General features: G+C 39.9%; 67 protein-coding genes and 2 pseudogenes (1 of these 69 running past the window's edge). 8 read left to right on the forward strand and 61 right to left on the reverse strand.

Features of this window, described 5'->3' with window-relative positions; all coding sequences use genetic code 11:
• Positions 1 to 111: 111 nt before the first annotated feature.
• From yihA to lonB, 3 genes are all read right to left on the reverse strand, one after another.
• Positions 112 to 693, reverse strand: coding sequence for a ribosome biogenesis GTP-binding protein YihA/YsxC (gene yihA / locus IEV91_RS11915; RefSeq protein ID WP_188497635.1), 582 nt, complete (start codon positions 691 to 693; stop codon positions 112 to 114).
• Positions 674 to 3013, reverse strand: coding sequence for an endopeptidase La (lon, locus tag IEV91_RS11920; RefSeq protein WP_188497636.1), 2340 nt, complete (start codon positions 3011 to 3013; stop codon positions 674 to 676). The genes yihA and lon overlap by 20 nt, the downstream gene beginning before the upstream one ends.
• An 87-nt stretch (positions 3014 to 3100) precedes the next feature.
• Positions 3101 to 4774: an ATP-dependent protease LonB gene (gene lonB / locus IEV91_RS11925; protein ID WP_188497637.1), complete on the reverse strand. Its 1674-nt coding sequence runs from the start codon at positions 4772 to 4774 to the stop codon at positions 3101 to 3103.
• Positions 4775 to 5335: 561 nt separating this feature from the next.
• Here lonB and IEV91_RS11930 point away from each other — a divergent pair.
• Together IEV91_RS11930 and IEV91_RS11935 are read left to right on the forward strand one after the other, a co-directional pair.
• Positions 5336 to 6469 (forward strand): ABC transporter ATP-binding protein, encoded by a 1134-nt coding sequence (locus IEV91_RS11930; protein WP_188497638.1) that lies wholly within the window; start codon positions 5336 to 5338, stop codon positions 6467 to 6469.
• Positions 6470 to 6478: 9 nt separating this feature from the next.
• Positions 6479 to 8056, forward strand: coding sequence for a glycine betaine ABC transporter substrate-binding protein (locus tag IEV91_RS11935; protein WP_229745573.1), 1578 nt, complete (start codon positions 6479 to 6481; stop codon positions 8054 to 8056).
• A 957-nt stretch (positions 8057 to 9013) separates the two neighbouring features.
• On the opposite strand, the gene clpX is transcribed toward IEV91_RS11935, so the two are convergent.
• From clpX to IEV91_RS11955, 4 genes are all read right to left on the reverse strand, one after another.
• Complete coding sequence (clpX, locus tag IEV91_RS11940) at positions 9014 to 10291, reverse strand: ATP-dependent protease ATP-binding subunit ClpX (RefSeq protein WP_188497639.1); 1278 nt, start codon at positions 10289 to 10291, stop codon at positions 9014 to 9016.
• Between the two features lie 450 nt (positions 10292 to 10741).
• Positions 10742 to 12085, reverse strand: coding sequence for a trigger factor (gene tig / locus IEV91_RS11945; RefSeq protein WP_188497640.1), 1344 nt, complete (start codon positions 12083 to 12085; stop codon positions 10742 to 10744).
• A 297-nt stretch (positions 12086 to 12382) separates the two neighbouring features.
• On the reverse strand, positions 12383 to 13432 hold the full coding sequence (locus IEV91_RS11950; protein ID WP_188497641.1) for a tetratricopeptide repeat protein: 1050 nt from the start codon (positions 13430 to 13432) through the stop codon (positions 12383 to 12385).
• Between the two features lie 329 nt (positions 13433 to 13761).
• Positions 13762 to 13920, reverse strand: coding sequence for a hypothetical protein (locus IEV91_RS11955; RefSeq protein ID WP_188497642.1), 159 nt, complete (start codon positions 13918 to 13920; stop codon positions 13762 to 13764).
• Between the two features lie 482 nt (positions 13921 to 14402).
• Here IEV91_RS11955 and IEV91_RS11960 point away from each other — a divergent pair, with 482 nt between their 5' ends.
• Positions 14403 to 14603, forward strand: a complete 201-nt coding sequence (locus tag IEV91_RS11960) for a helix-turn-helix transcriptional regulator (RefSeq protein ID WP_188497643.1) — start codon at positions 14403 to 14405, stop codon at positions 14601 to 14603.
• Positions 14604 to 14612: 9 nt separating this feature from the next.
• Here IEV91_RS11960 and IEV91_RS11965 read toward each other — a convergent pair whose 3' ends face one another.
• From IEV91_RS11965 to IEV91_RS11975, 3 genes are all read right to left on the reverse strand, one after another.
• Positions 14613 to 15185 (reverse strand): hypothetical protein, encoded by a 573-nt coding sequence (locus tag IEV91_RS11965; RefSeq protein ID WP_188497644.1) that lies wholly within the window; start codon positions 15183 to 15185, stop codon positions 14613 to 14615.
• Positions 15186 to 15545: 360 nt separating this feature from the next.
• Positions 15546 to 15746 carry a hypothetical protein gene (locus tag IEV91_RS11970; RefSeq protein WP_188497645.1) on the reverse strand — a complete coding sequence of 67 codons (201 nt, stop codon included), beginning with the start codon at positions 15744 to 15746 and terminating at the stop codon, positions 15546 to 15548.
• Positions 15747 to 15749: 3 nt separating this feature from the next.
• Complete coding sequence (locus tag IEV91_RS11975) at positions 15750 to 15965, reverse strand: LexA family protein (RefSeq protein ID WP_188497646.1); 216 nt, start codon at positions 15963 to 15965, stop codon at positions 15750 to 15752.
• A 122-nt stretch (positions 15966 to 16087) separates the two neighbouring features.
• On the opposite strand from IEV91_RS11975, the gene IEV91_RS11980 reads away from it, so the two are divergent.
• Positions 16088 to 16495, forward strand: a complete 408-nt coding sequence (locus IEV91_RS11980) for a YhjD family protein (RefSeq protein ID WP_188497647.1) — start codon at positions 16088 to 16090, stop codon at positions 16493 to 16495.
• A gap of 20 nt (positions 16496 to 16515) precedes the next feature.
• On the opposite strand, the gene IEV91_RS11985 is transcribed toward IEV91_RS11980, so the two are convergent.
• From IEV91_RS11985 to IEV91_RS12000, 4 genes are all read right to left on the reverse strand, one after another.
• Positions 16516 to 16719: a helix-turn-helix domain-containing protein gene (locus IEV91_RS11985; protein ID WP_188497648.1), complete on the reverse strand. Its 204-nt coding sequence runs from the start codon at positions 16717 to 16719 to the stop codon at positions 16516 to 16518.
• Between the two features lie 76 nt (positions 16720 to 16795).
• On the reverse strand, positions 16796 to 17212 hold the full coding sequence (locus IEV91_RS11990) for a type II toxin-antitoxin system PemK/MazF family toxin (RefSeq protein ID WP_229745574.1): 417 nt from the start codon (positions 17210 to 17212) through the stop codon (positions 16796 to 16798).
• Complete coding sequence (locus IEV91_RS11995; RefSeq protein WP_229745575.1) at positions 17193 to 17837, reverse strand: type II toxin-antitoxin system antitoxin SocA domain-containing protein; 645 nt, start codon at positions 17835 to 17837, stop codon at positions 17193 to 17195. The genes IEV91_RS11990 and IEV91_RS11995 overlap by 20 nt, the downstream gene beginning before the upstream one ends.
• Positions 17838 to 17953: 116 nt before the next feature.
• A complete protein-coding gene (locus IEV91_RS12000; RefSeq protein WP_188497650.1) occupies positions 17954 to 18679 on the reverse strand; it encodes a helix-turn-helix domain-containing protein in 726 nt (241 codons plus the stop codon).
• A 207-nt stretch (positions 18680 to 18886) separates the two neighbouring features.
• On the opposite strand from IEV91_RS12000, the gene IEV91_RS12005 reads away from it, so the two are divergent.
• The 3 genes and pseudogenes from IEV91_RS12005 to IEV91_RS21720 all read left to right on the forward strand — a co-directional run.
• Entirely contained in the window at positions 18887 to 19222 is a 336-nt protein-coding gene (locus IEV91_RS12005; protein ID WP_188497651.1) for a hypothetical protein, read from the forward strand.
• 11 nt (positions 19223 to 19233) lie between these two features.
• Positions 19234 to 19710 (forward strand): hypothetical protein, encoded by a 477-nt coding sequence (locus IEV91_RS12010; protein WP_188497652.1) that lies wholly within the window; start codon positions 19234 to 19236, stop codon positions 19708 to 19710.
• Positions 19697 to 19921, forward strand: a pseudogene (locus tag IEV91_RS21720) (helix-turn-helix domain-containing protein); the annotation flags it as partial. The gene IEV91_RS12010 and the pseudogene IEV91_RS21720, both read left to right, overlap by 14 nt.
• 288 nt (positions 19922 to 20209) lie before the next feature.
• Here IEV91_RS21720 and IEV91_RS12020 read toward each other — a convergent pair.
• From IEV91_RS12020 to IEV91_RS12045, 6 genes are read right to left on the reverse strand one after another with little or no spacing between them, the layout of a single operon-like run.
• The gene (locus tag IEV91_RS12020) at positions 20210 to 20452 is read right to left on the reverse strand and encodes a phage holin (RefSeq protein ID WP_188497654.1); all 243 of its coding nucleotides are present in this window, start codon (positions 20450 to 20452) and stop codon (positions 20210 to 20212) included.
• Positions 20453 to 20466: 14 nt separating this feature from the next.
• Positions 20467 to 21642: a GH25 family lysozyme gene (locus IEV91_RS12025; protein WP_188497655.1), complete on the reverse strand. Its 1176-nt coding sequence runs from the start codon at positions 21640 to 21642 to the stop codon at positions 20467 to 20469.
• A 15-nt stretch (positions 21643 to 21657) separates the two neighbouring features.
• Positions 21658 to 21879 carry a hemolysin XhlA family protein gene (locus IEV91_RS12030; protein ID WP_229745576.1) on the reverse strand — a complete coding sequence of 74 codons (222 nt, stop codon included), beginning with the start codon at positions 21877 to 21879 and terminating at the stop codon, positions 21658 to 21660.
• A 34-nt stretch (positions 21880 to 21913) separates the two neighbouring features.
• Complete coding sequence (locus IEV91_RS12035) at positions 21914 to 22135, reverse strand: hypothetical protein (RefSeq protein WP_188497656.1); 222 nt, start codon at positions 22133 to 22135, stop codon at positions 21914 to 21916.
• Positions 22135 to 22572 carry a DUF1617 family protein gene (locus tag IEV91_RS12040; RefSeq protein WP_188497657.1) on the reverse strand — a complete coding sequence of 146 codons (438 nt, stop codon included), beginning with the start codon at positions 22570 to 22572 and terminating at the stop codon, positions 22135 to 22137. The genes IEV91_RS12035 and IEV91_RS12040 overlap by 1 nt, the downstream gene beginning before the upstream one ends.
• A gap of 3 nt (positions 22573 to 22575) precedes the next feature.
• Positions 22576 to 26613 carry a phage tail spike protein gene (locus IEV91_RS12045; protein ID WP_188497658.1) on the reverse strand — a complete coding sequence of 1346 codons (4038 nt, stop codon included), beginning with the start codon at positions 26611 to 26613 and terminating at the stop codon, positions 22576 to 22578.
• A gap of 72 nt (positions 26614 to 26685) precedes the next feature.
• Here IEV91_RS12045 and IEV91_RS12050 point away from each other — a divergent pair, with 72 nt between their 5' ends.
• Positions 26686 to 26877 carry a hypothetical protein gene (locus IEV91_RS12050; protein ID WP_188497659.1) on the forward strand — a complete coding sequence of 64 codons (192 nt, stop codon included), beginning with the start codon at positions 26686 to 26688 and terminating at the stop codon, positions 26875 to 26877.
• Positions 26878 to 27105: 228 nt separating this feature from the next.
• On the opposite strand, the gene IEV91_RS12055 is transcribed toward IEV91_RS12050, so the two are convergent.
• The 41 genes and pseudogenes from IEV91_RS12055 to IEV91_RS12255 all read right to left on the reverse strand — a co-directional run.
• Positions 27106 to 28584: a distal tail protein Dit gene (locus IEV91_RS12055; protein ID WP_188497660.1), complete on the reverse strand. Its 1479-nt coding sequence runs from the start codon at positions 28582 to 28584 to the stop codon at positions 27106 to 27108.
• 3 nt (positions 28585 to 28587) lie between these two features.
• Positions 28588 to 31122: a phage tail tape measure protein gene (locus IEV91_RS12060; RefSeq protein ID WP_188497661.1), complete on the reverse strand. Its 2535-nt coding sequence runs from the start codon at positions 31120 to 31122 to the stop codon at positions 28588 to 28590.
• Between the two features lie 251 nt (positions 31123 to 31373).
• On the reverse strand, positions 31374 to 32666 hold the full coding sequence (locus tag IEV91_RS12065) for a phage tail tape measure protein (RefSeq protein ID WP_188497662.1): 1293 nt from the start codon (positions 32664 to 32666) through the stop codon (positions 31374 to 31376).
• Positions 32667 to 32706: 40 nt separating this feature from the next.
• Positions 32707 to 33060, reverse strand: coding sequence for an Acb2/Tad1 domain-containing protein (locus tag IEV91_RS12070; protein WP_188497663.1), 354 nt, complete (start codon positions 33058 to 33060; stop codon positions 32707 to 32709).
• Between the two features lie 176 nt (positions 33061 to 33236).
• Positions 33237 to 33542, reverse strand: a complete 306-nt coding sequence (gpG, locus tag IEV91_RS12075) for a phage tail assembly chaperone G (RefSeq protein ID WP_188497664.1) — start codon at positions 33540 to 33542, stop codon at positions 33237 to 33239.
• A gap of 70 nt (positions 33543 to 33612) precedes the next feature.
• Complete coding sequence (locus tag IEV91_RS12080; protein ID WP_188497665.1) at positions 33613 to 34200, reverse strand: major tail protein; 588 nt, start codon at positions 34198 to 34200, stop codon at positions 33613 to 33615.
• Positions 34201 to 34226: 26 nt separating this feature from the next.
• The gene (locus tag IEV91_RS12085) at positions 34227 to 34436 is read right to left on the reverse strand and encodes an Acb2/Tad1 domain-containing protein (protein ID WP_188497666.1); all 210 of its coding nucleotides are present in this window, start codon (positions 34434 to 34436) and stop codon (positions 34227 to 34229) included.
• Positions 34437 to 34493: 57 nt separating this feature from the next.
• Positions 34494 to 34874, reverse strand: a complete 381-nt coding sequence (locus IEV91_RS12090; RefSeq protein WP_188497667.1) for a DUF806 family protein — start codon at positions 34872 to 34874, stop codon at positions 34494 to 34496.
• The gene (locus tag IEV91_RS12095; RefSeq protein ID WP_188497668.1) at positions 34871 to 35242 is read right to left on the reverse strand and encodes an HK97-gp10 family putative phage morphogenesis protein; all 372 of its coding nucleotides are present in this window, start codon (positions 35240 to 35242) and stop codon (positions 34871 to 34873) included. The genes IEV91_RS12090 and IEV91_RS12095 overlap by 4 nt, the downstream gene beginning before the upstream one ends.
• Positions 35239 to 35574: a phage head closure protein gene (locus IEV91_RS12100; protein ID WP_188497669.1), complete on the reverse strand. Its 336-nt coding sequence runs from the start codon at positions 35572 to 35574 to the stop codon at positions 35239 to 35241. The genes IEV91_RS12095 and IEV91_RS12100 overlap by 4 nt, the downstream gene beginning before the upstream one ends.
• 3 nt (positions 35575 to 35577) lie before the next feature.
• On the reverse strand, positions 35578 to 35874 hold the full coding sequence (locus IEV91_RS12105) for a head-tail connector protein (RefSeq protein ID WP_188497670.1): 297 nt from the start codon (positions 35872 to 35874) through the stop codon (positions 35578 to 35580).
• Positions 35874 to 36131 (reverse strand): annotated as a pseudogene (locus IEV91_RS12110) (fibronectin type III domain-containing protein); the annotation flags it as partial. The pseudogene IEV91_RS12110 and the gene IEV91_RS12105, both read right to left, overlap by 1 nt.
• 11 nt (positions 36132 to 36142) lie before the next feature.
• The gene (locus IEV91_RS12115) at positions 36143 to 37363 is read right to left on the reverse strand and encodes a phage major capsid protein (RefSeq protein WP_188497672.1); all 1221 of its coding nucleotides are present in this window, start codon (positions 37361 to 37363) and stop codon (positions 36143 to 36145) included.
• Positions 37360 to 38082, reverse strand: a complete 723-nt coding sequence (locus IEV91_RS12120; protein ID WP_338106051.1) for a head maturation protease, ClpP-related — start codon at positions 38080 to 38082, stop codon at positions 37360 to 37362. The genes IEV91_RS12115 and IEV91_RS12120 overlap by 4 nt, the downstream gene beginning before the upstream one ends.
• Before the next feature lie 102 nt (positions 38083 to 38184).
• Entirely contained in the window at positions 38185 to 39399 is a 1215-nt protein-coding gene (locus tag IEV91_RS12125; RefSeq protein WP_188497673.1) for a phage portal protein, read from the reverse strand.
• An 18-nt stretch (positions 39400 to 39417) separates the two neighbouring features.
• Entirely contained in the window at positions 39418 to 41202 is a 1785-nt protein-coding gene (locus tag IEV91_RS12130) for a terminase large subunit (RefSeq protein ID WP_188497674.1), read from the reverse strand.
• Positions 41192 to 41644, reverse strand: coding sequence for a phage terminase small subunit P27 family (locus IEV91_RS12135; RefSeq protein WP_188497675.1), 453 nt, complete (start codon positions 41642 to 41644; stop codon positions 41192 to 41194). The genes IEV91_RS12130 and IEV91_RS12135 overlap by 11 nt, the downstream gene beginning before the upstream one ends.
• A gap of 147 nt (positions 41645 to 41791) precedes the next feature.
• Complete coding sequence (locus tag IEV91_RS12140) at positions 41792 to 42091, reverse strand: HNH endonuclease signature motif containing protein (protein ID WP_188497676.1); 300 nt, start codon at positions 42089 to 42091, stop codon at positions 41792 to 41794.
• Positions 42088 to 42804 (reverse strand): hypothetical protein, encoded by a 717-nt coding sequence (locus tag IEV91_RS21725; RefSeq protein ID WP_229745577.1) that lies wholly within the window; start codon positions 42802 to 42804, stop codon positions 42088 to 42090. Before IEV91_RS21725 ends, IEV91_RS12140 begins: the two co-directional genes overlap by 4 nt.
• Positions 42805 to 43302: 498 nt before the next feature.
• Positions 43303 to 43740: a DUF722 domain-containing protein gene (locus IEV91_RS12150; protein WP_188497677.1), complete on the reverse strand. Its 438-nt coding sequence runs from the start codon at positions 43738 to 43740 to the stop codon at positions 43303 to 43305.
• A 13-nt stretch (positions 43741 to 43753) separates the two neighbouring features.
• Positions 43754 to 43969, reverse strand: a complete 216-nt coding sequence (locus IEV91_RS12155) for a hypothetical protein (RefSeq protein WP_188497678.1) — start codon at positions 43967 to 43969, stop codon at positions 43754 to 43756.
• Complete coding sequence (locus tag IEV91_RS12160; protein WP_229745578.1) at positions 43969 to 44364, reverse strand: RusA family crossover junction endodeoxyribonuclease; 396 nt, start codon at positions 44362 to 44364, stop codon at positions 43969 to 43971. Before IEV91_RS12160 ends, IEV91_RS12155 begins: the two co-directional genes overlap by 1 nt.
• Positions 44357 to 44665, reverse strand: a complete 309-nt coding sequence (locus tag IEV91_RS12165) for a MazG-like family protein (protein ID WP_188497679.1) — start codon at positions 44663 to 44665, stop codon at positions 44357 to 44359. The genes IEV91_RS12160 and IEV91_RS12165 overlap by 8 nt, the downstream gene beginning before the upstream one ends.
• 312 nt (positions 44666 to 44977) lie before the next feature.
• Positions 44978 to 47200: an AAA family ATPase gene (locus IEV91_RS12170; protein WP_188497680.1), complete on the reverse strand. Its 2223-nt coding sequence runs from the start codon at positions 47198 to 47200 to the stop codon at positions 44978 to 44980.
• 11 nt (positions 47201 to 47211) lie between these two features.
• On the reverse strand, positions 47212 to 47400 hold the full coding sequence (locus IEV91_RS12175; RefSeq protein ID WP_188497681.1) for a hypothetical protein: 189 nt from the start codon (positions 47398 to 47400) through the stop codon (positions 47212 to 47214).
• Entirely contained in the window at positions 47397 to 47696 is a 300-nt protein-coding gene (locus tag IEV91_RS12180; RefSeq protein ID WP_188497682.1) for a hypothetical protein, read from the reverse strand. The genes IEV91_RS12175 and IEV91_RS12180 overlap by 4 nt, the downstream gene beginning before the upstream one ends.
• A 6-nt stretch (positions 47697 to 47702) precedes the next feature.
• Positions 47703 to 47954, reverse strand: a complete 252-nt coding sequence (locus tag IEV91_RS12185) for a hypothetical protein (protein ID WP_188497683.1) — start codon at positions 47952 to 47954, stop codon at positions 47703 to 47705.
• 47 nt (positions 47955 to 48001) lie between these two features.
• Entirely contained in the window at positions 48002 to 48379 is a 378-nt protein-coding gene (locus IEV91_RS12190; protein WP_188497684.1) for a hypothetical protein, read from the reverse strand.
• Between the two features lie 32 nt (positions 48380 to 48411).
• Positions 48412 to 48708 (reverse strand): nucleotide modification associated domain-containing protein, encoded by a 297-nt coding sequence (locus tag IEV91_RS12195; protein ID WP_188497685.1) that lies wholly within the window; start codon positions 48706 to 48708, stop codon positions 48412 to 48414.
• A 3-nt stretch (positions 48709 to 48711) separates the two neighbouring features.
• Positions 48712 to 50289 carry a DEAD/DEAH box helicase gene (locus IEV91_RS12200; protein WP_188497686.1) on the reverse strand — a complete coding sequence of 526 codons (1578 nt, stop codon included), beginning with the start codon at positions 50287 to 50289 and terminating at the stop codon, positions 48712 to 48714.
• A gap of 9 nt (positions 50290 to 50298) precedes the next feature.
• Complete coding sequence (locus IEV91_RS12205) at positions 50299 to 50844, reverse strand: hypothetical protein (RefSeq protein ID WP_188497687.1); 546 nt, start codon at positions 50842 to 50844, stop codon at positions 50299 to 50301.
• Positions 50845 to 50864: 20 nt separating this feature from the next.
• Positions 50865 to 51950 (reverse strand): ATP-binding protein, encoded by a 1086-nt coding sequence (locus tag IEV91_RS12210; protein ID WP_188497688.1) that lies wholly within the window; start codon positions 51948 to 51950, stop codon positions 50865 to 50867.
• A gap of 3 nt (positions 51951 to 51953) precedes the next feature.
• A complete protein-coding gene (locus IEV91_RS12215; RefSeq protein ID WP_188497689.1) occupies positions 51954 to 53264 on the reverse strand; it encodes an AAA family ATPase in 1311 nt (436 codons plus the stop codon).
• 122 nt (positions 53265 to 53386) lie between these two features.
• Entirely contained in the window at positions 53387 to 53656 is a 270-nt protein-coding gene (locus IEV91_RS12220; protein WP_188497690.1) for a hypothetical protein, read from the reverse strand.
• On the reverse strand, positions 53653 to 53967 hold the full coding sequence (locus tag IEV91_RS12225; protein WP_188497691.1) for a BC1872 family protein: 315 nt from the start codon (positions 53965 to 53967) through the stop codon (positions 53653 to 53655). Before IEV91_RS12225 ends, IEV91_RS12220 begins: the two co-directional genes overlap by 4 nt.
• Positions 53945 to 54337 carry a hypothetical protein gene (locus IEV91_RS12230; RefSeq protein ID WP_188497692.1) on the reverse strand — a complete coding sequence of 131 codons (393 nt, stop codon included), beginning with the start codon at positions 54335 to 54337 and terminating at the stop codon, positions 53945 to 53947. The genes IEV91_RS12225 and IEV91_RS12230 overlap by 23 nt, the downstream gene beginning before the upstream one ends.
• Positions 54338 to 54435: 98 nt before the next feature.
• Positions 54436 to 54576, reverse strand: coding sequence for a hypothetical protein (locus IEV91_RS12235; RefSeq protein WP_188497693.1), 141 nt, complete (start codon positions 54574 to 54576; stop codon positions 54436 to 54438).
• 45 nt (positions 54577 to 54621) lie between these two features.
• Positions 54622 to 55038, reverse strand: coding sequence for a class I SAM-dependent methyltransferase (locus IEV91_RS12240; RefSeq protein WP_188497694.1), 417 nt, complete (start codon positions 55036 to 55038; stop codon positions 54622 to 54624).
• 344 nt (positions 55039 to 55382) lie between these two features.
• Positions 55383 to 55865, reverse strand: coding sequence for a hypothetical protein (locus tag IEV91_RS21730; protein ID WP_229745579.1), 483 nt, complete (start codon positions 55863 to 55865; stop codon positions 55383 to 55385).
• A 2-nt stretch (positions 55866 to 55867) separates the two neighbouring features.
• A complete protein-coding gene (locus IEV91_RS12250; protein ID WP_188497695.1) occupies positions 55868 to 56194 on the reverse strand; it encodes a DUF771 domain-containing protein in 327 nt (108 codons plus the stop codon).
• Positions 56181 to 56666 carry the 3' portion of a phage antirepressor KilAC domain-containing protein gene (locus IEV91_RS12255; RefSeq protein WP_188497696.1) on the reverse strand. 255 nt of this gene lie beyond the right edge of the window, so the window shows 486 of its 741 coding nt (coding positions 256-741); its start codon lies off the right edge, out of view; it ends in the stop codon at positions 56181 to 56183. The genes IEV91_RS12250 and IEV91_RS12255 overlap by 14 nt, the downstream gene beginning before the upstream one ends.

The following is a 56666-nucleotide window of genomic DNA, read 5'->3' on the forward strand; positions in this document are numbered from 1 at the left end:
GAAAGCGTAGTGTATTTCCGTAGCGGTGCTTATGTGTGGTGAGTTACGTCGCCATTTCCTTCAACTATTTCATGACTTGGGAATAGGAACTGCTTCTAGCAAAAAGCCGTATTAAAGATAGGCTTCGATTGCTTTCCATAAGGCGTCTTTCCCGATGCCTTCTTGTGAAGAAAAGACGATAAACGTATCTTCTGGATGAAGGTCCAGTTTTCCTTTAATAATCTTTTGCTGTTTAGGTCGCTTGGTTTTTGGTACTTTATCACACTTTGTTGCCACGACAATGACAGGAATCTCATGGTATTTAAGAAACTGATACATTTGTATATCATCGTTTGTTGGTGGATGTCTAAAATCCACAAGCGCCACAACAACCCGCAACTGCTTATTCTCAGCAAAATACTGCTCCATCATTCGTCCCCAAGCTTGTCTTTCTTTTTGAGAGACTTGGGCATAGCCATAGCCTGGAACATCAACGAAATAAAAGGCCTCATTAATAATAAAGTAATTGATTTTCTGCGTTTTCCCCGGTTTTTGTGATGTCCGTGCCAAGTTTTTACGGTTTAAAAGATGATTAATTAAGGATGATTTCCCGACGTTTGAACGTCCTGATAAAGCAATTTCAGGTAGACCATCTGTGGGCCACTGTTCTGGCCCAACTGCACTAATGACATACTCAGAGCTTTTCACTTTCAATTTTTTCACCACCTAAGGCGTGCTTGAGAACCTCATCTAAATGACTGGCCTTAATAAAGGTTAACTCCTTCCGCACACTCTCAGGAATATCCTCTAAATCATTTTCATTATCCTTTGGAATAATAATGGTTTTGAGACCCGCTCTATGAGCACTTAATGTTTTTTCCTTTAAACCACCAATGGGTAATACTCGACCACGTAGAGTGATTTCACCGGTCATTCCCACTTCTTTTTTAACTGGGCGACCAGTGAGAGCAGAGACAATTGCCGTAGCCATCGTTATCCCCGCAGAAGGTCCATCCTTCGGAGTTGCGCCCTCTGGAACATGGATATGAATGTCCGTCGTTTCACTGAAATTGGCTGAGATGTTTAAATCATCGGCACGCGAGCGCACATAACTCAGGGCTGCTTGAGCCGATTCCTTCATCACGTCTCCCAGTTTTCCCGTTAAGGTCAATCGCCCTTTACCTTTAGAGGTTGAAACTTCTATAAATAAAGTGGTCCCCCCATAAGGAGTGTACGCGAGACCAGTGGCGACACCTACTTGATCTTCCGTTTCCGCCTCATTTTGTCTAAAGGTGGGCTTCCCGAGTAGTTTTTCTATCATTTTAGACGTGAGTGTCACCGATTTTTTTTCACCCGTCACAATGAGTTTTGCCACTTTCCTACAAAGAGAAGCGACTGCTCGTTCAAGACTTCTGACTCCTGCTTCACGTGTATAACTTCTTATCAGGAAGAGTACAGCCTCTTCCTTTACACGGAACTGATTTTTCTTCAATCCGTGCTTCTTAACTTGTTTAGGAATAAGATGTTCCATAGCAATGTGTAACTTCTCAAGTTCTGTATAACCCGCAATAGACAAAAGCTCCATACGATCTAACAGCGGGCCTGGAATGGTCTGAGCATTATTTGCCGTTGTAATAAACATGACTTTACTTAAATCATAAGGTTCCTCGATATAATGGTCACTAAACACATTGTTTTGTTCAGGATCAAGAACCTCAAGCAACGCTGCTGCAGGGTCACCACGAAAGTCATTAGACATTTTATCAATTTCGTCTAGAAGGAACACAGGATTAATAGTCCCCGCCTTTTTCATCCCTTGGATAATCCGTCCAGGCATGGCACCAACATACGTCCGACGATGCCCTCTTATTTCCGCTTCATCCCGAACCCCACCTAAGGAGATACGTACAAAATGGCGGTTCAGCGATTCCGCAACAGACCGGGCTAATGAGGTTTTCCCAACACCAGGAGGGCCAACTAAACAAAGGATCGGGCCATTTAATGATTTCGTAAGGGTTTGAACTGAAAGATATTCAAGCACACGCTCTTTGACCTTGTCCAAACCATAGTGGGCTTTGTTCATCGTTTCTTCAGCATGGCGAATATCAAGATTATCTTCGGTCTCATGGTCCCATGGCAATTGCAGTAACCAATCAATATAATTGCGAATCACACCGCTCTCTGCTGAACTTTGAGGTATTTTCTCGTAGCGAGCAAGTTCTTTAAGTGCAGTCTCTTTGACCTTTTCGGGCATGGCCGAGCCCTCAATCTTCTCGCGCAGGCTGCCAATTTCATCTTCCTTAGTTTCCTTGTCACCTAGTTCCTTTTGGATAGCCTTCATTTGTTCACGAAGATAGTATTCCTTCTGAGTTCTTTCCATTGACTTTTTTACTCTCTGACCGATCTTTTGCTCCAAGCCAAGGACTTCTTGCTCATTACTTAGAATGCCAATTAATTCTCTTAAGCGTTCTTTTATATCTAAGGTCTCAAGCAACTTCTGCTTTTCCTTATTTTTAAGAGGCAAATGATAAGCGATCACATCCGCCAAACGTCCAGGCTCTTCAATGTCTTGCACAGTAGCCAAGGTTTCAGCAGTAATTTTTCGAGATAAATTAATATAATTGCTAAATTGATCTAGCGTACTCCGCATGAGCGCTTCCGTTTCTAGATCAATCGTTTGATCCTCTTCAATAATTTCTACGTTTGCTTCAAAAAAACCGTCTGTATTCGAATACGACTGTATCCGACCTCTATGTTCACCCTCGGCTAAAATTCGAAAGGTACCATTGGGTAATTTCAACATTTGCTTAACGGTAGAAATTGTACCTATTTTATAAATGTCATCTGGTCCAGGATCTTCTGTTGCCATTTCTTTTTGTGCAACGAGAAAGATTTTCTGATCATCTAGCATGACTTTTTCAAGGGCCTCAACGGACTTATCTCGCCCGACATCTAAATGAAGAACAACCGATGGATAGACGAGAAGTCCTCGAAGCGGAAGAAGAGGTATGGTTTTTATCTGGTTTTTTGGCACGATAACACCTCCATTACATACTCTGTACAATTCTACCTATAAACTTTTATGTTGTCTAATTTAAGCTCCATGAGCACAAAAATAACCCTAAACTGATTGCGATGGCGATTGAAATTGTGAAGTCGCTGGAATAACATCCTCTTTTTCAGGCTCAATCGGTCCTTGTAAGGCTTGACTTAACACCTCAGTCAATCGTCCAACAGTAATGATTTCAATATCTTTTATTTCCTTAAACAGGGACTGATAATTTTCTTGTGGAATAATCACGCGTTTCGCTCCAGCATCCCGAGCAGCTTCAATTTTTGCCATGGCTCCACCAATCGGCTTAACCGCACCGTGAATACTTAACTCTCCTGTCATTGCGATAAAGGGATCAATCGGAATATTTTTTATCGCCGAATAGATGGCGGTAGCAATCGCTATACCCGCTGACGGACCATCCACTGGGGCTCCTCCTGGAAAATTCACATGGATATGATATTGATGAGCCCGAACACCCATTTTATTCAAAACAGTAATAACATTTTCAATCGAACTCTTGACTAAACTTTTACGTCGGATCGATTTAGTTTGTGATCCCATCGTCTCTTCTTCCACGATCCCTGTTATCGTTAAGCTTCCCTTACGACTTCTAGTTGCTGTTACTTCAATTTCTAATAAGGCCCCACGATTAGGACCGTAGACAGCAAGGCCATTAACAAGACCGACAACAGCTTCATTATGTACCTTTTTATCAGGTTTTGGTTGTAATTGGCTGGATTGAATAACCCACTCTATATCTTCTAAAGTAATGGTTTCAGTGTTTCGTGATATCGCAATTCCCGCCGTAATTTGCATGATGTTCGTCACCTCTCGCCCATTACGTGCGTATTCGGCAATTTTAGTCATACAAGCTTCGTCCACTTTAATTTTAAGTTTTTCCGCAGCACGTCTGGCGATCACCTTAATATCCTCTATTTTTAAATCATTGAAAAAAACTTCAAGACACCTTGAACGGATCGCGGGCGGGATTTCCTCAGGAGAGCGTGTTGTGGCTCCAATCAATCTAAAATCTGCAGGTAATCCATTTTGAAAAATATCATGGATATGCGGGGGGATTTGTGTATTCTCTTCACTGTAATAGGCGCTTTCTAAAAAGACTTTACGATCTTCTAAAACCTTCAATAATTTATTCATTTGAATGGGATGAAGCTCACCAATCTCATCAATGAACAAAACGCCACCATGGGCATGGGTCACTGCTCCTTGCTTTGGTTGAGGGATACCCGCTTGCCCCATTGCTCCCGCCCCTTGATAAATGGGATCATGAACACTTCCAATCAGCGGATCAGCAATCCCTCTTTCATCAAAGCGTGCGGTTGTCGCGTCTAGTTCAACAAAAACAGAAGAAGGTTTAAAAGGAGAATGCCAATTTCGTTTTGCTTCCTCCAACACAAGACGAGCAGCCGCTGTCTTTCCTACCCCTGGTGAACCATAAATAATCACATGTTGCGGGTTGGGTCCACATAATGCGGCTCTTAATGTTTGAATCCCATCCTTTTGCCCAACAATATCATCCATTGAAAGCGGACGCACTCTTTCTGATAAAGGTTCAGTCAATGAGATATTTCTTAATTTACGGAGTTGTTCCATTTCCTTTTTAGACTCTTTATCAATGGATGATTTTTGTGAATGTTGATTACGCAGTAAATTCCAAAAGTATAGTCCAATGACGACACCAAAAAAGAGCTGGACTAAAACTAAAAGCGTTGTCCAATTCATGACACATCTACCTCCTGATTTCCTTCTTTGCGTTAGTATTTCCGACGAACGGTAGGAGTAAACAATCGAATGCAAAAACATTGATGAAAAGGTCAATTTAAAGGATTTATTTACAAGGAAACAGGGTATAAAAAATAAGCAAGGCGCACCTTGTGCGTCGAATACCAACTTAACTCACGCCAAAAAGGACAAATATCCTGGAGGGTTATATTCCCCGAGAAGAAGTCCATAGACCTATGACCAAAAAAAGTGAACAGCCTGAGGCGGAAACCCCTTCCGTCTACCGATGACAACCAATACTGCACAATTTTTTCTTATGTAAGCTCCTTCTTTTACTCCTTAATCGCTCTAAGCTAACGTATCGCTATCTTTTTTAACCATTTTGCAGTTTTTAGACACAAATGATTTATAATACCGAAAATCAAACAAATATCAAGAAAAATTGGATTTGAGCCCCTTTTGTGTTCATGCTAGAGTTAATATTGTATTTTTTTACTCTTATGTAGAAAAATACACTTTAACGTGGGATTTTTTAAACAAATGAAAACAGGAGGTGTTGTTGTGATTGAATTTCAAGAGATCTCGAAAGTTTATGAGGATGGCTTTAAAGCCTTAAAGGATATTTCTTTTACAGTAAAAGAAGGAGAACTCCTTGTACTTATTGGTCCGAGTGGATGCGGGAAAACGACAACCATGAAAATGATTAATCGTTTAATTGAACCTTCAAAAGGCACGATTATGATCGAGGGAAAAGATATCGCGAATGAAAACCCGGTCAATCTTCGTCGTAACATTGGTTACGTGATCCAACAGATCGGGCTTCTTCCTCATATGACGATTCGAGAAAATGTCTCGCTTGTCCCCCGGTTAAAAAAATGGGAAAAAGACCGTTACCTTGATAAGGTGAATGAACTTATGGAAATGGTCGGACTGGACCCCGAAACTTTCGGAGAACGTTACCCTTCTGAATTAAGTGGAGGGCAACAACAAAGAATCGGCGTCATCCGCGGTTTAGCAGCAGATCCCAAAATTATTCTCATGGATGAACCGTTTAGTGCCCTCGATCCTATTAGTCGGGAGCAACTTCAAGAAGAGTTGGTCAAACTCCAAAAAGAAATTCACAAAACTATAGTATTTGTTACCCATGATATGGATGAGGCATTAAAAATAGCCGATCGCATTTGTATTATGAAAGATGGTGAAATCGTACAATTAGATACTCCCGAGAATATCCTACGCCATCCCGCCAACGATTTTGTCCATAATTTCATTGGTGAAGAAAGGATCCAAGATAATATTGAAAGTGAAGGCGTCAATTTACCGAGCTTAAAAAAATTAATGGTCAAGCCTATCACGGCTTATTCAACCCGAGGTCTTGCTGAAGCTCTTAAGACCATGCGAAAGCGCCGCGTCGACAATCTCATTGTTGTAGATAAAGACGATACTTATTTAGGGATTGCCACCGTCTGGGATGCCCAAAAGAATTATCAAAACGAAAACCTAACTTTGAATGATATTAAACAGACGGACCTTAAAGTCCTTACACCGGATGTCCCTGCTGAAGAGGCTTTTCAGCGTGTCAACACTTCTCAATATGGTTTTATTCCAGTGATAGAACACGATAGCCGAAAGCTTCTAGGTATTGTCAATCGCGCCAGTCTTGTCGAGCATATTGTTGATCAAATTATCCAATAAAAAGAGGTGATGACAATAAATATACTTCATGAAACACTTGATGTCTTTGTTAATCGTTGGTCAATGGTTTGGAACTTGATTTTAGAGCACATTTATCTCTCTTTTCTCTCAATACTCATCGCGATTATTATCTCCGTTCCTTTGGGTATTTTCCTCACACGTCATAAAAACGTAGCAGGTCCTATTATAGGAATTACCTCTATCTTTCAAACAATTCCTAGTCTCGCCTTACTTGTTTTTCTCGTCCCATTTATCGGTACAGGAAAGCTACCCGCTATTATTGCCTTAACCGTTTATGGCTTGTTGCCTATCCTTCGGAATACGTATTTAGGCATTATGGGTGTTGACGATTCCATCATTGAAGCTGGTAAAGGGATGGGGATGACAAACCGACAAATCCTCTGGATGGTCGAACTCCCTCTCTCTTTACGAGTCATCATGGGTGGTGTACGAACAGCCTCTGTTCTCGTCATTGGTGTAGCCACTATTGCAGGTCTAATTGGGGCTGGTGGTCTCGGTGATTTAATTTATCGAGGACTCCAAACGTTAAACACCGGTCTCATCTTAAGCGGTGCTATCCCAGCTGCTGTTCTTGCGATTATTTTTGATTATCTCCTAAAAAAACTTGAAGAAGATGTCACACCAAAGGGACTTCAAGACAACAAAAAACCCTCTCATAAAACAATAAAGGTCCTCCGCTGGTCGATCGTCGGGATCATCATTCTTGCTCTTGTCGGTAATTTCACCTTAAAGAGCCTTGGCGGTGATCGTGATAATACCATTGTTATCTCGGGTAAAAATTTTACTGAGCAACAAATTATGGTGTACATTATGGGACATCTCATTGAGGATAAAACAGATTTGAATGTAGAATACCACTCTTTTTTGGGAGGAACTTCTCCTGTCTTTAATGGAGTCAAAAAAGGGGATTATGATCTCTACTGTGAATACACAGGAACAGGATTAATCGAAATATTAAAGCACGATATCGTCAGTGATCCTGACAAAGTCTATGATATTGTCAAGAAACAATTTAAGGAGAAGTATGATCTGGATTGGTTAGAGCCGATTGGCTTTAATAATACGTATACCTTAACGGTCAGGCAAGAAGATGCCGAAAAATACGGACTCAACACCATCTCCGATCTAAAAAAAGTCGAATCGAAATTCACCCTTGGTTCCGAACCAGAATTTTTGGAAAGGAAAGACGGATATCCGGGATTAAAAAAAGCTTATGGTCTCAATTTTGCTTCGACCAAGTCAATGGACTCCGGTATCATGTATAGCTCAGAAAAGAATAAAGAGGTCGACGTTATTGACGCCTTTGGCACAGACGGGCGGATTCCCGCCTATCATCTTAAAGTCTTAAAAGATGATAAACATTTCTTTCCCCCTTATTACGCTGCGCCACTTATCCGTGATGACACCCTTAAAGCCCATCCAGAATTAAAAAAAGTACTCAACATGCTACAAGGTAAAATCGACGACCAAACCATGCAATCACTCAATAAACAAGTCGATCTGGATAAAAAGGACTACGAAGACGTCGCTGTCAATTGGTTGAAAAAAGAAGGGTTGATTGATTAATTTTTATCCCTCGACTTTATCGTCGAGGGTTTACTTTATGAATAAAGGCACCCTATGCATCAACGCTGTTCATATAGATTGCGACGTAACGGGTAGGTGGATTTCCGCTCCAGGTCGCTCGGTTTCCTCATGCCCACAGGACTAAGGAAAGCGACTAAGAGATTAGTCCTCGCAGAAAAATCGTGTTCTTACGATTTTTTGACGTGGGGTGGATCGGTGTTCGACGCACAGGATGTGCTAGCTTCGACGTTGTCACACGGATGTGACGATTTTAGTCGAAGTTCCTTAATGACGTGACGATTTTAACCGATCGTCCTTAGTGGCCTCAGCTAACTTGGGAATGGACTATTTTGTTCCAAGTATTTATGAATAAAAATCTCCTGTTCCTGCGTCTACTCGTACCGCTTCGTCGTCAGCTTTCTCGGAACTACTCGAAGTGTATTCGTGAAGTCACGCTGGCCCCGTTCCCGAAGGACTCTATTTTATGCACCCGTGAGTCAGCGGCGCTGAGGAACACACTTTTCCTGAGGTGTTCCGAATCTCGCGCCTTTCACTCCAATCCACTTCCATGCTGTCGATGCTTATTGATGAAAAGATTGGGCATCTTTGCTTTCTTTTAAGCTAATATTAACTCTAGTTGCAAGTAAATCAAATCATCTTACCTAGCGTAGGCAGAATACGCAGACTCCAGTGGGAACAGCACGCGTCCGAAGATCCACTTTGGAGCACCAAAAAACTGACTCCAAAGTTAGCTGAGGCCGTGCCCACGGAAAGCGAAGTATTCTGCCGAAGCGGTTGTTAAACACTAAATATAATAAGGTATGAGCTGTCAAAGCCGATCGAATTGACGTCGCAATTTCCTTCAATTCCTAAGTTCTTTTCTTTAGTAAAAAAGCAACTGATATAGCAAAAAGGTCTCACCCTTATCGGATGAGACCTTTTTCTGTGTTAATTCAATTATGCACTTTCTTTAGGTGATTGTTCATTTTTAATCACGGTTCCATCGTCCATCACTAATGTTGGGCCGACTTTACCTTCAACAGTCTCTTTCGTAATAATACATTTTTCAACATCATCACGAGAAGGAAGATCATACATCACATCAAGAATTATGTTTTCAATGATGGATCTCAACCCACGGGCACCTGTTTTTCTTTCAATCGCTTTTTGAGCAATAGCTCTAAGGGAGTCTTCTGTAAACTCAAGCTCGACATTATCGAGTTCAAGGAGCTTGCTGTATTGTTTAACAAGCGCATTCTTTGGCTTCGTTAAAATTTCCACAAGGGCATCCTCATCTAATTGTTCGAGAGAAGCCACAACTGGAAGTCGACCAATAAACTCTGGGATAAGTCCAAACTTAAGTAAATCCTCTGGAAGAACTTTCTTTAAATAATCGTCCTTGCTATCGACCTCTTGTTTGGAAGCATCAGCTGCCCCAAAGCCAATAACTTTCTTCCCTAAGCGTCTTTTAATAATTTGTTCGATTCCATCAAAAGCCCCACCACAAATAAAGAGAATATTTGTCGTATCAATTTGAATAAATTCTTGATGAGGGTGCTTTCTTCCTCCTTGAGGCGGAACACTTGCAACAGTACCTTCTAAGATTTTTAAAAGTGCCTGTTGCACCCCTTCACCTGACACATCACGTGTAATTGACGGGTTCTCTGACTTTCGAGCAATCTTATCAATTTCGTCAATGTAAATAATCCCACGTTCGGCTTTTTCAACATCATAATCAGCTGACTGAATCAGTTTGAGAAGAATATTTTCAACATCTTCACCAACATAACCCGCTTCTGTTAACGACGTTGCATCCGCAATCGCAAAAGGAACATTTAAGATTTTTGCCATCGTTTGTGCGAGTAAAGTTTTCCCGCTCCCCGTTGGTCCAATCATGGCAATATTACTTTTTTGCAATTCAACGTCATCATTTTTTTGCTTGGCATTTATACGTTTATAATGGTTGTATACAGCAACAGATAAGTTCTTTTTCGCTTCTTCTTGACCAATGACATAATCATCAAGAATTTCCCGAATTTGTTGTGGTTTCGGTACATCCTTAAACTCAACTTCTTCTTCGCTGCCCAGTTCTTCCTCGACAATTTCAGTGCATAATTCTATACACTCATCACAGATATATACACCTGGTCCTGCAACCAGCTTTCTTACTTGATCTTGAGTTTTCCCACAAAAGGAACATTTCAATTGTCCTTTTTCTTCGTTAAATTTAAACATACTTTCACCCCTAGTCTCTGTCTTTTAAGCACGGGCAGAAAAGAGCGAATTGATTTCCTCTAGAATACCTATTTTTGAGTCGTCGTTCAAACAAAAAGCTTAAACAACCATAAAAGCAAGCTGCCTTTGGCTATGTATGCATTGTAACATAAAAGCAGGAACGACAATAATGATTCGCCTTATGAAAAGGATATGTAAAACAGATGAAAAATACACTCATTTCCTCATTTCTTTTAATACCACAAATTTAGGAAATTCAATCCTTTAACTTGTTTGCCTTTATAATGAAGGGTAATTAAGTGTACATCTGCAAAGTGAGTTTGAAGAAACAAGGCACGTTGAACGTGCCTTGTTTGTCTTCAGTTAAACATTAAATTCGTCATTTTGGAATCAATAGACCCTTGACTCTATGCGTAGTTGTTTGCTTTTTGTGAATTGCCTCTTTAAATATTATTCACTAACTTCTTCAGTATTCTCTTCTTTTTCTTCACTTTTAGGAACAGCTTTACTATTCTCTACGAGGAGATCAACTGCTTTACGAACTTTCAAATCACCTTTAACGGCTTCGTTACCACCTTGAAGAGTTAACATTTGTTTCACTTGCTCAACATCAATTTTATACGTATCTGCAATGTTTTGAATTTCTTCTTCAACCTCTTCATCGGATACTTCAATGTTTTCAGCTTCTGCAATGGCTTCAAGTGTCAAGTTCGCGCGGACACGTGTTTCTGCATTTTCTTTCATTTGCTCACGTAGGCCATTTTCATCAGTACCAGAGAATTGATAGTACATATCCATGGTCATACCCTGTGATTGAATTTGTTGTTCAAATTCACGAACCATGCGATCTTGTTCACTCTTAATCATGGCTTCTGGAATATCAATAGTTGCATTTTGGGCAGCCTTCTCAACAACTTCATCACGGATAGTAGCTGTAGCCGCTTGTTCTCTTTGATCTTTTAATTGTTTTGCCGTTTTTTCTTTTAGTTCTGCAAAGGTTTCTACTTCTTCATCCACATCTTTAGCGAATTCATCATCTAATTCAGGGAGTTGTTTTACTTTGATTTCATGAACCTTTACCTTAAAAACAGCCTCTTTACCTTTTAAATCTTCGGCATGATATTCCTCAGGGAAGGTTACTGTAATATCCTTCTCTTCTCCTGTTTTAAGACCGATCAACTGTTCTTCAAAACCTGGAATGAAAGAGCCTGAACCAATCTCAAGAGAATAGTTTTCGCCTTTTCCGCCTTCAAAAGCCACACCATCAACAAAGCCTTCAAAATCAATAACAGCTGTATCGCCATCCTCAATTTCGCCATCTTCTTTAACAGCAAGTTCAGCATAGCGTTCTTGAAGCTGTTTAATTTGTTCGTCGACTTCTTCATCAGTCACTTCAGTATTCTGCTCTTCAACCGTTAAACCTTTGTAATCTCCTAATTGCACTTCTGGTTTAACAGTGACCTCAGCTTTGAAAATCAACTCGCTACCTTTTTCAATTTTATCGATATCAACATCTGGTTGGTCAACTGGCTCAATCCCAGTCTCATCAATTGCCTTTGAATATGCTTCTGGTAGGACAATATCGACAGCGTCTTGATAAAGTGATTCAACACCAAAACGTTGTTCAAAAATCATGCGTGGTACCTTCCCCTTACGGAAGCCAGGAATATTGACCTGCTTGACCACCTTTTTGAACGCTTGATCTAGTGCCTTAGTAAAACTCTCAGCATCCACTTCAAAAGTAAGTGTGCCTTGATTTCCCTCATGTTTCTCCCAATGTGCTTTTACATCCATATATTCTTACCTCCAACATTCAACTTCATACTTAGTATCTTACCGATTTCAATTTAGAACCTGTTCAAAAAGGGGCCAAAAAGTACCGAAAATCTAAAAATATACCGCTCCTCAATTACTTACTATTAAAAGAAAACGAACAGATTTATCGTTCGCGTGATTTACATCTCTTTCAAAGAAGGAAAAAGCGAGCTAACACTAGAATTCGAAAGCTATTTCCACCAAACTTTTTGAACACTCTCTTTTCAACCATTACATTATATCATAATAGACTCTTATACGGAAATCAATGATATATTATGTATTTTCTTCAAAAGAACGGATAACTTCTACTAAAGGATAGACGTTTTCTATAGGAGTATCAAAAAGGAGTTCAATCGTTTCACTATCGTCTTCTATTCCACTAATATGTAGTGAATAAAGATAGCAAGCCGCCGCCCATAACTTAGCATCAAGAGGTTCTAGAGGCCGAGGGTAAACCAATAGGACAAAATGATTCCAAATTTGTGACGCCACTTCCTCTAACGTGGGATTATTCGACGATAATATATCCTCTAGCATTCTGTTAATACTATCCGAAAATCCATTATAAAATAGTGGTTGACTTAAATCAACAGTATAGGTGGTGTTGAACTTGACAACATTCACTTTATCCTGAAAGCCACCCTCTTTTAGACCTTGCAAAACAAGACTTTTGAGTATAGGGTCACCTTCCTCTTCCAGATACTTAATTAAACTAGGCAAAGCCGCTTTATACCGCTGCGCTAAGTTTATGGCCGACCATTGCCGCTCATGATTCCCACTTCGCAAGCCCTCTTCAATTTCTTGAACAATGTGTCTTGGGACCTCATCAGTTGGAGAAATCTCCCGCTGGAGTCCTAAATCTTTGGACAGCTCATCAACTAATTGGGGATCATCATGGGTTTCATCTCTTCTTTGTTCTGCAAAATGGGCTAGCTGGAGTAAGATTTGTCTTATCTCAGTTGGCACATCATTTTCAGCTAATACCGCATCAATAATATTAAGAACTTCATTATATTCCCTCATTTGTATAAGGACGGTAATGTGTAGCTTTAAAACATCATAATAATTGCCGATAGCCTTATGCAACATTGCTTTAGTTAAACCTCTTGCTTCTTCATATAAACCTAGCTCAACATAACACACCGCAAGTCCATAAGAGGCCTGAGGATGATTTGGCTCAAGGTGTTCTAATTGTTTAAAAAGGTCTAAGGCTTCTTTATAGTTTTTAGACTTTAAAGTAGTAATGGCTTTTTCTAATAATCGCTCTGATAATCGTGGGAATTGAACAACATTATTGTGATTCTGATCTTTTGAAGTCATCATATCACCCACTTTCCTTTCAAATATGCTTCGTATAGTGTAGCAGGTTCACTGTCACAAAACAATAAAGCCACACGCTTATTCTCACTTCAGGTATTTAATAAAGTATTTTTAGGCAAATAAATAACGCCCATAAAGTACTATCAAGTACCAATGGACGTTATATTATATTACATTTGTTTTTTAAGTTATGGCGTCCCAGGAGGACGCTATATAATAGGAAGAAACACACAGTTTCTAAGGGTTTGATAATATCAATGTGTAAAATTTGTGTAAAAAAATAATCGCATGTAATATAAGCAAGTATGTGCTAATCCGTACTTGCTTATATCTTATTTAAGCATCGCCCAAATAATAATCAAAATAATAATACATATGGGCACAAACATCATTGAACACCCAAAACTCATTAGTGAGTTCCCTGCTTTATTTGTGCTTTTGCTTATCTTATCTAACTTCTCGGCAGCTCTATCTAATTTGTTATTATCCAATAATATCATCCCCTTTTTATGCAGTATTCGACACCTAGAAATTTAATTCCTCTATGATTTAAGATATGGCGCTTCCGATACTGGACAATAGATCGATAAACAAGGGAAGCATTTGTACAAGAACGTATCCAATAGCTGCGTTCATCATATACTGATAACCTTTCTCCTTTTGATCCAAACACAACAGTTGATGCAATCGAAAAGAGCACATGCGCACCTCCTCTTTAGATATTTCTCTAGAAATAGTTGGGATGGAAAAGCACACTGCCGATACCCTTCCTTTCTTCGAAACTGCAGGGTATGGAATATTCGGTTTTAATTACCAAGCTATGAAAAGTGGTTTGAATAATCCTTTTTAAATGCTTTTGTTAATGCTTATGAGGCACTGTTTGTCCGATATATCTTGTCCTTTCAATTTTTTAATTTAAAGTTTTAAAAGGGATAAACCTGTCCTCTAAAGAAATATTTAATAGGTGATTAAAATGACTCCGATTGATAAAAGGATAAAAGAGCTAGGATTAAAAAAGGGATGGGTTGCCGAAAAATCCAAGGTCTCAAAAAGCGCCTTGTCTCTTATTTGCAATGGTAGAAGTGATCCAAGCATCAAAGTTGCTCTTAGGTTAGCTCGTGTTTTAAATACAACAGTAGAAGATTTATGGGGGCACCTTATAGAACAAAAATAAAAAACCTCTTTAGTGAGGTTTTTGCTTAATCCTATTCATTATTTGATCGTACTCCTTTAAAAACTGTTTGCTTATTTTTAATGTTTTATCCCTGTAGCTTTGGTATGTTAATCCAGATGGATCGATAGCCAAATTTACGTATCGTAAGTTTGTAGTATTGCACTCTTTGATTAGATCATAGTACTCTTTATACCCCTTTGGGTAATCGCTTAAATCACTAATTCTCTTTTGGATTTTAGCTTGATCACTGTTTAATTGTGAAATGCTGCCGTCTTCTTCGAAAACTTTATATTGGTCATTTACTGCCTTGTCAATATCGTTTTCTTTTTGGATCGCTTCATCCCAAACATCTTCGTATTGATAAATCATTAAATCGGCACTTGAATTATTGATTAGAATATTTTCTGCTACATCATTTACTTTTTTAAGATATATTTTACCCGGTTTAGCAACTAGATAATTGTGATATAATATCCCGCCGATTATACAACCTATCAAGACTATCAAAGCAATTACAATCCATAATATTTTTGATTGAAAAAATGATTTGGGTTGTTGATTTTCTTCTTTCTCTATTCCCATATTGACTACCCCCTATATCTCTTTGTAAATAACAATATTCGACACAGGGAAATAAATTCCTTTTAAATCAAGAAAATATTAACAATATCCTTTATTCTTCATTCAATTCGACATCTATAATATCGGATATAAAAACGATTATACTACTCGCGTCATTTTTAATTTTAATCCAGTCCGTATATCCGTTAATGTTTTCTGCATATCCAGTTATCTGCTTTTTCCTTTTATCATTATGATCATAGTACAATACAGTAATTATTATCCGCATTTCAATCGCGTAAAATAAATATACGGATGTGTCTTCAGACAATTTATCATAAATGCTCCGATGTTCTTGGCATCTTATAACGTGTAAATGTCTCATGACGCTATTTGCGCCCTCTTAATCAGCTTCCAACTCAAAATATTATCGTTATAAAAAGTACGAATGGATTTCTTTGTATAACAATGTGCCACTAACAGAGTGCCTTTTTGTTTAATCACTCTGATTGTTCTATGGCTGATAACTCCACTAAAATCCATATAAATGATTTCAATTATATCACTCTTATCAAAGCTCATTTTTCAGTCCTCCTGAAGTACACGTATCGTTCTTGGCTTTGCAGGCTGCCATGAAATATAGCCCGACTTTTGCAACCGTTCCAGATGACCATAAACCGTACTTGTTGATTTTAGTCCTACCTCGTCCCCGATTTCTTGGACAGTTGGTGGGTACCCACACTCGGAAGATAATTTTGCGATTGCCTTTAGTACCCTTCTACTTGTTTTGCCTAACTCCATTTTTAATCCCCCTTATAATAAGAACGTTCATTCGATAATATTATTATACACAAACATTCATTCGTGTTTCAAGTCTTTTGTGATATAATACAAACATATATTTGTATTTATGAGGTGAAGAAATGAGTATGACCTTGACCGATGAAGAGGAAATGCTTGTACAAAATTATATCTTGTTGCCCTTAGCCATTAAAGTAGTCGAGCATGATCTCGATCATTTAGGAAAGAGCAAATTAAAATTTAAGAGCCCATATCGCATGTTATTAGAACAAATAAGAAGCCAATTATATAAAGAGTTAAGTGAGATAAAGAAAAATGTTTTTAAACAGAAAATGAGGTTTTATCGCAAGTCGGAGCTGTCTTATGAGGTGTGGGTGAGAGGTTGGAAACACAACATTGGTTATCACCCTACTGTTGCATCAACCTGGGTTGAGTCGAGGATGACAAGTAAATTTAACATCGATGGTGCGCCAGAGTTTAAATATGAGCACGATTCGATGAGACATGTGGTAAGGCCTACGCAAAGATAAAAAGCCCTCAATTAAGAGGGCTACACTTTTTTATATAAGTCCATAATCTCAACGCCAAGCACTTCGGCTACTTGAGCAAGCTTGTTGGCCGTGATCTCAGAGCGTCCTGTCTCGAGGTAGTAATAACCGTTGATGGTTTTATAACCGATCAGAGACGCCATCTTTTCCAAGGACATTTTCTCTTTTCTAAGCCTTTTCATCTTTTCTAAGTCAACGACATACATAGCACAACCCCCATATTTGGCATTTATATGGGGGTTCGACATAATTCAACAATTCCCTGCTTATGTATTCGTATAATTAGATTAGGCCAAAAAATTCTTGTAATAATACTTGTAATTCGACTTTTGCATCTATAGATATTTCATTTTGGCATTCAAATAAATCGACTTTTAAAATTGGTTGCATTAATTTTAATTGCAACAGACAATCAACTGCAACACTATCTCGTTTGTTAAATAATTCTAAATCAAAATTTCTTTTTAAATCAGTTCTATGAGATAAGGGGGCAACTGAAACAACAGGACAAAGTGGATGGTGGTTTTCGCTTGAATTAGAAACAACCACCACCCACCTATCCTCATGTTTTTTTCTCGAATCTGTTCGATCAGCAGTGGGCAAGGAAATGTGTCGATCGTCAACTTTCCAAACAGACCCAAAAACAAATTGCCTTTCATCAATAAGTTGCTTCCTAGAATTATAACTTTGATTCAACATCATTTGCCCTCCTTCTAGTATCTTCGAATTCACGAAAACGCTCTAAAAGGTGAGCATAGTATTCTTCATCTGATCCCTTATTTTGTTTCCTGGCCTCTAATCTTTTTATCGCCTCAAGACGTGCCTCATTTGACGACTTAAATATTGGTCCTGTTTTAGACATATCAACCACCCTTCCATAGTGATTGGTGCCATCTTCCTTTTCTTCATGGAGGATTTCCTTCATAGGAGGGGTATTATATGCAAATTCTAATACTCCTCTATAATTCTCTTTCCCTAGAATCCCGCTAACAAAACTAGCAACGAACTCAGCGTTGGTATCTAATTCATATGTTTCTATTTTCTCATTAATTATGCGATGATCATAGGATGTACTATTATAATAATTTGTATACTCATTTATATGAATTATTCCTGCATCTTGTAACTCATAGGTTGCATCCACTACCGCACTCTCATTTGGCCCAAACTTATACCTTTCAAATTTTAGGTTTGTAAACTGTTCACCGAACATCTGGTAATAATAATACTCAAAGACATAAAGATACTTCATTAGTTCTGTTCTACCTAGATCCTTATTCGAATTCTTTAAAAAATATACCAATAAGGATTTTACTAATTCCACAATAAACTTTCCCTCCCATCCTCTAACGACAGAAAAACATCACTATATTGGTTATATCGACTTATTCTACATTAATTTTAAATATCCTTTAATTTTTTTGCTTAAAAGGATCTCAATCAATCTTCTGTTTTATTTATCTTATATTCGTGACCATCCTCATCCACGCATTTATTACCTTGTGACGCCCATGGTTTTAAACACCTGTGACAGTATAACCTTTGATCATTAATCATCTCAATCCTATAGGGGTCGATCATGTTGACAACGTTCCAAAACAACTTATAAGGGTTTCCATCTCCATCTATCGCCCCCGCCCAATATTCGACGCCAGAAGATAAACTGACTGGTCTGTTTATAATCTTAAAATCCTTACCTCCCATAGATATCTCCAGGTCATAGGGGACGAATTTAGAAAAATAATTAACTGTGGTTTCTGGATCCTCATCCACTGATAAAAAATGTGGCTTTCCCCATTCAAATTCCCGCTGGGCTTCTGCTGTTAAAAAATATGTCAAATCCCACGTCACCTTATAATGGTTTACGTCATCACTTGGACTGGGATTAACCTCTCTAAAATGTGCGGAATATCTATTTTTGTTATCAACATCAGATGATGCGCTTGTCATACTCGTTAACCTTCGCCCGTTTAAAAATAGATCATTTAAACCCTTGAGTTCTCTTTTTCTTTTTTCATTTACTTTAAGGTTACTCTTATCTAATATCCATGTATTTCCAACCTTTGTCGCCTTTAATTTACCTTCTGAGCAATAGTTTTTTACTGTTCCTGGAGTTAGACCTAACAGTTCAGCTGCCTTTTCTACCCCTATAATCATATCTAGCATTTTTTCTCCTCCTTATATGCGATAACGCATGTTTTTCTCATAGTATAACACATGCGTTATCGCACTAAAACATTAACCACAGGTATAATTTTACCTTATAAGGTTAAAATATTTTTATAAAATGTTTATTTTATCGTATTTTACTCTTTACTTTTTACCTTATAAGGTATATAGTATAAGTAACAAATCAAACGGGAGGTAAAGAAAATGAAAAAACTACTCATGCAAAACGCTTGGAGATATGCAAAGATAGGGGCTAAAAAGTATGGTGGTAAAGCTGTAGAGTACTTTGCAGAAGCGTTGAAGCTATCTTGGAAAAATTATAAAGCTTTACTTGCTAAAAAAGGTGGAAAGATCGTCGCTATCCAAGACTGGTTTTTGAAAAAGGAGTTTGGCCATCCTAGCGCTGTCACTCAAATCCAGCAATCCGTTTACACTGTAAAAAAAGAAACTGCGAAAGCTTACTTTATCGAAGCTTATGCCCGCGAGTGTGGAGTCGATATTGTTAATGAGTTTTGGGTTCCAAAATCCGTTTGTATCTGAGGTGACACTATATGGGATTTGTTGATCTAAAAGATAAAAGATTTGGTCGTCTGGTTGTCGTAGAAAAGTTAGATGCCAGGAAAAATGGTCGTGTCGTTTGGCGATGTAAGTGTGATTGTGGCAATTACGTCGTTGTTATGAGCACTTATCTAACAACTGGGCAAACAAGATCGTGTGGATGTTTGAAAAAGGAAACAGAACGTAAGAACCTACGTGAATCGTATGACAACAAACGCGTTGATGGTGTTGTTAAACCACTATATAAGGGGCAAGATCCACGTAAGGATAGCACTACGGGATTTAGAGGGGTTGCCAAATACTACACTCGTAAATCAAAAGAATTGAGATATCGTGCGTGGATCACCGTTAAGGGCAAGAAGTATTATAAATCAGGATTTAAATCGGCTGACGATGCTTATTATAATGGCCGTTTAAAATTAGAAAAATTGCACTTACCAAAGGAGGAAAAAAATAATGAAAGAGATTGACAAGTACATGACGCCTTCCGAGGCAACCCAAAAGTGGGATTTGCCACAGGACGCTATAAAAAACAAACTCAAGCCATCTATTGTTGGTGAGGATACGTTAAACGAGATGATCGCATCTGGACTTATTAAGTACTTTCAAAAACCTGATGGCCAGCGAAAAGAATGGATTGTATCCGCTGAAGCTATGGAAAAATGGTTTGGAAAAAGAAAGTTAACAAACCGCGAGGTATTAGATAAGATATTAGAATTTGACAAAGCACTTAGGAATCAGCACGCTACTCTATATGAGGCGCATGAAAATACAGAAGTACTCTCACCTGAGCGTCAAGCTTTAACCGATATTATTTTTGAAACAAATAAACTCATAAAGTTAAATTTGGTAAAGTATGAGGAAATTAGTCCGAAAAATGAATATGATGAATGGCTTGAGTCAATTTCAGAAGATGATGAAGAAAAATAAAACAAAAAAGCCCCCAACCATTTAGGCTGAGGGCTTTTATTATGAAGCTTTTTTAATTGAGTCTTTATAGTGATCCGCTTGAATAGCTGCCTTTGTAAAGCTGTTGTTTTTCCACCAAGCCCATACTGCAGAAGCGATGGTTAAGACTGTGGAAATACCATTCTCGACTTCTTCATCACTAAATGGCAGTGGAGACTTATGAAATACTGCCAACACCTGATTAATGATCATGACAACTAAAACGACTGTACGGATAATGGTTGATTTGCTAATATTTTTCAAATAAAACCTCTCCCTTATTTCTTATATTTTAATTTTTGTCCTGGTTGGATAACGTATGGCGCCTTGATGCCATTAAGCTTTGCGATATCATGCCAATCAACTTCGAGATCAACACCAATTCCACTCAACGTATCGCCTTTTTTAACTGTATAGGTCTTAGTAGCTGACTGTTTAGCCCCACTCGGCAACTTAAGTTTTTGTCCTACTTTGATAACATATTTAGGACCCTTAATGTCGTTAAGCTCGGCAATGTCATGCCAATCAACATTATGCGCCGCACCAATTTCAGAGAGGGTATCTCCAGATTTTACAGTATAAGTCCCGCCGCCCGGCTTAGGAGCCTTTGCGCTATCCAAATGTTTTTGAGTATCAGGTCCGATGATCCCATCCACTTGGATTTTTTGAGCCTTTTGGAACGCTTTGACCGCCGCCTCCGTTTGTGGACCAAAGATACCGTCAACCTTGCCTTTGTAATAGCCAAGGGCGATAAGCTTTGATTGAGCAGCCTTAACCTTTGATCCTGTGTCTCCATTTTTGAGTAGACCATCATCCTTAGGTTTTGGCTTTGGCTCTGTTTTAGGCTTGTCCGTTACTTGAGACAATTGAGCAATCACCCGACGATCAAGATCAACATTTCCACTTACTCCTGTAGCCTTTCCAGATGACGTATACTGGACCATAACAATCTCATAGTCTTTGGATAGCTCATCTGTGTATGACCCATCACTTGAATAATCAGCGAGCCACACAGGCAAGTTAAATTTATTGAGCTCTGTCTTTAAAAAGTTTGGATAGGAGTAAACCACTGTTTTTAAGTCTGCTTTTTTGCTTAACTCTTTGCTAAAGGACATTACACATCCCGTAAGCGTAGCCTTGTCCAACTTATTATCGTCTGCTTCAATGTCCAAAACAGCTTCGTCATTGTATAAAGCTTTACCCGCCAAAGTTTTAATAAAGAAGTCTGCCTCTAATTGCGCATCCGTCTCATTTGCAAATCGAGCAAAGTGATAGGCTTGGACTTTTAGCCCTGCCTTAGTTGCCCCTGCATAATACTCGGCAAACTTAGGATCGACAAAGTCATTTCCTTCGGTACACTTTAAAATGACACCGTCAAAGTTTTTGGCGATGTCATCCCAGCTTGTTACTGTATTATGATGCGATAAATCCAACCATTTTTCTTCTTTAGCCATTCCAACCACTCTCCCTTATAAGATTGATGGGTCCTTAATTACAAGCGCAATTAAAGCCATAATAAAAGCGCCTATGAGCAGGCGCAAAATCCACGTGGTATTACTTTTAATGCTTGATATGTCCTCTTTTATATCTTGAATATTCGACTCTGCAACAGCTAACCTAGTCTCAACATTGGTCATCCTTTCCTCAAGCTTTGTATAGTGCTGTTCCACTGTATTTCTCTCCTCACTCATGATTTGCCCCCTTACACATAAAAAATAGACCCCTTTAGGCGTCTTGATCTAAGCTTGCAATGACTTGTTGTTTAACGAGAGAAACGAGTTTCACTGGATCCCCAGCTGCATCACTATATTGATCTTTAGTGACAGTTACATAACCGCTCGAGTTAAAAGTTCCACCTGAACTATTAAAGTTTAGCTTTACGTCCGTGTATTCTGCATTGAATCCATTTGTGTAATTAAAATTAATCCCTGTCAAAGTTAGTTTCATTATTCATCGTCCCCCATTTCATCTTCATCCGCTTTAAATTGATCGCAGAGATAATCAAAAGTTTCACTACGTACGCCTTCATATTCCACTTCATCATCAATTAGTTTCTTCAAGACCCTTTTGACTGTCCGAATCATCTCACGGTGATCTCCACCCTCAATGACCATTTTTTCTTCGTTTAATTCATTAATGGCCTCGTTGAATGCTTCCTGATCTTTCATGATATAAATGTTATTCTCAACGACGGGATTTCCCTCTGAATCCTTTTTAGAATACTCATTGATGAGCTCCATCCGATCGGCATCCACTCGTTTTTTACGCTCTTTGAGTTGATCAATCAAATGCCTACGGGCACGAGATTGTTTTCTCGATAATTTTAAAGTAAATAAATAATCAATAGACTGTTGTAATTTTCCGTTTTCGATTTCGATTTTCATAATTTATGCCGCCTCCAATTGAGATATTCTTTGTTTGGCTTCCACAAGTTCCTGCTCAAGATCTGCGATTCTATCTTCATGATCTGCTTGTTTAACAATAATGTTTTGACTTTGTTCCTCTAAAACTTGGATACGCTGTTCTTTAACCTCATCTCTTGCAATGAGTTCTTGTCCGACTTTCAGAGACAAACTGTTCATCGCGTATTGTTCGACACCGTCCCCGTCTATCACCATTTCTGGGGTACGGTATCCATCGCCAATGACGAAACCGTGTCGGATTTTGTCTATACCCGCTTCGACTTCGCTTTTTAGACGATATTGGTATAAATCAGCATTTTTAATGATGTCAATCACTGAATCCTCCCACGGCTGAATGTCTTGCTTATATTCCTCTAGGGAACCCGTGGGGAATGACGACGCTCTAAGCGGAATAAGCGTGCCTGAGGCATATTGTGTCGCACGAATCTCACTTCGGGATGTTTGGATGTACCCATAGCTTGAGTCAGTTATGATGCGGAAAGTCTGTTTCTCTATTGTAAGGTGTCCGTTGATATTAACGTTTGTTACGGGCGTGATGTCAATATCCCCATTCAGATTCGTCCATCCCATATCTGCATTAGATGGGGATGGTACACCGAAATATCCAGTACGTGAATCGCCCACATTTCGATAAAACTCAATATAGGAAGCACCGCCATAACCGACAAGCTGGAGCGCGTTACCCACTGATGATATAACTTGAAGATGTTTAGCCGATATTGTTATGGTATTATCTGGGTTTGAGTAAATAGCTGAATTTGGACTTCCATCAAAATAATCACCGAATCCAATACCTTCACCGGGAGAGATATAAGTACCGTTACCACCACTACTTTTCAATTCAAGACCATATTTAGTCAACTGAACGGTGTTCGTTCCCCCGGTCGCTGAAATTGTCGAACCTTCAATCGTTACCCCTTTGATATGTCCTGCTGTAATGTTACCCAGATTTGCACTAATAGCACTTAGCTGATTAACATTTAGTTTCGAGGCGCTAACGCTTTGAATCATCGCATCCTTGATGACGGCATTATCGATCGTCGTCTGCCCCGTGATGTGGACTCGATTCCCTGCGATTAGAATAGACTCATCGGATACATTAATTTGGTTAATGACGTCACCTTTTTGCACACGAAGGTTGATGTCATCGGCAAGTTGACTTATTTGAGACCCAAATCCTGATTGGTTAAGCAGATAAAAAATATCAATACCTGTTACAGTGTCTGAGCTCCTTCCGATTCTCGCAACAAGACAATCATCTTCATTTGGAATAAAAGGTACATATTCGGAATTGTTATCGTAGTACCACTGACCGTCCTTATAAATTCCAAATATAAAATCTGGAGATCTTACGGTTGAATCTATTGGAAATCTACTACTATCACTACCATAAAAGATAATATATCCATTAACAGCAGGACTGCCATTCTCCATTTGGGTGGCAATTTCTTGACCACTTTTAATCGTAAATACCCTTCCATTGGGATGATAAAATTTATTTCCCCTAGATGTATCAATCAAGATTTCAGCAGGATTATTTGACCCATCCCAATTAGTATTGATTAAAAATTCCCCAGTGAAATTACCACCAACAGCTATTCCTTGATAACTCGCTGCATTAGCGTTGCTAACGTTTGTAATCGTGCTTTGCAAACTACTACTCGTCTCTGTAAGTCTATTAATATTGCCTTCGGCATCAGCCACTTGTGCTTGAAAACCTTCCAATGTTTGCGTAAATGATGAAAACTGTTGCTGGATCGCTTGATTATTAGAGTCGTAATCTGTTTGACTAACCCTCGAAGCAATAGCATTATTGACCACTTTAAATTGCGCTACTGTATCTTCCGGAGCAGGAGACCATCCTGCATCCCTATTCCCTTCAACCAAACTAATCTCTCGCCAATAAACAGAGCCATTCATGCCGAGATAAGGAGCGACCCTAATATAAGTACCAGCAGATGGTTTAATGACAGCACTATATCTGACCCACTGACCATTAGTAAGGCCAGATACATCTTGCTTACGGATGTACTGTTGCCAGCTACTACTAGCGCTAGAATTATCTCTAGGATTAGTTACTGTTCTTACGCAAAAAATAACGTCTGAATCTTCAACAATCGAAAGATCATCTATCTTTATATCAAAAGACACCACAAATTCCTGAGAACCATCGACATTGACCATTGCAGCATCTGACCATATTTGGACATTCCCGTCTCCATTACTTAAATGGACAATGTTTGAGGAAGGTTTATCCCCTTCAGGAGGAAGCACCTTATAACCCGTTCCCCCTGCAGCCTGCCAATGAGTAAGGTCCCCCGAGTTAAACGTTGAGTCGATGACTAAATTCCGGCTACTAATCCTAAGGTTATTAATTTTTTCCAATGCGCTTTGAGCGTTATCAAAAGCCGTTTGGACATCCTGCGATAGATGGTTAACCGTATCATAAGCACTATTAGCTTGACTTAATGCGCTGGTGACATCCTGTTGGGCTTGGGCTATCGCATCATTAATGGAGGCGTTATCCACGTCAATGACCCAATGTGAGCCATCCCAATGTTTAATGGCAGTAATCGTCCCACTATCATCCTCCACAAACCAGTTATCCCCGGGGTGGGGATCAGTGGGTGGATCTGGACCATAATAATTGGTGTTTTTACCATTAGCCGCTGTCAGCGCATCGTCAGCCGTTTGAGCAGCATTAGTTGCCTGAGTATAAGCTTGATTGGCTGTGTTTGCTGCATCGCTAGCTGTTTGTTGAGCTGTGTTTGCCGTCCCTTGAGCACTTACAGCTGTCTGGCTGGCATCATTGGCTGTAGTGTTTGCCACATTAGCCGTTTGTTTTGCCTCAACCGCGTCACCTTTGGCCGATGTCCAAGTATTAGAGTTGCGCAATAATTTTTTTTGGATGTTTTCAATCTCTTGGTCAGTTGATACATTAATTTTTTGATAATCCCCAAATTGATATACGTAACCACCATTAGGATCTCCCATTTCAGGCATTTCTGAATAGGTCACCTGGGCAGTCAAATATAAAGCAGGGTCAAAATCAGTATCTTTTATACGGATGTTCATATAAGTTCTAATCTTTTGATAGTCTATATCCATTTGTTCAAGGGCTATCCCCGTAACTTGGTAGGCAGTGACACCATTAATAGACTCTCTCATGGCCTGCTGTGTAGCATTCATCATCTTTTGCTTATCAATCGTTCCATCTTCACTTTCAGAATCGTATTGATGGATTTGGTAAATGTGTTGGCCATTGATATTCCAACGCTGATAAGCATCGTCATCCTCAACATAATCTTTACCATCGTTGATTTCTGCAAAAGTGACTAGTTTGCCGTCTGAATCAAAGGCTTCACCAACCATCCGCGTGACACGCTTCGTCCGATCTTCTTTTACCGATATGCCTTCTATATTTCTATTAAATTCTAATTCCACACCACTAAAAGTATCGTCAGGACTTTTGAAATCGACATACTTTACGATGGAATTACCTGATATCTCGACTCTCAAATCCAATATACCGCCAAAGGTACTTTGAACTTGTTGAAGAAACGCCCAAGGAGATAAGTACTCTGTAGTCGTAATATCCTGTGTGCCTAGAAAATCCACTTGACCTATCACACAATCAGTACCAGCTATGGCATAAGCGACGGCAGTTTCAGTTGTGGCGCCTGTTAAAGTTGTTGGTGCCAGAGGTTTGGCCTTACTCAGCGATGCATAATCTCCATCTGCCCCAATGGTATAAATTAGTCCATTATCGCTGTGGTTTTTTTCTAAGGCAGAAATTAAAAAAAGCCGAAGCGCACCGTCTGGCTCTTGTGCAATCAGCTTTGTCACATTGTCAAATGACCGTCTAATATTGGTTGTTACGTCAAAAGTGAATAGTCCAGTGGAAGTATCACGTGTAAACTTTGTTCCCCAGTATGCCTTTTTTGCACCTGTATTAACTAGGTTGTCTATAATTTTTTCATTGCTATCTAATAGATGGATCAATATATCGCCTCCTATAAAAAAGGAAAATAAAACCTCCTGTCGAATATTGTAAGATGAGTGGAGGTGAGAATTATGGAATGTCTTAATTGTAAAAGTCGACTCCAAAAAATGCCGTCTAATGGGGTAGAAGGTAAATATATCTTAGCTGACCTTCAACCTCATGATGAATCCGGTTATAGAAAGGTTAAAGATGGTATTGTAGTCGACTTATTTTACTGTTCAAATTGTGGCTTGGTTCATCCTAAACTTCCAAAACAGAACTAGCTCGGATTGGAAAAAATCTAGTAGTGGACAGGTCCTTACTCTCCAAAAGTTCAAGGATTCTGTCCACTTTCTTTTCTATTCTATCAAGCTGTGTTTCTGTAATTTGACTTGCTCTAACAGGCTTATATTCACTAGCTACACCTTTAGTTGTCACCCTTACTTCTCCATCATTAGATGGCCTTACATATAAATCTTTATTCTCCATCATAATCACCTCATTTAAATTTTTTATAACCAAGCACTCCTAAGGTTAACATCAACTTTTGCGACGTCAGGAGGATTTACGGCAATCTGCGTTTGACCAGGACCGATGGGAAAATAACTGGCACCAAAGTCTTTGTATTGAATAAAGGATTGATCTCCATTTATAGCTATTGATGCATTTTTATGATCAAACGTAAGCACATCTCCGACATCAGCGATATAAGGTACTTGCTGAGCACCAACGTCATTCAATTTCCAAAACTTAAGTGCGTAAACGCCCATTCGCGAATGATTAGTGTTCGGCCACTTACGAAATGCTATCTGAACCTGGGCGACTTTATCCATGTATAAACCGTTAGGTGGAATATAGTGCTTCTCCGATATTTGAGTCCTTCTATCTCCATCGATCCGCGCAAAATAAAACCACCATCGACTTCCACGACGTTGTAACTTCAACATACCGTAAAAGTTATTCCAGTCCGTCCTGTTCCCTGGTGGATTCGTGATATATGGAAAGCGGGCTGCATCACCCATTCCAAGTTCAACACGACCTTCATTTTTGGCATAAGCTGTCCACGAATCCGCCATGTGGATCCTGCCCACTTGATTGTTCTGGGCATCTAAAAGATATACTTCCAGCATTCCAGTTTCATAACCTACGTTTTCGGCTCTCACAACAGCATTCATTTCAAAGTCCTGGACCTCTTGGGACAATGCCTTTTTAATGGCTGGCCCTTGCCATCTTTCAGGAGCAAGAGCATCTCCAAAAGATGTTGGATAAAAACGGGATCCATCTGTCTCAATAGTCCCCCTTGCATATCCATCCGTGACATAATCCGATTGACCCCATCCATTAAGTGAGGACATATCATCATCGATAAGTAACTCATACTCCTGTACGGTTGAACCTTCAACATCCACTGGTTGCCCAACTTGATTATAGGCATCTGGGCTAATAATTTGTAAAAAGGTCATTGGTTTAAGGACTGTCGCAGTAAACACTGGATAGGTGTCTGTTGTCCCTGCATTAGCCACGATATCGTTAACTCCATCATCTTCATCTGGACTGTTAATGGTTTGAGTAACCTCAGCACCGTATACTCTGGGATCAGAACAGGTAAAAAGAAGAGTTGCATTTGCTAAATTGTCTGTTTGGTTAATCCGACTTGGAGCTGGCAAACTTGTAAAATGGCCATAAAAGGCAAAATCGTTCAAGTGGGAAAAGATCATAAGACCTTCTTCAATACTTGTTTGAGCGAGTACACCCGCCGCCTTTTTTAGTTTTAAAAAGCGATCGCGTTCGCTTTTAGCCTCGATGGTTATATCAATCTCAATTGGGGCTGACGATATCTTGTTGCCAAAAAATAGATTTCCAATCATCCCTGGGACGTCTTGAGTTTTTTCAGTTATGCTACCAACAAAAGGAAACCGAATGTCGTTTACAATTAAAGAAAGATCATCGTAAGACTCAACCCCATTAAAATTAAATGTTGGGATATCCATAAGTTATCGCCCCCTTGCTGTCTTTAGTCGAGCTTGTAGCTGATCTGAATAATTTTTATTAGCATCATAAACCTGCTTCTCAGAAATGTTAAATTGCTTGTTCTGCAAGGTTTGGATGAGCAAACTCACAAGCTGATTATTTTGAGCCTGTAACTGTTCGAGTTTACTATTGTCCAGCATCACTCGCTCGGTACTCGGTGAGACTGATTGACTTCCTAAGAATTGATTCATAGCCTGTATCGAACGAGATTGATCAGTTAAAGATGCCATCATTGCTACAGACTTTTGATTGTCATAGATCTTGGTCCCTTTTGGTAGATCAATGAGCTCAGGCCCTTTCTCACCTACCCAGGTTAGACCCCCGCGCCAGTTATCTGTACCACTAGCGTTAGCCCCGATCAATGCATTGTGCCCTCGGGTATTACCCATTAAATAGCTTTGTTCCTGGTAAGTCACATGCACTGTTTTAAAAACATCTTTTTTAAGTTGATCATCGACAGTATAAGGTTTTGGACTAACCGTTATTTTAACCTTTTTGTTAATGGTTTTTCCTAACGTCTTGTTGGTCTTCTCACCGTCTTTATTCATGCCTTTAATTTCGGTACGGGCATGTTGTAGTTTACTGATCTGATTATTTATCGATGATACTTGATTTTTATATAGATCAGAATTCCTTTTATTCGGGGGAACCATTTCATCAAGTTTCTCTTTTTGCTTTTTCAGTTTAGAGATCGATGAGTTAATGTAACTAACTGACTTTCCATCTTTCACAAGTTGATCGGCCTTTTTGCTTGAAATGCCGCTCTCGACAAGTAACTGTTCTTGCAACTTCTTCTTTGCTTCATCCTTCTTTTTAAGGTCAGTATTTGTTTTGGCTATCTGATCGTTTAATGTATTGTTTTGTTTGTTGAGGGTATCTAGTTGATCAACAAGGGTCTGCTTACCACCCTTTAAAGCCTTGAGAATCTTTTGATCTTGTTTAATCTGTTTATCAAGACTTTTATCAGTGATGCCCAGCTGATAGTTATGCCATGATTGAGTATTCAACTGTAAAAGCTCATTTTCATATTTTTTAATAGCGTCGTTTACTGCCGTTTTATTGTAGTTTTGTGCGAGTTTTAGGAGTTCAGTTTCCTGTTTTCTCCCCGCATTAATCTGACTTTGTAATTCTGCTTTTTTAGCCAGTAACTTAGGCTCATTTGACAATGTCTTTTGATACTCAATCTCCAAATCCCTTGTGGAAGCTTTGGCTAATTCCTCGTTATACTTTTGCAAGGATGAAGTCGTTCCAGCCACTCGGTTCCCCTGTTCGGTGATCTTGTCCGTTGATAGGGGCAGTTTTTTCGTTAAAGTACTATTTAGGTCCACCATTCGATCAAGTTGGTCATTGGTCAACCCTGACTTTTTCCTCAGCTTTTCTTGCTCATCCCGTAATCTTGCAAGTACTTGTGGATCAGATTCTCTATTGATTTTAGTCTGGATGTCTAAATATCTGCCAAATTCATCATTCGTAAGATGCGATTTCGCCCGCAACTGGTCAAAAGAGTCTATTAACTTAGCATTTGAGTCGTGCTGTTTCATTAAACTTTCCGCAGTATCAAAGGAGACCTTTTGCAGCTCATCCATGGACTTGTTAGTTTTCTTTAAATGCTTATAGACTTCATAACCAGCAAAACCGACAGCACCAAGACCAGCTACTGTAAGAGTAACGGGGTTTGTAAGGAGACCTAAGACACCCGTTAAAGCTCCTGCCTCTCCTGCTGCCGCTGCAATGCCTCCGGCTGCTTCCACCTTACTTACTGTTCCCATCACCTTTGTTGCCTTCGAATATTTGTTTAAAGCTGTCAAGCCCTTTCCAAGTCCACCAGTTAAAAGCCTGACCGACTTAGTAAGGCCACCTAAAACAAGAGATGCTGGGCCAATCCCTGCTGCAAATAATGCGATATGGATAATATTTTGCTTTTGCGACTCATCAAGGTCACCAAACTCTTTGATAAGATGTGTGACATCCTCAATCAAAGGCGTAATTTCAGGCACTAACTCCTGACCAATTTCTTGTTCTAATACTTGAAAGGAAGCTTTTAGCCTATTAACCTTTTGCTGAGCCGAGTTGCCCATCTGGTCAGCGAGATCTTTCGTGTAGCCAGTTGCGTTTTTAGTTTCTTTACTTAAATCCCTTAAGGCATCTCCGCCTTGAGACAAAAGCACATTCATGCCTGTCTGGGCTTCAACTCCAAACGCTTGGGTAATTAAATGGGCTTTTTGGGCTTTGGTCATACCCTGCGTGTTTTTATTAATGGTATCAATAAGATCAGGCAACGAATAAAAGCCTTTTTTCATTTTATCTGTAGAAAGACCCATCTCTTTAAAGGCTACCGCACTTTGCTGTGTTGGCTTTAACATACGCGATATAGCTCCACGGAGCGCAGTACCCGCCTTTTCCGCCTCAATACCATTATTGGAGAGTAAACCGATGGCCGACGCAGTATCCTCTAATGAGTAGCCTACAGAGTGAGCGACAGGGCCAACATATTCCATGGCTTTCAGTTATGTTATCGTTAGGCTCTTTATCCTAACTTCTGCATGTTTCCATGCAGCTCAGACTATATCATGTTCTTCACCATTACGTGGCAAGAACCCAGGCGCTCGTGGGTGATTCATCTGTTCTAGATTACTTTCACCTAGTCGTTACACCTTCCACACATCCCTGCGTGGCTTGGCTCGGTATTGGCATAGCATTTAAGGTATACCTTAATTACCTTAGCTTTCTACCGAATTCACCTAGTATTTTATGCTGCTGATTTCTCAGCAACCGGGCATTTATGTTTACCCATATCAGCAAAGCCTGCCGCTGTCTTATTGGCAACGAAACTTAAATCATCAGTAACACGCTGTGTGTTACGAGTCATTGTGGCTGTGTCACTGGACTTGAGATTGAATTGTTCAAGGGTACTCGAGGCAATACTCATAACAGTATTAAAGTCGTCCCCTGAAGCCCTAGCGCCATCTAATAATGATGGCATGGCACCAATAACTTGGTTATAGGTGTAGCCCTTTTTGGTTAACTCTTCTATCCCCTCGTTAATGTTAGTTGTTGATTGACCGTATTTCTGAGCCCACTTCTGAGAGTCATCCCCAAGTGCCTTAATCTGCTGATCGAGTTCAGCCGCACTAGTTGTCCCATCGTTTAAAAGAGATCGCGTTTCAGTAAGCTGTTGATTAAACTCAATGTATTGTTTCGCACCCTCGCCAAGCACACCGCCTATTGGCAGGGTCAATGCAAAAGTCGCCCTAGTACCAAAATCTTTGAGTTTTTCGGAAGCTTTTTGTGCACCTGAAGAAATTTGAGTAAACGCTTTGGATGCTCGCCCTGCGGAAGATAGCTGACTTGAAACTCGTCTAAGCTCCGACTCTGTATTTTTCATGGCGACAATCGCCTTATTAAGCTCTTGCTCAGCTTTTATGGTGACAAGGTTATCTTCGCCCTTTGCTTGCTTCAACGCCTCGTACTTTGTGCGTAAAGCGCTGACCTTATCGCTCTCAGTCGTTAAAACCTCAGACAAATGAGAGGATTTTTGACGGAGTTGATCAGTCGTCTTTCCGAAGCTTTCTGTGCCCGCCGTAAGCACACTGTACCGGCTATTTAAAAGCTCCATCTTTTGGTCCATCGCACTGACCGACTGATCGACTCTTACACTCGTGTTGTACCAAGCACTCTGTTGCTCTTTAAGCTCCGTGTTGACCAAGTCAAGCTGTTTTCTGAGCCCTTCTTGTTGCCTAACCGTATTGTTAATTTGATTGGCATACCTAAGGGCCGCGTCGCTATTTTCACCGTATTGAAGCTTAGCCTTGTTGTAGTTTTCAGTAAGTTTAGTAATCTGCAAATCTTGAGCTTCGATCGTTCGCTGGAGACCTGTATATCTGGCATTTAACTTGCCTAAGTTATCTCCCGCTCGGTCAAACATCGCCATCTCAGCTTTCATTTGATTTGTCGATGCTCGTACCGTATTTTTAAGAGCTGTAAGGCTCTGGGTGACCTTGGCACCATCTAGCCCGACCCTGATGATTACGCCTTCTGGCATTTGGTTACCTCCTTTCCACTGGAATTAGAGTTAGAGTTATTTATATAGTGTGTGTACCTTCAACATTTCGTTGTTCTCTACCCATTGTTCGTTTTCTAAGCCACAATAACGCTTCTTCTAATTTAAGATAAGCCATCTCATTTTCATAACATGCAAACTCCGAGTTCTGAAAATGGTCTAATCTGCAAATTACCATAGCAATTAAGTCCTCATTCATCACACCATTTACACCGTGCTCTTTTATCGCACCTTCTTGAAAATGGACCTTTTCGATATATCCGTTTCCATCAACTTTTCTGACCTCAAAAGTGTGCGGGGCATTGAAATTAAAATCATCCTCATGATGAACTTCTGTATATTTTTCAGTTAGCAAATCATGCTTTACTTTTGCCACTAATAATCACTCCTGTTAAATCGAATTAAAGAACTCCTCGCCGCTCATTCGGTCATCCTCTGACAAAACGGACAATAACCCGTACCAATCCGCATTATCTATGTCATTAAACGACCAACCAGCTTTCATGAGTTCCCTGTATGTTTTTTTAAGACTTTTCAACGCTTCCTTAGCCGTTATTTTTCGGCCGCTACGTCCTTTTTTTCTCCACCAAGCACCTCATTAACGACTCTATTGAGTTCTCCGAGGAGTTGTGGACCTTCAATCCCGTCATAAATCGTGTCAACTGTAACCGCCTTATCATCAAAGACACTTGCCACAAAGTTAACTTTTATATCAAGGGCATCTGCCTCTTTAGCGACTTCTCCACTTTCAAACTTGTCCATCATTTCAAAAGCCTCACGGACCTTACGTCCGCTCACATAATCCTGTTCATGGACAACTTTTTGACCCTCTTTGTTTCGTAATTCAAGTCTAATCATTGGTAATTCCTCCTTAAATTTAGGTAATAAAAAGGCTACAGCATTTAAGCTATAGCCTTAATAAATGAGATTAAGCATCAGGTGTTTCATCAATCGGAAAGATAAAGTCCTCAAATTGATCCTGAGTAACATCGTCAGCTTCACGCGCTTTTGCCCAAGACAAACCATCGGAAGCCCGAGAAACCCCAGACCCATTAAGGACATCAGAGGAAAGTGTAGATCCATTGTTGTCCGTTGATTTGATGTCATCCCCATCAAAAGTGAATTTCACTTTAAGAAGCCCAATAAAGAGAGCTTTACCGTTTTTATCGTCCGTATAAAGTCCTACGGCGCAATATGGAGCCTCCGTATTAGCTCCTATCGTTGTGATACCATCTTCGTTTTTCTCACGACCTAGAATCTTATCCAATGCTCCTTCGGGCAGAGCTTCTAGATCAGCAACTGTTAATGCAATCTTAATATCTCCTGTACCCTTTGAAGAAACATAATAAGGGACGTTGGAAGCATAGACAACGTTTTGTGTCGGGGCCAACCCTGTAATTGCTGCTTCAATTGCACCCGCTGTTTTTTCATCAGCTGTGAAAATGTTATCAGCTGATGTTTTTTCATTCTCATCTAAAACTGCAATTTTGGCAGATTTAAAACCAACTGTAGCCATTAATCATCATTCCTTTTAATAATTTTTTATTGGTCGTTTCTAGCAACCGAAGCATTCGCCCACATGACCGCTTCTTCAATTTTGGTCATTGCAAGTGACTTTTCTCGCGAGTTGGGACATAGATCATCAACCAAAACAGCAAAATCCTTAGCAGAGTTTCGGATGGCGTCATATTTCGCCGGTTGACCCTCTTTAGGGGCGTGATACGTGAAATTGTTATCTAATCTGTCTTCCAAAAAAGAACACTCCTTTTATAAATTTTTGCAATAAAAAATCCACCGTCAAAAGGTGAACTAGTCAAACGTGTTTTTATTAAACTTTGCAGTGAGATATAGCTTTTCAATGTCCGGATCTTTGTCAGTATAACTGTTATACATGTAAAAGCCGTTTGCCTCCATGTACTTTCTCAGGAGTGTTTCATAGTCTGACGTATCGGTAAACTCATACCATATTTGGATTTGCACTTTTCCTTCGACAGAATGACTGACGTTGCTTGAATAATCGCCAGGGATGTTTTGAATATCTGTTAATAAAACCAACACAGACACTTGCTCTTTTGGAGTACCGTCTGGCATCTTGTCAGGGATAAAATAATTAAACACGTAATCGGGGTTAAAACCCAGCGGATTATCCTCTGAAGAAACAAGATTAAAAGCGTCTACGATCGCACTCACAATCCATTCAATTCCTTTTCGATGACTTTCTGCATCTCTTCGGTAACCTCGCCCCTTGCTTCTGCCTCCGTTTTTTCAGCAAAGTGTTGGGCTGGTTGATTAATAGTGCCATCATTAACAAATTTAGACCGCCATGCTGTATCTTTCCCAAAGTGCACCTGATATTCACCCAGATCATTCACTCGGGATATTTCAACATCATCTATTAAGTGTTTTTCGGTGTCAGGATCATAAGGCGTATTTTCTTTAAGCTTATCCGCGACAATTTGAGCGCCTGCTTTTGCTGCCTTTTTACCGCCACTTTTAGTACGGGCTGCTAACTCTAAAAATTGTCTATCCAATCCACTATAATCAATCTCAGTGCTCATGCTGTGACCACCTCACAGATAATAACTTTCCATTCTTTTTTTGTTGTGTCGGGCGTGATGTCTTTAATTTGATAGGAATCATCGCCCCAAGATACGGTCATTTTGTTATCAATCTCAAAGTCTTGTTGCTCTCGGATGACAAATGACGTAGTATTAACGACCTCATTCCCGATATTGGCCATGCGATCTGATAGTTTTTGAGTGATGACCTTTGCCCAAACAGTAGCCACTGCTACATTCTGTGTTGTCGCAATACCATTGACCTTTACTGTTTTCTTGGCATTAAAGGTAATTCGCTCATTTAACTCTGATGGATCATTAACAAGTGGCACTGATCATCCCTCCTGATCGGTCGTTGACATACCGCTTTTAAAACTTTTCAGAGACAAAATGATGCTCTGTAAAGAAAAATCAACAAGGTGAGACATGGTACCAACCAATGCAGCAGTACGATTCTGATACCAATGTGTGATCAGTATTTTCTGAGCTTGCTCATATAATTCAAGGTTGGCTGTTGAATCACAGCCAGCCCCTTTTAAATATTGATCTGATGATTTAATAAGAGAATTAATAAGGGCGTCATCTGCAGTAGAGTCCACCCTTAAAAAGTTCTTTACCTCTTGTAAATCCATTATTCACCACTTCCGGAAGAAGCAGATGTTGTTACCTCTAAAGCATTACTCAATTGCGATTCTACACCGTCGGCACCAACCGCTTTGACTTGATAAGTATAGGTGGTTTCAGCAGTCAATCCGCTATCTGAATAGCTGGTTCCCACCCTCGTACCTATACTTGTCCCATCACGATAGACCTCATAGTGATCAGCGTTTGCGACGGCATCCCAAGCTAATTTAACCGACGTATCGGTCACGTCACTTGATGTTAGCCCAGTTGGTGCGTCTAGGCTGCTGACTTTTTTGCAATTCTAAACGCTGATTTCAGCTTGATTTGGTGATCAAACCACGCCGTAACAACAAATTGCTCAATACCTGTTTTAACGTCTTTGTCCCGATCATAAAGCGCCCCGAGATCATAGTTAAAGTGAGAATAGCTAAAATCACCAACAATAGGATTAACCGCAGAGTCACAGAATACAACAGGTTTCCCAAGCACTTGCTCAGGTTGAGCTGTATACAAAGTGGTACTCCCATTCGCAAGATCCTTGATAATATTCTTATAGTCTTGGTACCGCATGACAATTGTTGCATTTTCGCGGTAATCTTCGTGTAGATCGGAAATCGCATCTGTGATGGCATCATACATGTTGGCTGCTGTGATTTCGGAAATACCAGCGCCATAAAACGACATATGCTCTTCACCCGTTTTTGGCTCAGTAGCAAAAGCGACTTTCTTCTCTTTCGCAGCGACACCCGATTGTAATGCTGATTCTGTAGCTGCTACTAAATTGGCCTCTGAGCCATTAATAACTGTTTCAGATAGGCCCGCAAAGACCTTAAATTTATTCCGGCCAAAAGTAACAACATCGCCAGTCTCTTCAAGCTCTTTCGCTGTTGCTTTATCAGCAATAAAATCGTCATCATCAAGAGTAAAGGACAATTTAGGGATTTCCAGATTAGTAATCTGAGTCAAAGTAGAGATTTGACGCAATGGATTTTTAACCAAAGGCTCCATTAAAATATCTGTGGACACTGTCTTTGGCAGGAATTTGTTTCCTCCTGTACTATCATCATCCCCCAAGACTGCAACGACATCGTTAGGAATCTGCTTGCGTTGCATAACAGATCGGATTAATTCCGCTTTAGCTTTAACGACTTTGGCTTCTGGGTCATTAATATTTTTAAGATCGCTCGAAGCCTTAGAAGCTGCTTGCTGAAGCTTTGCTTGCTGCTCTTTTTCCAGCTCATCATGTTGTTGTTTAATGACATCAAAGCGCATCTTTAGATCATCACGCGAGCGTTGCAATGCCTGAATATCCTCTGAGGATTTTGCAGGGTCAATGGCCGCCGCTGAAAGTTCCCCCTCCATTTTTTGGAGTTGCTGACCAACAGTAGCCATATTCTGCTTTAATTCAAACAGCGTCGGGTCACTAAAAAACTGCAAATTTAACTTTCTTTGATTCTTCTGTTTTACTACTCTGAACAATTCTTTACTTTTTGTCATTTGTACATTCCTCCTAGAATGGTTTCTAAATATGCTTGATTTGCTTTTGCCTCATCAGCGATTCGTTGACGTAATGCCATCTCGTCTGCGCTGATTGTTGTTTTAGGATTGTCTATCAGACTTTGAGGGACATTTTTATAACGCTGGAAGAGATCAGAGTTAATCGATGCCGCCATTTGATTTTCACTTTCAACGACATCGCATAATCCAAATTCAAACGCCTGATCCGCTGATAGCCAAGTTTCGGCATCGAGCATTCCTTGCAATTTTTCCTCAGTGAGCTTATCTCCTGCTTTTTGCATATAAGACTGAAAAGCAGACCCGGCAATACGATCCAAATCATCGGCCTGTTTACGTAGTTCTGTAGCATTTCCAATAGCAAAAGTCCAAGGATTATGAATCATAAGCATGCTGTTTTTTGGCATATAAATAGTGTCTCCCGCCATAGCGATGACACTTGCGATTGATGCCGCTAACGCATCAACATGTACGTTTACTTTAGCCTTATGTCGCTTGAGCATGTTATGAATGGCAATACCTTCAAAAACACTGCCACCCGGTGAATTAATATAAAGATTTAGCGTTGACACATCGCCTAATTGATCTAAATCTCCCTTGAAACTCGATGCTGTTGTGTCTGATTCATTCCAACGATAGCTCGTGATATCTCCATAAATAAAGATGTCCGCCTCATTTGATTTATCAGACGACATTTTCATATCCCAAAATTTTTTAGGATTTTTTTCACCGAAAAACTGTAAGTTTAGCTTTGGCCTTCCCACTAACCACTCACCCCCTTTCAAGGCAAAATAAAAAAACACTCACTGAGTGCTATCAAAATTTGAGCTATGACTTTTTCTTTCTCTCGGATCCATCTCTAGTGGGTACATATCCCCTGAAATCCAAAGTTCGTCTGCTTTTCCAGCACGTGGTGGCAAGTCCTCATACTGCCGTACCTCATCGCGGCTCATCCACCCGTCACGTAAAGCATTGTGGTAAAAAGCGGTTTGAGATGCTGTATCCCCCCTCAATAGCGCTTTAACATTAAACTTAAAATAGTAACCCGCTTTCCTTTCTTCAGGTGTCAGTAATTTGCGGTTAAATTCCTGCTCATACTGTCGGACAATTGGCATCAGGGTAAGCTGTACAAACATCCTCATCAGTTGTTCGTTACTTGCATAGTTTTGACCCTCAGTGTCATTAAGCATGATGACAGGCATATTATAAACATTTGCTACACGTGACTTAGTAATCCGCTCAGATTGAAACGTATCTGCAGCAACATATTTCCTCTCAAATTGTTGGATATCGACTCCAGGCTCTTTAAATAAGACACCGCCATTATCTTGATAAAATCGCTTAAAATCCTCGATAATTTCTTGACGCTTATCAGTGTCAACGTTTTGCCCATATTCCAAAATAAATGAGTATGCCGCTCCCTGCATTTCTTTTAAGCTAAACTCGCGGACCGCCTTATCATAATCCGTGGAATTGGTCAGGACTTTTATTGGATTGATACCCTTTAATCCACCTGACCCCACAATATGCTTAACATGCAACATGTCCAAATTGTGAATATAGTAGGTATTATTATCTCCTATTACTTGATACCACAATTCGTTGGTCTCTCGTTCAATTACCGGCTCTACAAAATCTGGATTTAAAGGTGTGATTCGAGAAACTTGCATTCGGATATCCCGTTCGATTAATGCATAAGCATTTCCTCTTTCATCTCTCATGGTCTCCATATTCCTTATAAGATCAAACGATGTCATGTTTTGGTTTGGTGAATTTAACAAAACATCAGATGTCGTATTGGAAACCACATCATAATTTTTGTACATCTTCAAGGGCAAAGAGGCTAAGCTGTTAGAAAGACGCGTAACAACACTAAAAATGGTTTCATTGGTTGCTAACTTAGAATTATCAATGCCCCAGAAGGTATGGCCAAACCAATTCGTAAAATCAAAGGTGCTTCCTTTCCAACTTATAATCGCTGCTCGGATAGATCGCCGTATCCTACTAGTCCACTTCACAAAATGATCACCACCTTTCTAAGCTAATAAATCCCTCATTGTGATAGCTTTGATCTTACCGCTACCCGATGGCTTAATAAGTAAATCAACTGTTTCGGTATGTGCGTTAAGAGCAGCTGCAAATCCATCAATCTTTCGATTGGCATTTTGTTTCGTTGGCATCCAATTGTCATTGCGATCTTTAACTAGCCGCACGTTATTGAGATACCATTGAAACATTTTATTCCTATTGAAAATCACTTTTCCATCGAGCAACAATTCTTTAAAGTTTTGCATCGGCCCACCTAAAGTCAAAAATCCCTGTCTTACTTCTTTTGTTTTAAATCCATGATTTTCAATTGCTTTATTAAGATAGAGCGCCTTTGCTTTGTCATAGGCAATCATCTTAATTCTATATTTTTCAGCTTGTTCCACAAACCAATCAAAAACATATTCATAATTGACATAATCACCGGGAATGACTGTTAAATATCCGGCTTGTTTCCATTCGTCCAGTCTTTGAGGGTTGCTATCCCTGTCATATCTAGCCTGTGGAATCCAAGAATGACAAAGGATAAATACAGAACCATCATCCAAAGGAAATTCAAGAGCTGCAGCTGTAAAATCCTCTGTTTCTGAAAGATCGTACCCTGCGATACATTCCCTGTTTTTCAGAGTTTCTAAATCGATGACCTTGTTATTTTTCTTAATGGTCGCGATGTCCACAAACGACAGTTCGTCGACATCTGAGAAGATGTTAAACTGCTTTGTCATCCAGTCTGCGCGTTCTTGGGGACTTCTTTTGTCCTTTTTCCAGTCGGAAACAAGGTTAACAAAATCCATTAACCCAATATTAGGATTAGCTTTAATCCACAATTCAGGATGATCGGCTTCTTCAGGCTTGTCTAATTTGGCAACGTAATAAAAAGTACGCTCGTCTAAATTATCTTCAAGGTTGTCCAAGCAATCTTTTGCCTGTTCTATATAGGTCATTAGTGGCCCATCTAAAACATATCCTGCCGTTGTAATGTAGATAATAAGTGGCTGTTTTCTCGCTCCACGAGACTTTTTAATGACATTGATCAATTTAAAATTCTTAAATTCGTGAATTTCGTCGAAAATTCCTAGATGAGTATTTAATCCATCAAGTCGTTTACTATCGGAAGCCCGTGCCTGGATCTCTGCAAACTTTTCAGTGTACTTAATCTTATTTCTTTGGGCCTTATACCGTTTTGATAAATATGGAGATTTCTCCACCATCGCTTTGGCTTCATCGAAAAGTTCATGTGCCTGTTGTTCAGCATTTGCCAAAACATAAATACGGGCACCGTTTTCGTTATCGAAGCCTAACATATAGTTAGAAAGGCCAGAAATGAGGGTTGTTTTACCGTTTTTCCTTCCAACCATATCAAGCGCTTCACGAAATCGTCGAATGCCTGTATCTTTATGAACCCACCCAAAAAGGGACCCGATCACAAAGTGTTGCCAAGGTTGCAACACCAATTGATCAAAGTCCCCTTTTGAAGGTTTACATTTTTTTTCAATGAAACGGATTGGTCGATGACCTTTCTCTTCATCAAATATCCAAGGAAAGTCATCTGTTCCCTGCCGTTCCAGGTCTCTCATGTGCCGTTTGGCCGCTAGAATATTTTCTTCACTTGCCGGAATAGACCCGTCAATAAGTCTTTCAGCATACCAAGTTGTCAATAGCTCAGGATAGGGCCTCTCTAATATTGCCCCCCAGCTTTTTTGTTCTGCAAGATAATTTGACCACCATTTTTCTAGCTCAGTATAGCTCATCTCCAAAAGAGAGCTAGAAGTCATCTTCTTCCCCGTCGTCGCTTTCTAAATTAATGGCCAATCTTGCTCTTGCAGCTGGTGACAATCCTAAATCGGATCCTAATGACCTCATTTGTGAGGCTGCATCTTTCATACGGATAAAAAATGGATTAGGTTTTCCATCAATCCACATCCCCTTTGCTTTAACCTGCCTTTTAAAAGACAAATACTGAGAATAAGCATCGCAATAAAGGGCTAAATGAGTAACATCCGCATCATTGATAAGCTCGACTTCCAGAAGTAATTTTGCTAATCTCTCAAACTCTTTTTTCGCTTTTTGGTTGAGCCAAGCAGGTGGGATAACATGCTCAGCACTCATTTTCATCTTTTCTTCTTGTTCAGCCCGTCTTTTTAATTGTTCAACGTTCTTTTTCGCAGGATTTCCCTCTACAAGCTGTAATCGTGCGGATTTTGCTGGCGTTGGCATATTATCACCACCTTTCTAAAATGTAAAATAATGTATTTATAAAACCTTTTTAAAAAATCTGATCGGCGGTTTTATTGTAGAGTTGGGGGCACGCCGTTCCTAAGAATACATGGATGCAAAAATTTTGGGTAGGGGGGTACCCCTCTGTTAAAAAATGTCAGGGTTTCCCATCTCCTTGTGAACCTTAATTTTCATCTTCTTCTTGCGCTTTCCTCCACCCTTTTCGGGGTGCTCCTTGTTGTGACACGATGGACAGATCGTCTCAAGGTTATTGATGTCCAAAGCCAAGTCAGGACGCTCGTCCAATGGCTCAATGTGGTGGACGATGTTCGCTGGTGTCAGCTTGTCATGCCTTAGACATTCCTGACATAGATAGTGATCTCGTTTTAATACAATTGCCCTACACTTTAACCAAGCTACCGATTTATAAAATGCTGTATCGGTCATTTTAGGAATCTGTATACAGCATTCCCTTTGTTATCATAAACATTGATTATTTCTTCTGGTGGATTATGTTCAATCACTTTAGTATTCGGTGGCTTATCATAGTCCGCATGTTTGATCTTAATGTGTGTTGGGCTAAAACTTTCGGTATTGGTATTCCAATCGATCCCGACATGTACTAGATCAGTGATCTCTTCACCATTATAAAAAACTTTAGGGACAGCATTGATATCTTCCAATGTGATTTTAAGAAGTGGTTGCTTTGGCTTGTTGTTGTTGTTGTTGTTGTTGTGCGATTTATATTTATTAATCTTCCAAACATCAACAAAGGCGCCATTACATTTCGGACATACTCTAACTTCGGAATAATCTTGTTTGGTAGCTTGGACGTTTTCTGTGTGCCCACAGCTTAAGCAACCGTATCTGACTCGTGATAGCTTAGGAGGATTAAACAAAAGATTATCAACGAAACTCCTAAATTCATCAGGTGGTAAAAAGTCATAATAAGATCCAAACCGTTGGTAGACATATTCTCTAAGGTATTCGTATCTCGATTTACCACGTTTATATTCGATGTGATTAACCGTTTCGTTAAACGGCTTAGGGAATATAGGACCGTCGCATATAGGACAATTCAATCCGTCAATATTGTGTTTACCAGCGTCGATGATAGCTTTACATCTGTCGTTCATACACTCAAGTTGTATTTTACTCATAGGATTAACATCTCCCTTCAGAATCACTGGCGGTCTCTGATTCCCTCACGTGAGTGACTCAGTTAATACCCGCTTTTAATCTGGCAATCTGGACATTTCATTTCAATAAAGCCTTTTACTTTATCAGCCCGTTGTGCTGAATTTCCTGTTATTCTTTTCATTCTGTCGTGCCCGCATGAATGGTGGATATTTTCTCTTGATGAACCGTATCTAATATGTGCGTCCACTAAAGCTAGAACACTTGGAAAATATGGAATGCTCTTTTCTTTTATTAGAGTTTCAATAACAAAGCATATAAAAATAAATATTTTTCTCGTGACACCCACCGCCCATCACGTATATTTCTTCATGGTAAAAAAGCACCGTCGACTACTCTACTTCGGAGGATTACTCCTACTCTTTTCGCCGCTGATAGGTGCTTTATCACTTACCTAATTATTCCACGCTATCATGATATCACATTTTTGTAGGCCATTTGCACAAGTTTTGCACACGATTCTATTGCCAACCTATTTTTACGGCGATTAACGTTACTATTTCATGGCGGTATTTCCTAAGTGTATTTCTGTGAACATGGCAAAAGTCTGCCACCTCTGCCCAAGTTCTACCCTGACGATCCCAATATCCTTTTTCTATAACCTTGCGGTGTCCAGAAGAAACTTGATTATAAGTGCTATCGATAGCCGAAACAATTTCCTCTAAATTCCTAAGTTTAATATCCGACATCAAACGTGTTGCCATCCGTTCAGTGGGTCTCCCTGGCTCTCTAACCGAATTTGGCCCTTTGACGACATTAATCTGTTCTGGGTTCTCATCAAAAGGATTCATAATTTCTTCTCGGCGGCGCTGGATTTCTTTTTTTGTTTCATGGTAACCGTATAGTTCCGCTTCAATATGTTTAAATGTTGCTGGCTTTAGTTTCATTACTGCGGTCATTAACTCACCTCATTCATTTTTGGCTTTTTAATACATCCCCTAACCAATCAACTAACATTTCCATTTGCTTTTCAACCAAGTCATTATTACCGTACTTTTCACAGAGCTCACCAGTCGTTTGAGCCACCCATACCCAGAACTCGCTACTGTTAATCCCATGCTTTATGGCTTGTTGATTGCTTTCGTAGATCCAATCGGCTACCTCTCCGTAAAATACGCGATAGTCCATCAAATCGCCTCGATTCGAATATAGATCCCTGGCATCTTCGCCCAAAACTTTTCCACAATCTCTGAGACTACTAAGGCATCGTCTTTCCAGTACCCACAAGCTGTCATGCAATCCTTTAAAAGTTTTTGCAAGTTATCTGTATCTGGTCGCGTGTGCTTATATTGGCCGTCTTTATAGTTCCCTGTAACCGGAAAGCACCATTTAACCATCAGTCGAATAGGCCCTGTATATTTCTTTTCTGGGACATGCTGACCAAGGTATGCCATCAACTTTGCACGAGCCGCCTTTAAATCCTCAGGTTCGTAGAATATTGGCTTACCATTTATGACAGATACCTGTTTCTGTTGGTGAGTCGTTGTCGGGACCTTTTTCATTGGCATGAAGAATTCAATCACGTAGATCAGCCTCCTTCACGAATACACCATCAATCATTTCACCTTGCCGATATTTAATTTCTTGGTAAGCTGCATCAATGCAACTTTCAATACTCAATCCTAACTGCATGGCAAGAATAGTAATGACAACGTAAATATCACCGATCGCATCAGCCGTTTTCCATTCATCTTTTCGAACTAATGCAGCCGATAACTCTCCTGCCTCTTCCATCAATTTCATCATCTGCTTATCTGAATTGGCATTATTTAATCCTCGTTCTTCAGCCCAATGTTTAATCGCTTGAGTCATTTCATCCAACATGATTTCACCTTCCAAAAATTAACTTTTTATTTTTTGTTGAGAAATTTTGCTTTCGTCAAGGATAGGGGAAGTATGTCGTCGTGCGTAAGCTATCGCACGACTACTTACCCCCTTGACCTTGAGGGAAAGGGAAATTTACCTATACGTAGTATAGGGTTTTTCCTTCCCTCGGAAATTCTCGAAAATTATCGAGTTTTTCCCTCGGTAGTGAAATCGGGAAAACATTCGACTTTTTCCCTAATGAGGGAAAGGAAAAATACCGAGAATTTCCCTACGTAGGGAAAGGGAAAACATTCGACTTTTTCCCTTTCCTTACTTATCAGGTTTCCTTCCGACTTCACCGTTCGTTATCCAAAAACCACCGTGATTTTTTATCCTGTTTCTAACAGTTTTTGGAGTTACACCCATAAATTCTGATAAGGCTTCAAGGGTTACTGTTCCATCTATTGTGCAAGATTCATAGGCTATTTCTAATGATTCGTTCTGTTCTTTCTTCTTCTCCTGTGGACTTTTCTTCTTGTTAAAATTCTTTTTCCATGGAGGTTGTTCACCTTCTGGTTCTATATCTTTCAAGAAGCCTGTATCATCCACTTTATGGACAGGATACTGGAACCACATATTAACGGGCGAAAACTTAGGATATTCACGCAACGTGCCTTCTACACGCCATGCAGATCGAACACGGATGCTTTCTACAGCTTTGGTAATCTCTAATTCTACTTGTTGTAACCTTTCCGGATTAAGGACACGTTTAGCATGTGTATTCATCTGTGTTACGCTCTGTTGGTCATCTAAGCCGACGTGCTCATCGAAGTAATCAAAGTTCGCTTGTTGGATTGCCTTAGAGTACATTTCAGCCATCACTGCGCCTTCCTGTTGCTTTCTTAACTCGTCAGTAATCTCTAACTCTACCAAGTCGATAAGAGCGTCAGGATCACGAGCAAATACGCCTGATCCACTGGCTCTATCCATTGATTTTTTATTCCCTTGAGTACCTTTGGAATGGTGATGGCAGTATATAACGCTTGAACCCAACTCTGTGGCAATCTTATCAAACTGATTCGTAAAGTGAGCCATTTGGTCTGCACTATTCTCATCACCAGTAAGGACCTTGTAGATAGGGTCAATGATGACTGCGATATAATTCTTTTTCTGAGCTCTTCTAATCAACTTTGGTGCAAGTTTGTCCATGGGGACAGACTTACCACGCAAGTTCCAAATGTCGATGTTGTCAATGTTGTTCGGCTGTAAACCTAGCGCATGATATACATCTTTAAAACGATGTAAGGCACTAGCTCTATCTAGCTCTAAGTTGACGTACAGCACTTTACCTTGGGTACACTGCCAGCCTATCCACTTAGCACCTTCGGCTATGGCTATGGATAGTTCGATTAAAGCAAATGACTTACCAGCCTTAGAAGGTCCAGCCATTAACATCTTATGCCCTTGTCTGAGTACTCCTTCAATTAGTGGTGGCGCGAGCTCGGGCATATGCTCCCAAAAGTCCGTAAGACTTTCGGGGTCCGGTAGATCGTCGTTCACATCTTCGATCCAGTTCTCCCACTCTTCCCAGTTTGCCTTACCGATATTGGTATCGATGATAAACTGTTTTTTGCCATTCCGTTCGACACCAGGCATACGAGAAAGACGAGAGGGATTTCTATTTTGGTTATCTATGTTTAGGCCGTTCTTTTTACAAACGTTATATAGGTAATCTACGCGCTTACGGTACTCATCATAGTTAGCAGCATCGATCTTTACGATGGCATGTATGCTCTTTTTGCCGCTGTAAACTAAAGCAGCAATTGGTAATTCAAGTTCACGCATGATGGCGTTCTGTTTCTCCAAGTCCATCGTGTCTGATTCGACTAGTGCATATCTATATTCAGTGACGTTTTCATTTTTGACGCCTTTTCCATCCAATGGGTTAAAACGGATCCAAGCACCTGCTTCTGGGTTATAATCACCAAGTACAGCGCCGATATCTCCATCCGATTCATTTAAGGCTTGAATAAGTTCCCCAGCTGTTCTGTCCCAGTTTCCTTTCGTGGGAAGATGTTTGCCTTCATCGTTCTGCCAGGTGGATACCACATACCCTACATTCTCTGAAGCTTCGAACAACGTCTCTAAATAAGTAGTTAACTCTTTAACTGGATTCCAAATAGTAGGCTCTGAAATTTCCATACCCTCAATCCAGTTTTTATCGATAACAACATAATCATCGTTTCCTGATATCTCATCATCCCAACTTAGTTCACGTTCATCTTCACTGGAACGGTGAGGCTCCCAACCGTTATCTTTTGCCATCTGGGTAATGGTTGCACCTGTAATGCCACTACCTTCAAAGGTAGTCCACTTTTTGAAGCATTCTCCGGGATGATACCTTTGACCATCCCGTTTGCTCCACTCTTCCCAATCGCTTGCTGTATAACCTTCATACCTTAGTGCCATTCCAACGTTTAACCATTCCTGGTAATCGAGGAAAGCAGGGTCGATATAGTCTAATAGAGCTTTTAAATCTAGTTTATTTTCCATACCCCATCAACCTACTTTCTCCTACGACGATTGCCTTTTCCATGTTCTAACTGTATCGCTAGACTTCTTAGTTCCTTATAGTTCGCACAACCTCCGCAAACTGTATCAGGATTACGTGAGCCATTATAACGACGCTTTTCACAACTGTCACAGTTATTCAATGCCTTTGAGATTTTTAACATTATGTCATGATTTTTCATGTAGCATCGCCTTCTAGGGCTGCCTCTGCAATTATAATCAGTTCCGATTCACCAAAATAATCTTTCCTTTTTGATACTATGTCTTCTAAAGCCTTCCGCAGCCGTTGGTTTTCTTTCTGCTCTTTGAAGAGTTGTCTATCCATATCCTCAAGGTCCTGCTTATTTTTATCCGCCCTGGCTTTTGCTTGATCAACTGTTTGTATGAGCCAGTCAACATCAGATTCATCAACATTAAATTGATCATTTTCTTTACCCGGGTATCCAACTTTGAGAGTGGAATTGATGGGTGATTCCATCAGAAATCACCCTCTTTCAAAATCTCTGATAATGTGGTTAAACGTGTCAGCATATTTACTGCTTTTAATGAAGCATCCATACCACTCATAATCTTCCTCTTTCGCAAGAACCCTGCTTCTCCCATCTTTCACCCTTCTACCCGCACCACTAATATCCTTCCATCCTTCTTGCTCCATCAATTTAATGTGTTTTTCTCGTAAATCTTTTGTTTCATACAGATACTCAACTGTAGTTTCAATCAGTTTCAAACCTTCCATAGTTCGTTTCCCTCCTTTGAATTACAAAAGCCTTAATTCAAGTATCTTTACTCCTCCATTAATAAACTGTAAGCACGTGCGTCCAGTTCTTCATAAGAATCAATTCTCATAGCAGTTATAACCTTTTTCATTCTTGGTACATTCATAAATTCATCCCACAAATGTTCCGTATCGAAAAACCACTGTATCATTTTGTTGTTGTCCCCTAATCTTTGTTCAGAATCGGGGTATTTTTGTTTGAGTTTCATTTCAAAACTACCGTACCCTTTTGTATTACCGTTCAAATACACATAGCACCGCTTTACGGATGCGAGAGAATTATTGCGATTCATGACGTATTTTCTTCTCCATCCAGGTAGATTGTCGAACTTGCTTTGCGCCAATTCCTTGTTGACATCACCTTGAATTGTCAATCGTGTTGCCATTTAAATTCACTCCTTTATTTCAGAATTTCTCTCTACTTGGACCGATAATTGGTCCGATGGACTGATTCTTCTACTAATCTTAAAACCACATACCCAGCGATATCTCTAAGCGTATCTATCTTACTTTCATCCTTAACCTTCTGTGGTTTATTAAGGAGAGACTTAAACCGTTCAACTTTGTCAGATAAACGAATAGCCACCGATAGATCACCGAACTCTTGATATAACTTTGAAAAAGAATTACCGTAATCATGATTTTTCGCAATAATGGTATCTGCAATCTCATGGCATATAGATCGAACTGCTATTTCAAATTTGTCATTTGCCATTTTTTATTCCCCTTTATATTCCTTTGGATTAATCCCTGCTGGTATCTTCCAACCGTTAGCCGCAATTCGGTCAATCAGCTTTTTAGCGTTATCAAACGACCATTTTCCAACATGCTCAAATCCGCGCTGTTCTAAGAATCTAATCTGCTTAGGAGTAGTTAAACCTTGCTCTCTACGCCTGTCTAATCGTTCTAATAGTTTAGTAGCTTTTCCAGCATTGTCGATCTCATCAGGAAGGATACCAAGTTTTTCTAAGGTTTTGACTTGTTTCTCACTAGGTGGACCCATTTCCCAACCGAATGAAGGAACGTAACTTGATAAGTCTTCAGCTTGGATACTCATTTCAAACTGCAACGGATCGACGAGCTTCCGTTTACGACGCTTCATTTCTGCTAATTGTTTAGCTAATGCTTCTTCTCTTTGAGCGACAACGTCTTCTGCCGCAGTTTGTTCAACAGCTTCTAAATCAAGTGGTACACCAGCTTCTTCAATCTGCTTGGTCATAGCTTTGGCTACTTCTTCATTTTCAGCAATCAAATGGGCTGGATGACAGAGTTCGTGTCTGTCTGTATGCCAAAGGAAGTCAAGCAACAATAATTCAGTTTTACCAGGATACAGTCGGGTACCGCGCCCAACCATCTGGCTGTATAGACTTCTTACTTTCGTAGGTCTCAACACAACTACACAATCCACAGATGGACAATCCCATCCTTCTGTTAAAAGCATAGAGTTACATAGAACGTTATACTTACCTTTATCGAAATCTTCCAAAATCTCAGCGCGGTCTTGTGACTCTCCGTTGACCTCTGCTGCTCTAAATCCTTTTTTATTCAGTATCTCTGTAAACTTTTGACTTGTTTTAACCAACGGGAGAAACACAACAATCTTTCTATCCTTTGCATTCTTCCACATTTCATCAGCAATCGATTCTAAGTACGGATCAAGGGCAGAACCTAAATCACTGGTTTTAAAATCTCCGGCTTGTTGACCAACTCCGGATAAATCAAGTTGAAGGGGTATGGTCAATGCTTTAATCGGACTAAGGTATCCTGACTTTATCGCCTTTGGTAGGGTGTACTCGAAAGCCAAGCTTTCAAAGTATGAGCCGAGGTTCTTCATATCCCCTCTGTCAGGAGTAGCTGTGACACCTAACACATTTGCATCGAAGTAATTTAACACACGTTGATAGCTATCAGATATACAATGATGCGCTTCATCGATGATGATGGTGTCAAAGAAGTCTTTACTAAACTTTTTTAATCGCTTATCACGCATTAATGTCTGAACACTACCTACTACTACTCGGTACCAACTACCGATTGAAGTCTCTTCTGCTTTTTCTGTTGCACATTTTAAACCTGTAGACTTTTCTAATTTGTCAGCTGCTTGTTCTAGCAATTCGCCCCTATGGGCAAGGACGAGAACACGCTCGCCCTTTTTCACTCTGTCTTCAATGACTTTTGAAAATACGATTGTTTTTCCACATCCAGTGGGTAGGACAAGTAACGTTTTTTTAATACCTTTTTCCCACTCACGTTGGATTGATTCTCTCGCTTCTTGTTGATAGTCTCTAAGTTTCATAGTTACCTCCTAGAATTGACCTGGCGTGAATCCACCCTGTTGCTGATTTCCAGTGGGGAAAGGCGCTTGTTGCTGTGTCGGTTGTTGCACTGGCTGTTGATAGCCTTGGGCTATCCCTTGTGGAAAAGCTTCATCAAATGGATAGAACTTCTTAACTTGGTTATTTGTTCGTTCTTCTCCGTCTCTTCCAATGAATTTATTGACTTCTAGTTGCAATTTCCCTTTTGCACCGATAACGGCGTTCCAATTCATACGCAACTTTTCGCCTTTCTTCTTTTGGCCGATACCTGTGAAGAAGTTAGATAGTAAACCTTCTGTCTTCGTATGGAGAAGCAAGTTGTGAAATATAACAACGTCTCCATGTTCAGGTGAGTGAACAGTCAATTCTAGTTTTGCTTGGTTACATGGAGGCATTTTGGCGCTCCCGGCAAATCGGCCACGTTCAAATTTGCTGACAGTGAACATATAATCACCCTCAGGCAACAATATAAAATCGCCACCATCCTTCTCTATCTCATCATCCCAACCCAACTCGCGTTCGATTTCTTGACTCATCAAAAATTCCTCCTAGTATACTAAAATGGTAAGTTCTTTCTAAACTCTTGAATCATCCCAAAGACTTGCTGCCATGCACCCACTAGTACACCCTCGATAAAGCTTGGGTCATAATTCGTGATCGGCGTATCTTGTGGATAGTAGCCTTTTTGACTAACAACAACTTGAATCTCTTCAGGTGATACATTATTTTGTATCATTAAATCCCTTAGTGATTGAGGGATTGCTAGGTCTAATTGTTGCGTCGGTTCTGGATTAATCGGTGGCACTTCGGTTACAGGTTGTTGTGTAGCCTGTACCGGTGTTTGTTCCAACACATCAGTATTGCTTATAGGTTGATCTTGTCTTGATGTCCAAGTTTCAGTTACTTGATCTGTCGCTTGCGTATTAAAAATATGAGCAATCTGTGCATAATCCATTGGTATTTCATCAGGAAGATTGTGTCTGTTTTTTGCATCCCATGCCGGGTGATGTGTTGTATAAATAGTGCGAACACCACCTTGTGCTTTGTGTTTTTTTCCTTTGTCATCCGCTGCAACACTATAAGTTTTATAATTCATGAACAGTACAATATCCGCCCATTCCTTCACTAACGGTGCAGTACGCGAAGTTGTTTTTTTACCAAGTTTCAATTCCCAACGGTCATAAGCGCCCATTTCATCTGGTTGTTCAAACTTTCGTATCTGAGCATGTGCTGCTAAAACAACATTAATACCTAAATCTACAACATCTTGTAACTTGTTAAGGAAACGTCCAATATCTTCTTCTAATTTGATGTATCCCGAACCATACCCAAAATCCTCAATGCTTTTTTTGTCATGAGTGTTGCACAAGTTCTCAATACATAACCGTTCGGCCCAATCAATCGTGTCAATGACAATTGTTTTGCAAGGGCGATTCTGCTTCACATACTCGATCTGCTGTTCCAAGAATGTCCAGCTAGTAGGCTTGTCCATCCGTGCCACATCCATGTTACTCGTACTACCTTCTGTATCTATAAAGACAGGATCCGGAAACTGTGCCGCAAAGGACGATTTCCCAATCCCCTCTGGGCCATACAACACAACCTTTTGTGCTTTAGCCACCTTACCTTTCGTTATATTCATGGTTTAAAATTCCCCCGCTTTCCATGTTTTTGTCTGGGCTACAGGTTGCTCTGGTGTTTGGGCTGGTAAGCTTTCTTGCCCGGCAACATATCCATCCTCAATGATGATAGAACACTCTTCACCTGTACTTACTCGCGTTGCAATAGCTTGTAGCCCTTCTTGTTCAAGCCATTTCCCAAATTCTTTAAGAGTGTCCATATCCATCTGTTCAAGCTTGTCCAAGAGGATAAACCCACAATTTGGCTTTAATTTGCGAACGATAGCTGTAGATACTTGAAGTTGTTCTGCACCGCTCATGTTGTCCCATTTTTGGCCGTTATAGACCAAATCCCCATCTTCAACGGATAGACCAGGTAATGGTAAGTCAGCATTGTTTAGAAGAGCTGTTTTTTCCTTACGAACATCTTCAATTGAAACCGTTAATTGATCGTATTGTGCTCGATAGTCATTAGCGTCTGTTTCGGCTTTGTCTTTATCGAGATTGGCTCTTACTTTTCTATTAATCTCTTCAATTTGTTGAATGTTACGCTCAAGTTCCTCAGTGGATTCATCCACGAGATCTAAGGTATCTTTTTGAGCGATATCTAAGTCTCTTCCTAACTCCGCGTATTCTGATTCCGCTTGCTGGAGCTGTTGTCTTAAACGTTCAATCTCTTGCCCTTTTGACGCATATTGAGCTTGAATACTTGCTAACTGCTGACGTTTCCTTTGATTCTCTCCATTCTTAGCGAGTATCTCTTGCTGTTGTCTAATCAAATCAGAAGCAGAAATAGGCTCCTTGGGTGCATCAGGATAATAGGGTTGTTCCTTTGCAAACTTAGTCTTTTGATCAGCGATTTGACCTATTGTACGACGTTGGTTATACAACTCCTGTTCCTTTTGCTGAAGTTCATGAAGCTTATCACCCACTCCGATGATCTTTAAAAGGATATTAGCCTTTTCTTTGCTGGTAGAGTTCATAAACTTAGGTAGATCAATAGCAAGTTCTTCTACAAAACTATCCAATAACTGTTGACCAGCCTTTTGACCATTAGGATCTATAACTTTTAAATCGCTGTTTTTACCCTTACGTTCTACGACTAATCCATTAGAGAGAACGATATGAAGGTAAGGTGGTACAACTGAACCTTCACGTTCGGCCTGGCTTGGTCGATACTTGTTACCGCCTAATGCCCAGGCTATGGCGTCTAACACACTGGACTTACCTTGCTTATTCTTGCCGCCTACGATGGTTAAACCGGAAGCTGTAGGCTCGATTTTTACGGCTTTGACCCGTTTTACATTTTCGATTTCAAGCTTATTAATCTTAATCATTTGCTTCCTCCTCTTGCTTTACTGCAGCCCATAAGCTACAATGAAGCTAAATTTGTGTTTAGTGTTGAGTCCGTGTTGCCGCACGGGCTTTTTGTTGTTTACGGGGTATAATGTCTGAGTGATCATTCAACTGAGTCATACTCAATCACACCATCCCACTCTTCCAAGTCATCAAAAAATTTACTGTTACTTCGGTGACTAGCATCCACGGCGATTATCCAATTTTGTAAGTTATCTCTTAGGTTGCGCTCGGATGTAAAAATGTTAGTCGCGTGAATATCAACAATAAAATTTCTAAGTTCTGCCGCGAAGTACACTCCAACACTTGATTCTCTTTCATTAATTTTCAACTGATACTCTGTTCCATTGACCATTATCTTTTTTGAAATCAACCTAATCCCTCCATCTCATAACCAGCCTTAAGTGCTGCTATGCATATTGCCATAGGTGCTGATTCTGAATATGCTAATTTTCCTCTGCCATTTTTCATAAATGCAGCTGAAAAACAAATTTCTAAACCCTTGTTCGATTGGATTTTATATTCTGGTGATAATTCTTTAACCACTTGCCAAGCCCACTCAATATCACGGCTGTATGGTGGTATGCCGCTTGATAAGGTACCTCTAACCTTCCTACCGTCATGCACTTTGTAGCCTAAAATCTTCTCAGCAATGAGTGCATCAAGTTCTGCTCCTGGCTTCATCCAATCCCTCCTCACAAACTAAGTTCAATAAGACAATCAAATCTCTTTGACTCTGCTTCACTTCTTCAAAGGATTTACAAGCATTTGCAAAATACTTAGCCAATACTTTTGTGTTTAAGGAAATATCAATTGGACGATTCCATAACATCCATATTGAGTTCAACAAGAGCCTTTCTTCCCTTTCGAGTTCAATCAATTCAATGGCTTGGCTTACTTCCTTTTGACACCTTTCCCACTCATGCATGAACCAGTCTGCCATTACGTGATTGCCCATCGCTCTGTATCTGTTTGCTCTATCAAGACAATCCATTGAGCACTCTGCGCGACGTTTAAACCAATCTTTATTAAATTTTTCTGCCGCAGTCGTCATATGTATTCACCACCTTTCATAGAATGGTAAGTTAAGCAATATGTCATGATAAAGGTTAAAAAGAGTAGCGCTCATATGGCGCTTAATTTACGGAAAACTTAACCTTCACACGTTGAAATGTGTTCAAAGTACAAATCAAAATCATTAATATCTTCATCATCTAAGTTGTTCATTTCAAACTCTTTACCGCAAAGTGGACATTCTGCAATATCACCTAATCCATACTCTTGAACTGACACCTTTTGCACCTCCTAACGTAAAATTTTTACGGAATGCGACATAACTTATTTCATGAAAACCATCCAATGTGTTTTCGATCTTCTATTTCCAAACAAAGGCTTTTGCCCAATTGCTTTAATAACCTCACTTGTCTTTACTTGATCTTCATTCCACTTAAAAACAAGCGTTCCGTTTGGTTTTAAAACTCTCATGCATTCGCCAAAACCTCGTTTAATATCAGTTGACCAACTTTCGTTTAACTTTCTATACTTTTTGGCCAACCACGAATCATCGCCTGCTTTTAACAGATGTGGAGGGTCAAACACCACAAGATAAAAGGAATCGTCTTCAAATGGCATATTTCTAAAATCCGCAATCACATCAGGATTTACATTCAATGTCCTACCATCGCATAAAGTTGTTTCTAATTGTCGATTGTCCATGTACAGGACATCTTCATTTTCCTTGTCAAACCAAAACATTTTGCTACCACAACAAGCATCTAAAATTCGTTCCTTGCCTTCCCTCCTTATTTCGCAATATGTCTCTATTCTTCAACAGGCTCTGGTCGCAATATCGCCCAAACTGAATTATTAAATTTCATCTCCACAATCGTGACATATGGTGATTCTTTCATCAGTCCCTTGTATGTCAACCGTTTCACAGTTTTCATGAGTACATCTTTCCATTCATTTCACCTCCTTTCAATAACTCCAAATGAGATACCCAATCAATCCCCCTAAAGCAATACAACAAATAGCGATTCCTATTATTAAGAGCATTATCGTTTTAACCTCTCTTTCGAGATCAAAACCGTTTTTCATTATCAAAACACCCTAGCTTCAGACACTGTACGATACAGCCGCATGACATGTGGATTTGCTTTTGCAAAGGATTCCTTGTTGATCATCGGGATGTCATAAGCAAATTCTAAATCGGTCATCATGGCAGCTAGTCGAATGGTTTTCACACGTTCTGATGCCTTAGACGCGATGATGTTTTTAAACCGATTGGTATAACCTAACATCTCCCCAACGGTCATATCCGACACCCGTTTAACCCTGGCATCCAGTCCAGCAAATAAGTGCCACCCTGCATCTGTTTTCCTTTCGAGAACATCTTTGTAAGTAACCGGCACGTAGCGAGTACCCTTATCGTCTTCCACTTGGATATCGATTGAATAGGATTCATCAAGAGCAATGTCCTCTCCATCAGTACCTAGAAACACTTGGCCCTCTTCCACGAATAAGCGACCTGTTAAGTAATCATCTAGACGATCAGCTGCGACTTTGAAAAAGTTATCTAACATTTTTAACTGCCTCCTTTGAAAATTAAACTAAAGTTTTCTTCGAGGAACTCAGACATCTTGGTTGCCTGGAAGGACCACGTTTGACCTTTGCTTCTCGGGTAGAAAACAAAACCACCGTTGTCTGAATCAAGGATTTTTCGAAACCTGGATGGGTAAAGAATGTTTTCCTTTATCCATTCCTGTTTTCGCCCAACACGACTTTCAAGGTCTTTCATATTCCAATAAACACCTGCCAATTCTTGACGTTTAAGTTCTTTAAGTTCAACTTTTGAGATCAATACCGAATCAGCAGGTATCGGGATGGTTAAGTTGACATTAAGCTGTTGCATTGGTGTCGTCTCTTTCTATAAGAGGAAGTATGTCTTGCTGTTTTAGCAGTTCATAGATGAAAAGTCTGCCTTTTTGTGTCCATTTAGTGCTAATTCGAGACTTCTCAGAATCAATTACATGTGTAGTTGTCTGCGTATATCCTCTATCTTGATATTTGGCATACAACAGCCATATATCACCCTGTTTAAATTGGACCCCGAGATCATGTAATTTTTTATTAAGGCTCCTGGCGCTCATTCCAAAATCCTTAGCAATCTTAGAAACAGATAATAAAGATTTATTTTGTAAAACTAAATCATAATAAGAAGCTTTTGGTTGTAATTCATTGACTTGCTGTTTAAGTAGTAAATTACTGGTCTGTAATTTCTCAACCCGAGCGTTCAAATAATCCATCGCTCTTTTCATAACCATCTCAGGACTGTTCCATCTTCGTTCGAGTTCAAGGAAGTAGAGTCTTGCTTCTTTACCCTT

The organism is Pullulanibacillus pueri (assembly GCF_014639255.1).
Classification (GTDB): Bacteria; Bacillota; Bacilli; order Bacillales; family Sporolactobacillaceae; genus Pullulanibacillus; species Pullulanibacillus pueri.

Excerpts from the sequence above, each read along its gene's own strand:
- lonB (WP_188497637.1), bottom strand. The coding sequence starts at position 4,774 with ATGAATTGGACAACGCTTTTAGTTTTAGTCCAGCTCTTTTTTGGTGTC.
- IEV91_RS11935 (WP_229745573.1), top strand. The coding sequence starts at position 6,479 with ATGACAATAAATATACTTCATGAAACACTTGATGTCTTTGTTAATCGT.
- clpX (WP_188497639.1), bottom strand. The coding sequence starts at position 10,291 with ATGTTTAAATTTAACGAAGAAAAAGGACAATTGAAATGTTCCTTTTGT.
- tig (WP_188497640.1), bottom strand. The coding sequence starts at position 12,085 with ATGGATGTAAAAGCACATTGGGAGAAACATGAGGGAAATCAAGGCACA.
- IEV91_RS11950 (WP_188497641.1), bottom strand. The coding sequence starts at position 13,432 with ATGATGACTTCAAAAGATCAGAATCACAATAATGTTGTTCAATTCCCA.
- IEV91_RS11960 (WP_188497643.1), top strand. The coding sequence starts at position 14,403 with ATGACTCCGATTGATAAAAGGATAAAAGAGCTAGGATTAAAAAAGGGA.
- IEV91_RS11965 (WP_188497644.1), bottom strand. The coding sequence starts at position 15,185 with ATGGGAATAGAGAAAGAAGAAAATCAACAACCCAAATCATTTTTTCAA.
- IEV91_RS11970 (WP_188497645.1), bottom strand. The coding sequence starts at position 15,746 with ATGAGCTTTGATAAGAGTGATATAATTGAAATCATTTATATGGATTTT.
- IEV91_RS11975 (WP_188497646.1), bottom strand. The coding sequence starts at position 15,965 with ATGGAGTTAGGCAAAACAAGTAGAAGGGTACTAAAGGCAATCGCAAAA.
- IEV91_RS11980 (WP_188497647.1), top strand. The coding sequence starts at position 16,088 with ATGAGTATGACCTTGACCGATGAAGAGGAAATGCTTGTACAAAATTAT.
- IEV91_RS11985 (WP_188497648.1), bottom strand. The coding sequence starts at position 16,719 with ATGTATGTCGTTGACTTAGAAAAGATGAAAAGGCTTAGAAAAGAGAAA.
- IEV91_RS11990 (WP_229745574.1), bottom strand. The coding sequence starts at position 17,212 with ATGTTGAATCAAAGTTATAATTCTAGGAAGCAACTTATTGATGAAAGG.
- IEV91_RS12000 (WP_188497650.1), bottom strand. The coding sequence starts at position 18,679 with ATGCTAGATATGATTATAGGGGTAGAAAAGGCAGCTGAACTGTTAGGT.
- IEV91_RS12005 (WP_188497651.1), top strand. The coding sequence starts at position 18,887 with ATGAAAAAACTACTCATGCAAAACGCTTGGAGATATGCAAAGATAGGG.
- IEV91_RS12010 (WP_188497652.1), top strand. The coding sequence starts at position 19,234 with ATGGGATTTGTTGATCTAAAAGATAAAAGATTTGGTCGTCTGGTTGTC.
- IEV91_RS12025 (WP_188497655.1), bottom strand. The coding sequence starts at position 21,642 with ATGGCTAAAGAAGAAAAATGGTTGGATTTATCGCATCATAATACAGTA.
- IEV91_RS12030 (WP_229745576.1), bottom strand. The coding sequence starts at position 21,879 with ATGAGTGAGGAGAGAAATACAGTGGAACAGCACTATACAAAGCTTGAG.
- IEV91_RS12035 (WP_188497656.1), bottom strand. The coding sequence starts at position 22,135 with ATGAAACTAACTTTGACAGGGATTAATTTTAATTACACAAATGGATTC.
- IEV91_RS12040 (WP_188497657.1), bottom strand. The coding sequence starts at position 22,572 with ATGAAAATCGAAATCGAAAACGGAAAATTACAACAGTCTATTGATTAT.
- IEV91_RS12050 (WP_188497659.1), top strand. The coding sequence starts at position 26,686 with ATGGAATGTCTTAATTGTAAAAGTCGACTCCAAAAAATGCCGTCTAAT.
- IEV91_RS12055 (WP_188497660.1), bottom strand. The coding sequence starts at position 28,584 with ATGGATATCCCAACATTTAATTTTAATGGGGTTGAGTCTTACGATGAT.
- IEV91_RS12060 (WP_188497661.1), bottom strand. The coding sequence starts at position 31,122 with ATGGAATATGTTGGCCCTGTCGCTCACTCTGTAGGCTACTCATTAGAG.
- IEV91_RS12065 (WP_188497662.1), bottom strand. The coding sequence starts at position 32,666 with ATGCCAGAAGGCGTAATCATCAGGGTCGGGCTAGATGGTGCCAAGGTC.
- gpG (WP_188497664.1), bottom strand. The coding sequence starts at position 33,542 with ATGATTAGACTTGAATTACGAAACAAAGAGGGTCAAAAAGTTGTCCAT.
- IEV91_RS12080 (WP_188497665.1), bottom strand. The coding sequence starts at position 34,200 with ATGGCTACAGTTGGTTTTAAATCTGCCAAAATTGCAGTTTTAGATGAG.
- IEV91_RS12095 (WP_188497668.1), bottom strand. The coding sequence starts at position 35,242 with ATGAGCACTGAGATTGATTATAGTGGATTGGATAGACAATTTTTAGAG.
- IEV91_RS12105 (WP_188497670.1), bottom strand. The coding sequence starts at position 35,874 with ATGGATTTACAAGAGGTAAAGAACTTTTTAAGGGTGGACTCTACTGCA.
- IEV91_RS12115 (WP_188497672.1), bottom strand. The coding sequence starts at position 37,363 with ATGACAAAAAGTAAAGAATTGTTCAGAGTAGTAAAACAGAAGAATCAA.
- IEV91_RS12120 (WP_338106051.1), bottom strand. The coding sequence starts at position 38,082 with ATGAAAATGTCGTCTGATAAATCAAATGAGGCGGACATCTTTATTTAT.
- IEV91_RS12130 (WP_188497674.1), bottom strand. The coding sequence starts at position 41,202 with ATGACTTCTAGCTCTCTTTTGGAGATGAGCTATACTGAGCTAGAAAAA.
- IEV91_RS12135 (WP_188497675.1), bottom strand. The coding sequence starts at position 41,644 with ATGCCAACGCCAGCAAAATCCGCACGATTACAGCTTGTAGAGGGAAAT.
- IEV91_RS12140 (WP_188497676.1), bottom strand. The coding sequence starts at position 42,091 with ATGACCGATACAGCATTTTATAAATCGGTAGCTTGGTTAAAGTGTAGG.
- IEV91_RS21725 (WP_229745577.1), bottom strand. The coding sequence starts at position 42,804 with ATGAGTAAAATACAACTTGAGTGTATGAACGACAGATGTAAAGCTATC.
- IEV91_RS12150 (WP_188497677.1), bottom strand. The coding sequence starts at position 43,740 with ATGACCGCAGTAATGAAACTAAAGCCAGCAACATTTAAACATATTGAA.
- IEV91_RS12155 (WP_188497678.1), bottom strand. The coding sequence starts at position 43,969 with ATGGACTATCGCGTATTTTACGGAGAGGTAGCCGATTGGATCTACGAA.
- IEV91_RS12165 (WP_188497679.1), bottom strand. The coding sequence starts at position 44,665 with ATGTTGGATGAAATGACTCAAGCGATTAAACATTGGGCTGAAGAACGA.
- IEV91_RS12170 (WP_188497680.1), bottom strand. The coding sequence starts at position 47,200 with ATGGAAAATAAACTAGATTTAAAAGCTCTATTAGACTATATCGACCCT.
- IEV91_RS12175 (WP_188497681.1), bottom strand. The coding sequence starts at position 47,400 with ATGAAAAATCATGACATAATGTTAAAAATCTCAAAGGCATTGAATAAC.
- IEV91_RS12180 (WP_188497682.1), bottom strand. The coding sequence starts at position 47,696 with ATGGAATCACCCATCAATTCCACTCTCAAAGTTGGATACCCGGGTAAA.
- IEV91_RS12185 (WP_188497683.1), bottom strand. The coding sequence starts at position 47,954 with ATGGAAGGTTTGAAACTGATTGAAACTACAGTTGAGTATCTGTATGAA.
- IEV91_RS12190 (WP_188497684.1), bottom strand. The coding sequence starts at position 48,379 with ATGGCAACACGATTGACAATTCAAGGTGATGTCAACAAGGAATTGGCG.
- IEV91_RS12195 (WP_188497685.1), bottom strand. The coding sequence starts at position 48,708 with ATGGCAAATGACAAATTTGAAATAGCAGTTCGATCTATATGCCATGAG.
- IEV91_RS12200 (WP_188497686.1), bottom strand. The coding sequence starts at position 50,289 with ATGAAACTTAGAGACTATCAACAAGAAGCGAGAGAATCAATCCAACGT.
- IEV91_RS12205 (WP_188497687.1), bottom strand. The coding sequence starts at position 50,844 with ATGAGTCAAGAAATCGAACGCGAGTTGGGTTGGGATGATGAGATAGAG.
- IEV91_RS12210 (WP_188497688.1), bottom strand. The coding sequence starts at position 51,950 with ATGAATATAACGAAAGGTAAGGTGGCTAAAGCACAAAAGGTTGTGTTG.
- IEV91_RS12215 (WP_188497689.1), bottom strand. The coding sequence starts at position 53,264 with ATGATTAAGATTAATAAGCTTGAAATCGAAAATGTAAAACGGGTCAAA.
- IEV91_RS12225 (WP_188497691.1), bottom strand. The coding sequence starts at position 53,967 with ATGAAGCCAGGAGCAGAACTTGATGCACTCATTGCTGAGAAGATTTTA.
- IEV91_RS12230 (WP_188497692.1), bottom strand. The coding sequence starts at position 54,337 with ATGACGACTGCGGCAGAAAAATTTAATAAAGATTGGTTTAAACGTCGC.
- IEV91_RS12240 (WP_188497694.1), bottom strand. The coding sequence starts at position 55,038 with ATGTTTTGGTTTGACAAGGAAAATGAAGATGTCCTGTACATGGACAAT.
- IEV91_RS21730 (WP_229745579.1), bottom strand. The coding sequence starts at position 55,865 with ATGTTAGATAACTTTTTCAAAGTCGCAGCTGATCGTCTAGATGATTAC.
- IEV91_RS12250 (WP_188497695.1), bottom strand. The coding sequence starts at position 56,194 with ATGCAACAGCTTAATGTCAACTTAACCATCCCGATACCTGCTGATTCG.